Source organism: Paenibacillus sp. sgz302190, from assembly GCF_059820445.1.
This window is the reverse complement of the sequence record NZ_JBZYAO010000036.1, coordinates 1-57,257: the sequence shown is the minus strand read 5'-3', so window position 1 is coordinate 57,257 and position 57,257 is coordinate 1. Positions and strand designations below refer to the sequence as shown.

Below are 57,257 nucleotides of genomic sequence, written 5' to 3'. Positions count from 1 at the left end.
TCATGAAAAACGTTTCGACATCTTCATTTAATTTGTGGTTGGTCGAAGCCATTTGCAGCTCGTATTCAAAATCGGATACCGCTCTGAGCCCTCTGACGATGAGGTTCACATCTTTTTGTTTCATATAATTGATCAAAAGATCGCGGAAGCCGTCCACTTCCACATTCGGCAAATCTCTCGTTACCGTTTTGATAAGGTCCATCCGTTCTTCGATCGGAAACAGCGGATTTTTGGACGTGTTATTCAGCACCGCTACGATCAGTTTGTCGAACACTTTTGCCGCTCTATGTATAATATCAAGATGACCGTAAGTAACGGGATCGAAACTGCCCGGATACACCGCTATCGTAATGCCGTGTTCTTGCCTCTTCATGATGCTCATCTCTCCTTCATTTGTCTACGAGGTCCGGCTGTATATCGTCACAGCCGTATCGCCGTATTCCGCCCGGCGCTGCTGCTCCATGCCGCCTATCGTCTCGGCCAGCACATCCTCCGCATCATGTTCGACCACGATAGCCGCCTGCAATGCCAGCAGCCCCTGATCTTCCATCGCCGTGATCAGTTCGGCAATCGCCTTCATTTTGTAAGGCGGATCGAGAAAAACCAATTCAAACTGCCGTTCTCTTTTCGCCAGCGCCTTCAGCGCGCGGACGGCATCGTTGCGGAATACTTCCGCCTGCTCCTTCAGTCCGGCCGCCTGCAAATTGTGAAGCACCGTATCGACGCTTTTTTTCTCCACATCAATAAAAACCGCTCTGCTCATGCCGCGGCTTAAAGCTTCGATTCCCAAACCTCCCGTACCTGCAAACAGATCGAGCACCTGCCCGCCGTCAAAGTAAGGCCCGATCATGCTGAAGATCGCTTCCTTCACCTTGTCCGTCGTGGGCCTCGTGCTCAAGCCCGGTACGGCCTTTAGCGCCCTGCCTTTGGCGCTGCCTGAAATGACTCTCATGCTATCTTAGTTCCCCTTCTTGCCGGTTCATTTATGTTGCTATCGTACCACAACCTTCGGGCGGAAACAAAAAATTTGTCTGCATCATGTATAAATTTTCTTGAAAACGGTCATCCTTGAATTATCGACATCTGAGAATGTCGTAGACAACCGCGGAGAAGACTTACGTTTCCCCATAAGCTCTTCGTCCGGTTTCTCCTCTCCCATGAGGCGGTCATGCAAATGACCGCCGTTTATATTTTGCCCGGATATGAAAAAAACGCCTCCTCCACTTGCAAGAAGTGGGTTCGGGGGCGTTTTTCGATATCGGCACACGGCCGATACCCGGTGTTGAGGAGCTTAACCTGCTACGCTGCCGAAAACCTTACCAACAAAATGCTGTAGTAATAATAACCAACAGGATGAAGAGCACCAAAATTTCTACCGCTCTGTTTCTACGAATTCCATCTCCAACTCCAACTGCAACTGCCATATTCAAGCACTCCTTTCATGATAAATTCTTGTATTACACTGTTATTCTATGTAAATCGCGTTTTTTTGCTTGGACAAGAGCGTGAATTGTCATATAAAAAAATACCCGCCTTTTTGGCGGGAAAAAACATATATTTAAAGGGGGGTCTGAGACTAAATATACGCTCTGAATCTTAAAATAAGATGAATCTATTTTTAACATTTTATAAATATTCGGTAGTTTCAAAAGAAATGCCCGCGTCATTCCTGCGGCAGCCCGGACGCGATTCGAAGCTGATTGGCCAGCCAATGCAGGTAATCTTTTTGCTGCTGGTCGCTCGTTGCATGCCAAGCCGGAGAAATCCAGGTATTAATGACAGTCTGAGCTACGCCGGCATCCAGCGAAGCCGTTTGTTGAATAGCCATGCCTACTTTCCACCCCCCTGCATTTCCGTTGGATTCGTTCAAATCGACTGCAACTCCGTTGACGGTAACGTCATTTTGATATTGATAAATGCTGATTGAATCGAACTTCTGGCTGTAGCTCCACGCATAAGTTTGCATAAGCTTCTCTGTGACTCCGCGATTGCTCATCGCTTTAACGACCGAGTAAGAGCCGTATACCCCCAGTTCATAGCCGGTAATTTGCGCATCTGCCGCCCTCATATACGCCTCAATAGCGTCGAAGTCGGTGGAAGGAGCATCGTAATCGACCGCAAAATAGATCGTTGACCCGGTCGGCTGCTTGACTTCCTGCGCGTACTGCAAGGCGAGCTTTCCATCCTCGGTGCCTGCCGCCGCTCCTTCGCGGGCCCGGTTCCCGTAACGCTCGAAAAAAGAAACGATATAAAGGCCCGCATTCGTAATTTGCTGCGCCTCTTCCGGAGACAGCCGTTTCCATGAACCGGATTCCGCCAAATAACGGCCTGCGAACGTATAGCCCTGGCCGGCAAACAGCGGAGCCGTAGTCGAAGTCAAAGACGTTGCACAATCAAATCCTTTTCCCATCATTTTCACCTCCCCTTTATTCACATTATTCAGCGTTGGACAAACCCGAAGCGGACGGTTGCCCGGCAAGCGCAAAGCCGCCTATTCGCTGAAAACGCCCCATGAAATGGAAAATACCCATTCCCTAACGCTTCTCATTGTGATATTATGGGTCACAGAACATACGTTTGCCAAAATCCGGAGTTCTATCATGAAGGCGTTCGCCTGTTAAGCAGTCAGTCAGAAAAGGAAGGCGATCATTTGCGGGATCATAACATTTTCGAACAATTAAGAAACAAATATGCGGACGAAGACCGGGCTAAACTTCTGATGCTGCAATTGCGGACCATTATGGAGCAAAAGAAGAAAAGAAAATGGTACCATAAATTTACAGCCCAAGCAAAAACCAGACCGAAGAGCTGGCACGATGACTAGGAGGCTTTAAATGCGGCCATGCAAAAAAGCCCCATTGCTCAAATTGCAAGCAAAGAAGCTTTTTCAGGTGAAACGCCGCAGCGCCCCGGGCAGCCGGCAAAGCGCCTTAAAAGGCAGAAAACTTAAAAACGGTGGTCTGCCTGAAAATCTGGCCGGGAAGCAGTATTGTACTGGGGAAATTCGGATGATTCGGAGAATCCGGATAGTGTTGTGTCTCCAGACAGAGACCATCATGCTGTTTGTATCCTTTTCCCCCTTTGCCGATATCGCTTCCGTCAAGATAATTTCCCGTATAAAATTGAACGGCGGGCTGCGATGTATAGACATCCATCTTGCGGCCTGACTCCGGTTCGTAAACGGTGGCGGCAAGAGCAACGGGAAACGCGCTGCGATTTAGCACATAATTGAAATCATACCCGTGAGCATACCGTATCTGCGGATCGTCCGAATGCATCCGGGAACCGATGAACGCCGGCTTACGGAAATCGAGCGGCGTACCTACGACGCTTAGCACTTGCCCCGTTGGAATCAGATCGGGTCTGACAGGAGTAAACCGATCGGCATATAGCGTTACAATATGTCCCAGAACATCCCCATTGCCCGCACCCGCCAAATTGTAGTAATTGTGTTGAGTCAGATTCAATACCGTCTTTTTATCGGTCACTGCCGAAAAATCAATCCTCAACTCATTATTGTCGGTAAGTGTATATACAGCTTCTACTGCAAGATTCCCGGGAAAGCCCTCTTCGCCGTCTTTGCTCAAATAGCGTAGTGCGAGACCGCTCTCTCCGGCGCAGGTAATTTCCACAGGTAGCCACATCCGTTTATCGAATCCTCGCATGCCGCCGTGCAGCGTGTTGCGGCCATCGTTCACAGACAGTTGGTAGGTTATGCCGTCTAATGTGAAACGGCCGTTGGCGATACGGTTTCCATATCTTCCAATTAAAGCGCCGAAGTAGGGCTTATTGCCGGTTTTCAAATAGTCCTCCAGCGTCGCATAGCCAAGGACGACATCTTCAAAGCGTCCGTTCCGATCCGGCGCGGTGAGGGACGTCATAATGCCTCCGTACGTCATAATAGCGGCTCGCATGCCGCCCTTATTGGTTAAGGTATAGAGGTGTATGGGCTGACCGTCGAAAGTTGTGCCGTACATCTGCTTGACAATTCTACCAGAGGACCGATTTCCCTTGACTAGGCCTGGGAAATTCCTCCCTCGACACTTTTTCCAGCGGCGCCGTGTTGCCGTATACGGGCTCCGCTCCATGAGGCGATGCAGCCCAACGCACAGCGTTCGCTATAACCCGCAAGACCTCCTTGTTATAGTAGGTAGGATACTCTTCATGTCCCGGCCTGAAATAAAAAATTTTCCCAAGTCCGCGGGAATATGCACAACCGCTGCGGAATACCTCCCCGCCTTGGAACCAACTAATAAATACAAGCTCCTCGGGTGCGGGGATGTCGAAAAATTCTCCGTACATTTCCTCAGGCTGCAGCTCGATAAATTCGCCGATGCCTTCAACGATCGGATGGGCGGGGGCGACAACCCACAATCTTTCCCGCTCGGCGTCTGTCCTCCATTTCAGATCGCAGGTGGTCCCCATCAATTTTTGAAATATTTTCGAACGGTGCCCGGAATGCAGAACGACGAGTCCCATTCCCTGCAGTACTCTCGCCTGAATCCTGTCGACAATTTCATCGGATACCTTCTCGTGCGCCAAATGCCCCCACCAGATCAAAACATCCGTATGGTTCAACACCTCTTTCGTCAGCCCATGCTCCGGCTGATCCAAAGTTGCGGTGCGGATTCGGAATCCGTATGGCCCAATTCCTGCGGCAATCGCCTGATGTATCCCTTTTGGATAAATACGGGCGACGTGCGCCTCCGTTCTCTCATGAATAAATTCGTTCCAAATCGTTACATTTATCGTTTTGAAATCGAAATACGTCCCGTTTCCTATCCTGACATTCATCCTCTGCCCCTCCCTTATAGTGGCCAATATATTGCGAAATAACGTAATGAACATAGATATACGAAGCATATATTTTCATTGGAAAGGATGTGACCCTATTGAGGATATATGTTGCCGGCTCTGACGATACCCTCCTCAGAATCTCACAATCATTTCAGATCGGACTAGAGCAATTAACTTCCATAAATCCGCATATCGCCAATCCTGTCACGATCATTGCGGGGGAATATGTCAACCTCCCTTCCGGGCATACGGCGCCAACAACCGAAGATAGAATCTTCGCTTCTTTTTGCGCACCTGAATCTCCGGAAAAATTTCTTCCGGACTGGATTCCGCTCACTTCCGTGGAGCAGATGGCTGCTGTCGAATACGATGTCCTCATTGTCGGATCGGGCGCGGGAGGAGGAGCCGTCAATTGGAGATTGTGCGAACAGTGGGGGAACAACGGAAAACGGATCGGCATCCTGGAAAGAGGAAGCCTCTTTTTGCCCACCCACGTAGCTAACATAGCAACTATCGACGGAGACAGTTTCAGGCTGTATGCGCCTCCGCAAATAACCGCGTGGATCGGCAGAGATTTGCCGCAATATCCTGGCGGGAAATTGATATATGCTTTTGGCGGAAGAACCTTGTTATGGGGAGCAGTCTCCCCCCGCTTGCCGTCTTTCGAAATGGCAGACTGGCCGGTTTCTATCCGGGAAATGGAGCTGTATTATAATATCGCTGAGGAAGTCATGGGCATCACAACTTCTTATGCGAAAGATTCGTCGATTACGCAGGTGCTTCTGAAGAGGCTCCGTGAAAACGGCTATTACAATGCCGGCGATTTGCCGATTGCTACCGACCTAGCTCAGACCCAGTACGGAAAGCTTCATTCCAACGTTTTCTTCAGCTCGATCGTTTTCTATGCAAAAGCGTTGAGCCGTCGCCCTTTTGATCTGGCCGTTAATGCCTATGTCGCTGAAGTGATTGCGGACGGCGGAAAGGCAGCCGGCGTTCGGGTAATAACCCCGGATAAGAAATCCCATTTCATCAAGGCGAAAACCGTCGTTTTATCGGCAAGCACATTACAAACCCCGCGTATTTTGCTTAACTCCAAAATTCCGGGAAAAGCGATCGGCCGGTACCTCGTCAACCACTCCTACCTTATCGCAACCGCAAGCGTTAATACCAAGGGCTTTCCAGAACCTTTGGGAGCGCTGGGCATTATAGTCCCGGAGCAGCAGGATCGCCCCTATCAATTGCAGCTTCAAGGACCTGAGCAATTTTTCAACTATCAATACGAAAAAAAGCCGATTAAGGACGAGTGGGGAATCAGCTTCTACGGCGCTTCCGGCAGGGTGGAATCACGTTATGGAAACAGAGTCTTCCTTGACCCAAACAGGCGGGATGAATTCGGAATGCCGGATATTCAAGTTGAATTCTCGTATAGCGAGAAAGATAAAGCGATAATTCGTCAAATGTTTACCGCTATCCGGCACGCTTCCTCAGCCATGCAGTTGCGCTTGGCTGCGTTGAACGGTGTGCCCGACATTTGCTTGTGGCCCCCTGGGTTGGATAACCATGAGTCCGGAACTTGTCGGATGGGTGAAGACCCGAACACTTCGGCAACGAATCCATTCGGACAAATACACGGCATATCGGGTTTGTACGTAGCCGATAATAGCGTCCTGCCCTCAATCGGTGCTACCAATCCTACCTTGACAACCGTTGCCTTGGCGATTCGGACCGCCGATCATATCATGAGACAGCTTAAATAATCGGGATCAAAGGCTTCTATACTCTCCGCCATTTACATGAATGGTTACCCCCACCACATAGGTCGAATCGTCGGATGCCAGATACAAATACGCCGGGGCAATTTCTACAGGCTGACCCGCTCGTTTGAGCAGATTTTCGGCGCCAAAAGTCGTATACATGTCCGGGGGAAGAGATGCAGGAGTCAGAGGGGTCCATGTTCTTCCGGGGGCAACAGCATTCACCCGGATGCCTCTCTCTATCAACGATAACGCCAACGAGCGGGTAAACGCGCTGATCGCTCCTTTTGTCGCCGAATAATCGATCAGCTCTTTAAAACCCGTATATCCCGTGGCTGAGCTTGTGTTTACAATCGTACTTCCCGGTCTTAGATGGGGAACGACGGCCTTTGCAAAATAAACGAACGAGAAAAAATTAGTTCGAAATGTACGTTCAAGCTGCGCGGAGGTAATATGTTCGATACTGTATTGAACGTGCTGCTCAGCGGCATTATTAATTAAAATATCAATCCGCCCGAACTCGGATAAAGCTTGCTGAACGGCCTGCCTGCAAAAGTCCTCATATCCGATATCCCCCGCAATGGTCAAACATCTGCGCCCCAATTGCCGGACTCTTGTCTTGGTTTCTTCGGCATCTCCATGTTCATTCAGATAGACTACAACGATGTCCGCTCCCTCCTTGGCAAACAGATACGCGATTGCGCGCCCGATGCCGCTATCCCCTCCTGTAATAATAGCCACTTTGCCGTCTAATTTTCCGGTGCCGACATATTGTGTATTTTCCGAGACCGGTCTTGGTATCATAATGGATTCGATTCCCGGTTGCCCCGGTTGGTACTGTGGCGGAAACTCCACGGGTAAATGATCGCACTTGATAACATTACCGTAGTTTGGATACATGAATTCATTCCTCCGTCGAAACTAGTTGCTTTCAGGTTATTCACCAACAAACAATTGGGTGAATGTCCCGCATCTTTTCACAGCGATTTCCTCCCTTGGGAATTACATTTCAATAATGGGGTACACTATTACCACTATCAGGGAGGATGATCGTTATGAACTTGTTCAAATGGCTTGTCAAGGGCCGTTTTCACAACAGGAGTCATACACCTAACTACGCCAACGATGCGCTTTCCATGTCAAACGGAGCGGATGGTGGAATGCTTCCCGATTCAGCCGCAGGCAATTCAACGATCTCTTCTCATTTGCCGGACAACCTGCAAAGGATGAAAGAGACGTTCGATCGCTGCAGTGACGTTGTTTTCCTCCCGTGGCAGTACGGTCCCGAAATGAGGCATAGCGCATTTTCCGTTTATTCCGAATCGCTCATTCAAAAAAAAGAGCATAATTTTTTTAAAGAATCGCTTCAAGACCTGGTCCCATACGAAGTAGGTCCGGGAACGGCGGTTACCCCTGAAGATATCGGTTTCTATTTCAGTCGCAATGTCGCCTCTGCGCATAGCGCCTTTTTAATCGAAGATTTCAATCAAGCGATAATTGAAGTCATGTTCGGCAATCTCGTCATTTTTTTCGACGATTGGAACAAAGCGCTCAGTTATAAGGCGATAGGCCTTGAAACCAGGCAAGTCACCGAATCCGTCACTGAACCGGTCGTACAAGGACCTCGTGAAAGCACCGTTGAAAATTTGTCGAAAAATATCGGAATGCTGCGCCTAAGGTTAAAGACGCCTCATTTTAAAATTGAGACGCTGCCGGTGTCAGGCCACACGAAAACGACAGTTGCTTACGGCTATTTGGACGGAACCGTTAATCCTGAAGTGTTAGCCGAATTTCAAATAAGAGTTTCCAAGCTTCACAACAAAGAAATACTGGAAACATCCTACATAGAAGAAGTCATTGAGGATTCCACCTACTCTCCTTTTCCTCAATATCGCTACACCGAGAGAACAGATGTCGCCGTAGCCTCCCTACTGGAAGGAAAAATTATCGTCATGGTTGAAGGGACCGGATCTATTCTCATTTGTCCCGGTTTGTTCCTTGAACTGCTGCATTCGAGCGAAGATTATTATCAGAGAACCGTTTTTTCAAGTATTATCCGCATCCTGAGATTCATTGCGCTGTTGATTGCTATGGGACTGCCTAGCGTATATATTGCGTTCTCCACCTATCATACGGAATTAATTCCGACTGTGCTCCTGCTCGCCATCCTCAACTCCCGTGAAGGGATTCCATTTCCTGCCGTCTTTGAGGCGTTCATTATGGAATTTTTCTTCGAACTCCTTAGGGAAGCCGGAATTCGTCTCCCTCGTCCGGTCGGATCCGCGGTAAGCATCGTAGGAGCGCTTGTTATCGGAGAAGCCGCCATCAATGCCGGCATCGCATCGCCGATCATGGTGATCATTGTTGCATTAACCGGAATTGCATCCTTTGCCATACCCCAGTACAACTTTGCCATTGCGCTGCGTATTTTACGTTTTCCGCTCATGCTGTTCGCAGCTGTTTTGGGCATATTCGGCATATTGATCGCCTTCCTGCTTATTTGGCTGCACTTGGCGAACCTACGATCTTTAGGACAGCCCTACCTAAGCCCTATCAGTCCATTCAGACCAAGTCAAATGAAGGATGTATTCGTTCGCGCGCCGCTCGGCGTATTGATGCAATCGCCGCGTAATCGACATATGCGCAAGCCTTCCAAATAAGATACAATGCCGGAATCGGGAGAGAACAAGGATCATGAATAAGTGGATATGGGTAAGCTTAGGCTTATCAGCCCTTTTCTTGTTGACGGGATGCTGGGATCGCGCCGAGTTGCCTGAAAAAGGATTTGTCATGGGGATTGCCGTGGACCAGGCCAAAGACAAAAAAATTTCAATAACAACACAAATGTTCAAGCCAACCCAAGGGGTCGGTATGATTGGCGGCAAATCGACTGCCGTATCATACGCCAATGTTACAACTATCGATGATACGGTACCCAGAGCCATTCGCGATATTCCCATTCATCTCGGCCGTAAATCCCAGTGGAGCCATACCCGCCTCATTATCATTGGAGAAAAGCTGGCCCGCGAACGGGATATATTCGACTTTCTCGAATTTTTTTATCGGGACCATGAGCCGCGAATGACGATTTCCATCATGATTGCGGAGGGAAGAGCGGAAAAATATTTGAAAATGAAACCGATCATCGAAAATACGATAAGCCAACAATTATACCAAAGCGAAAAAGCGACCGCGTCCAACAGCGCAAAAACGATGGAAACCAATTTGCTGAAATTGGGCTTGCAAATGAAAAGCCAAGTCGGCAACGCTATGGTTCCCTATCTGTATGTATCCAAGGATTCAACCACGGTCACCAATATAGCCGGAATTGCCTTGCTTAAAGAGGGGAAGCTTGTCGGCAAAATGGAACCCGGGAAAGTTGAAATCCTGCAAATGCTGTTGAATAAGTATGAGAACGGAATGATTGATATACCATGCCAAAATCCATCCAATCCGAAGCAGGTGGAAGCCGTGGAAATCGTCACCTTCAAAAGCAAATGGCGGCCAAATGTCATCGAAGAGCATTCGCTGAAGGTTCATGTAAAGGTCAACCTGGAAGTAGCCATCATGGAATTGTCCTGCTCCAAGGTGGAATCGGTAGATGAGGAAAAGAAATTCGCGAAAAAAGTGGAGGAGACGGTTAAACAGCGAATGACGGAAACAACCGACTGGCTAAAAGAAAACAAATTTGACGCCATTGGATTGGGCAACAAAGTATATCAGAAAAATCCACCCATGTGGAAACAGTGGAAAAAAAACTGGAATGACCGGTTTGCAACCAGTGAGTTCGATATCGAAGTAGAAGCCAAAGTCATTAATAGCGGAACTACTGTCGGTAAGCCTGCTTTCAAAAAATAGAAGGGAATGGAATCATGCCAGCCAAATTGTTATTTCTCCTGGGGGTGTACGCCGTCATTTCGTTTGTGGATATACCGAAATTAAAACAGTTGGGCAGCCGCGAAATCATCGCTTATGCGACCGTAACGCTGCTTTCGGTTTACCTGGGCATCCATTACGCATTTGACCTGAAATGGCCGTCTCTTGAAGACGCCGCCGCCGTGCTTTTAGGCGGACTGGCCCGTCGTATTGTCGATTTTTTAAAGGTTCCCTCTTAACTCAACAAAACTGCTGCCGGGGTGCAAATGATGAGAAATAAGGAGCAAATTAGCTCATCGCAAATGTCCGTCTTATTTTTTGCTTACATGACGGGCTCTTCTATCGTAAATATCCCCGGACCGCTGATCGGCTACTCCAAGAACGGGGCGTGGATCTCCCTGCTGCTCTCACTGTCTGTAGGCATGATCATCCTTTCCTGCGTCCTGTATATGTACCGCAAATTTCCCGACCTGACTTACATCGAATACAGCAAGGCATTGGTTGGCAATTGGGTTACGGTGCTGCTCGCCATTCCGTTTATCTCGTTTCAATTTCACATGGCATCCGGAATCGTGCTGGATATCGGTTTATTTATGACCAGTTCCATGATGCGGCAGACCCCGTTGAACTTGTTTGTATTGTCCGTGTTTGTGGTTATCGCTCTTACAGTGCGCTCAGGGATTGAAACGATCGCCAGAATGATCTTTCTTCCTATGGTCTGTGTCCTTTGTTTCATCATCCTCATTCTTGTCTTGTCCGGAAACAATTTTGTGGTCGACCATCTGTTTCCCGTTATGCCGGACGGCGTAAAACCGGTGCTGCTCGGCGCTTATTTCTCATACGGGTTTCCCTTTGTCGAGCTTGTGCTTATGGCCATGATTTTGCCTTATGTACGCAAGGAAGAACAGACCTATGTAAAAAAGGGCATGTATCTTGCTTTGTTGATTAACGCTGTTTGTTTAATTGCCGTGACGCTCAACACGATTTTGGTATTCGGTCCAATGGCAGGAGAACGAAAGTATTCCATGTTTGAAGTAGCCCGGATTATCGACCTGCTTGAAGTCATTCAAAGGATTGAATCCCTTGTAGGCATCTCCTTAATAATGACAGCTTTTATAAAAGCAACCATTACGCTATTTGTACTGAATTTAACGTTTACGAACTTGTTCAATCTTCAAGACGACCGCATCCTGATCCTTCCTCTTACACTGACCTGCTACCTGTTTTCCTTGTCTCAAATTGAAAGAGGAGCGGCCCGCTGGATTTATGCCGTTTCGGTTATCCATCCGTTATGGGCCACTTTTGCTTTTTTGATCCCCCTGCTCATCGTTGCCGCCGCAGCAGCATTGCGAAAAAAAACGGAGGCACGGTGCCAGTGAAGGCCGGTCTCCCTAACTGAAATATGTATCCGCCGTCTTCTCCGCCGATATGAGCCGCTAATCCCCTTGGCCAATCGGTTCGGAGAATTTTTTTGGCACTGGCCTTTATAAAAAGTTCAGCCGCATATTTTTTAGGATCGCTTGAGGATGTTCTTCTGTCTGATTTTCCCTACGACCAACAGCAGCAGAGGCAGGCCGAGCATATTGACGGGCAGCACGAACGGAACCCAATAATTGTTCAAATAATTGCCGGTCGCTTCGGAAATATTTTGGGGAAATAACGAAAAGACCATGACAACCGGGGCAATAAACCAAATCATCATCTTCCAATTTTTCACCTGTAAAAATTGTGCCGTTCCGTAGCTGGTTACAAACATATAAATGGACAATTTAATGAATACGCTTGCTATCCAAATGATCACCGCTATCGCGTCCAAATTTTCAATAAATCCAAAAATCGATATTTTTTTGGTCATTTCGAAAAAAGGATACCACATTTTGGATGTGAGATTGACGCCTACCGTCAAAATGACCATGATCATCGATAACAGTGTACAGAGCCAAGCTACCGCCACACCCCAAATGACGTAGGGCGCTCCCTTGTGCGGTGAAAAGAGAAACGTTGAGAGCATAACGAATTCAACCGCATGTCCAAGATAAGAGGCAGGCGGCAGCGCCCCCTTGAAGATGGCCATAAGCCCGCTGTCCGCATAAAATGGCCTCAGATTCTTGAAATAAATGTTGGGAACGCTTGTAGCGAGAACCAGCAATACCATAATAATAATCAGGGGACCTAAAATTTCACTGCAGCGTCCGATCCCGTCGATCCCCCCGGAATAGGTCACATACACGGTAAGCAGGATCATAATGATAACAATGATAAAAGTCGGCGTTTCATGAAAAAGCAGAATCCGCAGCAGATCGCTGAATTGGCGCAGGACGATGGGAATGATGGTATACCACTGGACAAGATAAATAACGATGACGATCTTGCCGATCCATTTTCCCATAATCGTTTGACTGAATTGTACGAAGGTCTGATCCGGATGGAGACGCACAAGCTTGGTTGTAATTACTGCCGCCAACAATGCGATGCTTCCGGCGATAAAAACAGACAGCCATGCATCTTGCTTCGCTGCTTGCAGACTGGGCGTAAACGTCATCAACAAAGTCATTCCCAGCTCCATGATAGTGATCATCCAGAAAACTTGAAGGCCGGTTATTTTCATCCTTGACAACCCTCTTCTCACGATTCATTATTCTATTTCTTCAGGTTCGCAGGCGCCTGAGTTCTGCCGACGCGCTCAATTGCGACCTCAACCTCGATGTGAACCGGAACCTGCGGATAGATTTCGTTCCAGCGGCTCTTGTTGTTTTTCCAATAAGCGGCATGTCGGATATGGATTTCTTCGCCTAAACCGAAAATATCCGATTTCAATTGTTTCTGTACGCGATTGAACGTGCTGACGATTTGTTTTTTCAGATCATCGGATATTTTGCTTTCGATACGTTTTAAATTTTCGGCCTTGCTCAAATCCAGCCTTGTATCGTTCTCCAATACTCTTCCTTTTACCTTAAAAATCGCCGTTACTTCCGGCATGTTGTCTTTAACCTTCGTGCTTATAGCCGTACGGCCCTTCGAGACAATCATGTCGGCTGTTCCCTTGAAATCTTTGTCCGGCGGCTCAACCTGTGCGGTTATATTGACGTTCTTAAGCTCTCCTCTCCACCACTGCAATGCCTTCACTTCTTCTTCCGTCAAAAATCCGGTCAACTGATTATCGCGGTACACGGCCGCTTCGTTAATCACGAAAGGAGCATCCGCATTCTTACTGTCACTCAGCCGGATCGCTCCGGTAACCGGCGATCTCCCAAATGAAGACATGGCGTTCAGAAACTCGTCTACTTTCAGGGACAGGCTGATGCGGCTGGATTGCATTTTTCTGATGGCGGTACCGGGGATGGTTTCCAGCAAATATTGAGCCTTCAAAATGTCCTTGGCGGACGTTCCATGCGCGGTCAATAAATAAACGGAGTACCGGCTGTCGGGCGAACGCAAAAATATATCCATAACCTGGTCCAGCCTGTGTCTGGCGTATTTTTCACCTATAATCGTTACTGATCTGTGGCCTAAAGAGATTTTCCGGGACAATCGCTGCTGCAGCTTGGCAAGCACATCCGAACCGTCCTTCCCCATCTCCGTGACGACCAGAACCGACTTTTTGTTTTTCCCCCCGCTCCCCATCAAGCCGGTCGGAGCTGAAGGCACGGCAATCTGAAAAGTAAACTCTACTTGCCCGTTCTCGGCAAGATCCATGCCGCTAGCTACGACAAGCGCAAGATCATTAAGTTCGGTCCTGTCCCAGCAGCCTGTAAATAAAGTGAGACAAAGGAAAGGAACCGCCGCTTGAAACCATTTCATTCGAATCATTGTTTCTCCAACTCCTGTTTTGGTCGAACGCGATGCTGGCGCTTGTGCAGAACCCACCAAGGGGCTCTGCCCATAACATCCCATATTCCGGATGGATGGAATGGAGCCACCGGGGTCATATAGGGAACCCCGAAGGAACGCAGATTCACAAGATGAATCAACAGCGCAATCATGAATGCCATAAAACCGTACAAGCCGAACATGCCTGCAAACAGCATAAGCGGAAAACGTAAAATACGAATCGCTTGACTCATATTCGTGTTGGGAATCAAAAATGAAGCTATTCCCGTCAAGGACACGATCATGACGATCGGAGTGGATACGATTCCTGCCTGAACGGCAGCCTGCCCTATGACAAGCACACCTACAATACTAATGGTCTGGCCGACAGGGCGAGGAAGGCGAATTCCCGCCTCGCGGATAGCCTCGAAAGTTATTTCCATCAGCAGCGTTTCCATGAGCGTCGGAAAAGGGACAGGCTCTCTTGCCGCCGCGAGACTTAAAGCCAGGCTAGTAGGAATCATTTCCTGATGAAAGGTCATAACGGCAATAAAAAGCGATGGCAAGGTCAAGGATAAAAAACCAAAAAGGTACCGCAGCCATCGAACAAATGTAGAAAAAATGAAGCTTGTATAATAATCTTCAGCCGATTGAAATCCATGCCAAAAAGTAACCGGCACGATCAAAGACATCGGAGTTCCGTTAATTAATATCGCCACCTTCCCTTCCAGAAGGGAAGCTGATACCGTATCCGGCCGTTCGGTCATATGCATGACCGGAAAAGGCGAATAGGGCGCATCCCGGATCATTTCTTCCACGTAGCCCGATTCCAGAACGCTGTCCAGATCGATTCGCGAGATGCGCTTCTTCACTTCGCAGACAATTTCCGGTGAAGCGATATGTTCTATGTATAATATAACCAGATCCGTTTGCGTAATTGCTCCTACCGACATATTCTCTATCTTCAGCTGCGGGGTGCGGATTTGCTGGCGAATTAATGCCGTATTCGAATGGATGTTCTCAATAAAGCCGACCCGCGGACCGCGAATGACCGACTCCGTTTCAGGTTCCTTCAGTGCGCGATGAAGTTGACCTTCTTTCATATGTATCGAGATGGCCTGCTTGGCAGATTCAATCAACAGAACGGCTTCTCCCATAACGATGTGCTTCACCGTTTCACTCTTCGTTGAAACCATTATCGCGCTTGCAACGGGAACCAGTTCGCTCTCCATGATTTCCAGTATCTGAGGGGCTGCGCCGCAATTCAGCGATCGATTTTGCAATAGCGGTTTTAATAACTCCTCGTCCAACCGCACGGTATCAACCAGTCCTTGAAAAAAGACCAACAGGCACGGAGTCGAACCGAATGCTTGGACTCTTCTCATTTTCAGATCCATGCATTGACTAAATGTTTGTTTCAACCATTGTTCGTTGTCATCCAAATTGTCGAACAGGTCCCCTTCGATCGCATATTCAATTTTGAACCTCTCTGTCTGTTCTCTTGCTCGCCAAGAAAGCAGCCTTTTAAAAAACATGGCTATTCTCACCTTTTTCTTTATTCATTAAAATTTCCAACTAGGAATAGACTCATTCAGAAAATGAATCAAAATCCATGGTATATAATCCCTCCATTCGCGGAATTCTGAAAAACAAAGCAATCGATAAAAAAAGATGAAGGTAACCGAAAAAATGAAAAATGGAGTCATATGGAAGGTCGTCGGTTTTTTGTTTATTATCGCTTTATCGGGGCTGGTGCTTTACTACTCCGTCACCAAGGGCTGAACGGCAAAAAGGCAGGCAGGAGATTTACTCCCGGCCTGCCTGCTTGATTTAACTGAAATATGTATCCGCCAGCTTCTCCGCCGTGCGCGTCGCCAGCGCCTGCGTCGTAAGCGTCGGATTAGGGCCTCCGATACCGTTGAAATGTACGCTGTTGTCGGCAATATATAGCCGCTTGACCTGCTGCGCCTCACAATTCGTATCGGTCACATATCCCATGCGCATCGTGCTTTCGATATGGAGAAAAAATCCAGCCGGCAAATCCGAGCGAATGATTTTTTTGGCCCCGGCGTGCTGAAGAATTTCAGCTGAAATTTTGACCAGTTGATCGCGCCTTTGTATGCTTTTTTTACCGGGGGTATAGTGAATAACCGGAACCGGCCCGTGCTCATCTTTCAGAAGCGGATCGACCGTCACCCTGTTGTGGTAAAGAGTCTCGTCGTCCGTGAGAATCAGCATGCTCATCGTTCTGCGGTAGTTGTACATCAGCTCCTTCAATTCAGGGCCGACGGCTCTGCCGCGAATATCCCACGACGCCCCCGGTTCCGGCGGGTTCAGCGAATCGAAGCCACCTTCGCTGAAGCCGTAGGTCATAAAGGCGGACAATCCGGGACTCAGACCGGAAACTTGCGTAGAACCGAGCCCCGGAATATCGACCCTGCCTCCCGAGGTGTTGCCTACGAACGGATCGGCCACCGGAATGCCCAATATGCTGTTCAACACTTTTTCATCGAATATGCCTGAAACCCAATCAAAATAATGGTTGGTTAAACCTCTCCCCACCCATTCGTTGTAGGGCAGCCCGGAGTTCAGCCAAAGGCGCGGCGACTCGATGCAGCCGGCTGCCATCACGACAACTTTAGCCGAAAGCTCGCCGATTTCTCCGGTCCACGTATCGCGAAACTGTACTCCGCTTGCGCACAGACCGTCTTTTGGATCATACTTCGTCAAAATTTTGATCGTGAAGGCATTAGGCCGGATCGTAACATTTCCAGTCTTGAGCGCAAGCGGGACATAACTGACCAAAGTGCCTCGTTTGGCGATTTTGTCGACTGTGGGCCCCGTCGTGCATCCGTTGACACAATGTCCTCTAAGGCTGCACCCTTCCATTTCGGATAACTGCTCCATCGTATAGCCCGGGTCCATCAGATGCTCGTTCGGGCGAAGAATCGCGTTGGGATGCGGGCGATAGCCCGGGGTTACGACATCAAGAGTCGGAATCAGAGACCACCCTGCCTTTTTGGCCCCGTAGAAAAAAAGTTCCTCTTTCGGAGCCACCGCCGCAAACTGGACGGGCAATGTAGCTTCAGCTTTTTCGTAATACGGAATGAGCTCCCGGTAACTGATTGGCCAGACGTTATCGACGGCAATAGGAAAAGCGCGCGGCGACTGCGCCCAGTAATGCTGTGTCGTTCCTCCGACGCCGGCTAGCTGCCAAATATCGCCTTTCTGAGGCAAAACCCGGTGCCAGGGCGAACGGCGGCGGTCGGCCGGGCCGAAACGGAATACGCCTGATATTCCGTCGTTTATGTTGTTTTCATACGAGTTATAAATCTGTTTATACAGCTTCACATCCAGATCGGCGTAACTGGAGCTCGACTCCGCGCCGCGTTCGGCATTGGGGTTCGGCCATTTGCCGTTGCCATACCAGGGCCCCGCTTCCAGAACCAACACCTTCAGTCCTTTTTCTCCAAGCTCTTTGGCCGCGACGGCGCCTCCGCCTCCGGATCCGATTACGATCACATCGGCATCAAGCATTCGGGCTCCCTCCTTCTCCGCGTACGATTGTCAATAAATAACCGCGAAGGGCGCGATAGCCTTTGGATACGCCCGGGTACCCGACCTGCCTCCAACTGATCGGAAAATACTCCAGCCTCCGCTGAGTCGGCGTATTCAAACGTGTCGAACCGTAAGCGGACCATTCCGAATAATAACCGAACATCGTCATCCGAACCAAAAAATCCACGATGTATTTGACAAATCCTCCATCGTCTTTGTACGGGGGCGGCAAGCTTCCCAGATCGACATCGAGCTGCTCCAGCATCGCCAATACCCGAATGCGGTCGCGGGGCGAGAGACCAGCGAAAGATCCGTCCTCCCAGACTGCAAAATGGGGAGGATCTTGCGCTTGGCCGGACGCAATAAACTGGGCTGCTCCGGCATTCAGCAGTTCGGCGGTGGACGAAGCTAAGGGAACTCCGGTTAAATGAGTTCCCCAAAAAAGTGAAAGATTATGGTTCAATTCCCAAACCATATACCCTTGAATATCCAATTCCGCCGCACCTGCCGCCTGTTCCGCTCCAAACATGGGAGTATACGGAACGATCGCTTCAACCAGCGCTTTAAACGTTGAAATCGTGAGTAAATCTGCGTATGAATCATATGCATGAACCGGATTCATTGGAGTCCTCCTCGTCACAACCGGGATTTCCCTGATCATATCCAGTTTATTTTAAGGATTCATACATTATTCGTTATTTTTGTTGTTCCGGAGGCAGCTTACGGATTTGGCTTTGCCGCTTACCCGGACTGCCGTTTCGAATAGTAGCGGACACCCAAATAATGCGCGCCTGTAAACAAGGTCAACAAACCGAAAAACACCAGAAATCCCATGTCCTCCTTGCGAAAAAACAATTGGATCAAAAAAAGCGCCAAAGAAATTTCCGTCCAAAGCAGCGTTCTTTTTTTCAGCATCGTCAGATCGGCCTTCGTACGGCTCATTTTCCGGAAATTCATCAAGGTCAGAACAGCCAGGACGATGATGCCGACTGCGATGGCCAAAATATAACTCATATTCCCTGTCATGCCAATCCCCCCATCTTTCTTCTATATGCCGCCTGTTCGAACGCCCATCCGCAGCATAATCCGTAGGACAGCGCCGCGTTGAACGCATCTCCCGCGCCCGTAGTATCGACAACGTCAGCCGCCGGCGCGGGAAGCGTGACCAGCTTGCCTTCCTGCACAAACGAGCAGCCTGCTTTTCCGCGTGTCAGGCATACTCGATGCCCGTGCTTGCGTTCCCAGGCAAGCAGCAGCCCGGCGAGCTCCTCTCCATTAATATGCTCAATGGAGTGCCCGGACAACTGCTCGAACTCCGTTTCGTCAGGCGTCAAAACATCGATCGATTGAAGCAGCGACCTACACGCCCGAGCCGATCGCACAATCTGCCTGGCTGCACACGAAGAAAACCTGCAAAAGTGCAGTTTTTGCTCGATGGATACAGCTAGCCGCGACATATTCCTGCAATAGTACAGTCTTTTCGCCGCGATCATGGGCTCTGACTCATTTTCGCGGAAAATTCCTGCACTTTCGCAGGCTTTTCCGGCAAACGGGCCGCAACTTAGCAAAAACCTGCACTTTCGCAGGCTTTTCTGCTTTCCAAGGCCACTTTGCCCCTACACTTCAACCGATGCAGGGAAGACACTTCGCGAATGCTGCACCGGAAATTAGGGCGCCCCTCCGGCTGCCCTACCAATATCGGACAGACTCCTAGTGCCTATTATATCCGAGCTGCCCGGTTTGTGGCTACACGACAGAGCAAAAAGGGATTCTCTTTCCTGCGGAGAATATGTTTTAAGATGAAGTTCAAAAGGAGAAGAACAACATGAACGAGGTCATTTTCAAGCAGCTGGAAGAGGAAGATATTCCGGTTCTAATGGATATTTATAATTATTACGCGATAAATACGACGGTATCTTTCCATACGGAGCCCGTGACATTGGACGAGTTTACGGAATCCGTCGTTTTTGCCAGCGAGCGGTACCGGACTTACGTGATCGTTCAGGATGGCAGCAAGCAAGGCTATGTGCAAGTGAAGCAGCATAAGAAAAAACAAGCTTACGATTCCACAGGCGAGGTAACGATTTATTTGCATCACCAATGTGTCGGCAAGGGCGTGGGCAGCGCCGCACTTCAGTTTATTGAGCAAGTGGCCGCGCAAAATGGCTTCCATTCGCTTGTAGCCACGATTTGCACGGAGAACAGCCGCAGCATCCGCTCATTTGCAAAACACGGTTACTCGCAGTGCGCGCATTTTAAAGAAGTAGGCTTCAAATGGGGCAAATTCCTCGATACTGTATCTTATCAAAAAATAATCGGCTGAATTCACGAGGCGAGCCGGTTCCAGTTCAAGCCGCCGTTCAAGGAGCGCCACAGCCCGTTCGTGCTCATAATCCAGCAGCGGTCGGTTTGCACAGCCGTCATATACACATTTTTCGGAGCAGGATCGAACGACGCGGGAAAATAGTGTTGAACCCACGTTTGCCCCTCGTCCGTCGTACGCAGCAAAGACCATCCTTGCGTTTCCGAGCCAGATTGGTTGCCGAGAAGCAGCCATCCGGTCTGTGCGTCCGAAAACGCGATAGCCGCCGGCTCCTGATCTCCCCTCAGCTTCCCCGTTTCGATCCAGTTTTCTCCGTCGTTGGTATGGTACAGTACCGTAGCCTTCGCTTTTTTAGTCGCCGCGGCATACCATCCATTTGTCGGCGATACGAAGGTGAACACCCCGCGCCCGTCTTTGGGCAGCTGCTGAATGCCCGACAACGTCCAGGTCAGCCCCCCATCCTGCGACCGCAAAAGCTGAAACCCCTTGGCTCCATTAACGGCGATCAATCCGTTCTGCCTGTCAAAGAACCGAAAAAACGGCTTTTCGATCGCGCTGCCAAGCTCCTGCACATTTCCTGCTATCACTTCCCAAGTCTCGCCCCCGTCTGAAGTCAGCAGCAATTCATTAGTTCCCGAACTGCCGGTGCTTGCCAGCACCCAGCCTGTTTTTTTATTCAAAAAAGACATCCCGTAAACGGCCGTTTCCCGATGGAAAGTATATTTGTCCGTCCACGTTTCTCCCCCGTTATCGGTCTGCATAAACACGTAGGCGTCACCGTCGCGCATCATTCCAAAACCATTAAGGCTATCCGCAAATACGATACTGTCCGCAGGTTTCATTTGGGAGCGGAGATCAGACGATGATTGACCTTGTACGGAAAGTGCGGGCCCCGTTGCGGCAAAAGACGGTTCTGCTGAAACTGGCTCTGCCGAAATCGCCTTCACAGCTGCCGAGCTGGAAGGTTCGTAGACGGAACAACCTGCGCTTACAAGAAAAAGCAGGAAAAAAATGATACTTTTCATGTACAGAACAGCCATGTTTTTCAACCTCCCGTTTCGCCAAAGAAGCTGCTTGGCTTGGTACTTGTAAAGACGAAGCGTCCGGCGAAATGGTTCACCGCAGGAACCGGCTTCGGCCTTTACAAGTGGCGCATGGGGCATATTGCATGGGATAAGATGCAGCGTCGCAACAAACCCTAAAGGGGATTAATCACTCTGGAGGGATTGCCATGACCAAGCCGCTGCAGTCGACCGCCATTGCTTGCCTGCTGATACTGCTCGCGACAGGCTGCGGAGCGTCGAAAAACAAAACGTATCATGGCGAGAGCTACCCGCACGAAACTTACGGCCTGAACGAAAACAACCTTTTTAACACCAGCCATGGAGCGGGCGATTATGCCAAGCCTTCTCCGGCTGCGGCGGGATCGGCAGCGCCAAGCATGTTTCCTGCTGCTTCGCCTCTACCCGCTTCACCGCAAGCGCAGTCGGGTTCATCAGCCGTACCGACTCCGACTCGGACTCCGATCCCGGCGCCGACGAAAACACCCAAACCGAAAAAGACTTCGCCAAAAACCGAAGCCGCGAAAAAGCCTGCGGTTCCCGTCCACCAAACCGAGTCGAAAGCAAAAAGCATGGCAAAAAGACTTTCTTTGTCCGAACTTATCGTCAAGTATCCGAATACGTTCAAAATTCGCGGTTCCGCTAATGAAAAGAAAGTAGCTCTGACGTTCGATGACGGCCCGGATACCCGGTTTACCCCGCAGGTGCTGGATGCGCTGAAAGAAAAACATGTCAAAGCAACCTTTTTTCTGGTCGGTTCCAAGGCCAAGGCCCACCCTGACATCGTTCGGCGCATCGTCAGAGAAGGGCATATTATCGGCAATCACTCCTACAACCACGCCTATTTGCCCAAGCTGTCCGTAGACGGCTTTCAAAGCCAGATCGAAACGACGGAGCGTGTTTTGCGAAGTCTAACCGGGTATACCCCCAAGCTGATCCGCCCTCCTTATGGCGCCATCAATGAAGAACAGGTCAAGTGGGTTGCCGATCACCAGTACCTAATCGTCAACTGGAACGTCGATTCTTTGGACTGGAAATCTTTAACAACCAATCAGGTGCTGAACAACATTATGCGCCAAATGAAGCCGGGCTCCATCATCCTGCAGCATTCCGGAGGAGCTGACAGCCAAAATTTAAACGGAACCGTCCAGGCGATCGGCCCGATGATCAGCAAGCTCAAAGCGGACGGCTACACCTTTGTGACTGTGCCCGAGCTGCTGCACGTTTCCAAAAGCAAATAAAAAGCCGGGGTGCATCGCTAAAGTGCACATCCGGCTTTTTGCTTTAATCCAGCTCGGCCAGTCGCGATTTGATGCTGCGAATTTGCCGCAGCTGTTCGTCAGCAGCCTCGGGACTTCCCGCTTCCTCTCCCATCAGACGCGTTAAAGCCAGTTCCAGCCGCCTCCGTTCATTGTCGCGCTCAAGCAATTCCGGAGAACGTTCGCGTTCGTTCCGCGACTCCATGTATTCGTCATAAGTGCCGGCGAACGAGACCGGGGGCGACTCCGGGCTAAGCCAAAGCAGCTTCGTCGCCAATTTGCGGATCAGATAGCGGTCGTGCGAAACGAAAACCATAGTGCCCGGAAAATTGAGCAGCGCCTGCTCAATCCGCTCCCGGGTGTCGATATCCAAATAATTCGTCGGTTCGTCAAGCACCAGAAGATTCGCCCCGCTGAAGTACAATTTCAAAAATGCGGCGCGGCACCGCTCCCCCATGCTCAGATCGCCGATTTTTTTGCGGGCGTCTTCACCGGAAAACAGGAAGCAGCCGAGAATAGTTCGGGCTTGCGTCTGGGTCATCGCAGGCAATGACAGCAGACTGTCCAGCAAAGTGGCCTGATCGTCCAAATTGTCGAGCTCCTGCGAAAAATAGCCGAGAACCGTCCGCGGGTGCAGGTACACGCGGCCAGCCGCAGGCTCAAGCTGCTGCATGAGCAGCTTGAGCAGCGTCGATTTGCCGGCGCCGTTGGGACCGAGCACGGCCAGTCTGTCGCCTCTGTCGACGCTAAGGCTGAGCCCGGCGAACAGCTCGCGTCCGCCATAGCCGAACGCGGCCTGCTCCAGCCGCACGAGCGTATGCGAAGCAAACTCGCCTGCGCCGAGCCTCAGCTTCAGCTGCGCCGCTTCGCGCGGCTTCTCGACCCGCTCCGCCTCCAGGCGCTCCAGATCTTTCATCTTCGCGTTCATCCGCGCGGCATGCGCGCCGGCCCGCGCCTGGAAATACACGCGCTGTATCGGCACCTCGGCCACCCGGGCGTTTTTCTCGCCCTGATGAAACCACTGCCGATACGTGCGGATGCTTTCCTCCAGCTGCTCCCGCAGTTGCTGCTGCTTGCGGTAGAGCACCTCCTGCGTGCGGTGCTCCAGCTCTTTTTGGCGGGTGTAGTCGGAATACCCGCCATTGTATCTTTTGCAGCCTGTAGGCGAAAGCTCATACAGGCCGGTTGCCGTGCGATCGATGAAATAGCGATCGTGCGAGACGAAGACGACGGTGCCGGGATAGGCCCGAAGCCATGCTTCGAGCCCTTCGAGCGACTCCGCGTCGAGATGGTTGGTCGGCTCGTCGAGCAGCAGCAGCTGCGGCTCGCGCACCAGCAGACGCGCCAGCTGCGCGCGCGTCTTTTGCCCGCCGCTCAGCCGGCCGAGCGGCATCGTCCACAGCTCGCGCCCGAGCCCGAGCTGCTGCAGCTTTCGCTCCACTTGGGTTTCCCAGTGGTAGCCGTCCAACTGCGCGTATCGCTCTGCCGCCTCCTGGTACTCGGCGAGCAAACGCTCCATGGCGCCAGCGGGCGCGTCCTTCATTCGCTCTTCGAGCTCATTCAGCTCGCGCTTCGCTGCGCAGTGCGCCGGGCTGCCCGACTCGGCGTAGGCCAGCAGCGGCATCGCCTCGTCAGCCTCGGCAAGCTGCTCCATCCAGCCCCACTCTTCTACGCCCAGCCTGCGCTCGACTTTCCCCCGATCCGGCTGCACGGTCCCGGCCAGTATGCGGAGCAGCGTCGTTTTGCCAAAGCCGTTGCGCCCGTATATCGCAATCCGTTCTCCCGCATAAATGTCCAGCTCCACATGTTCAAAAACAGGCTTCCCAGCAAATTCCTTCATAACATCTTTAGCTTTTATAAGCAAAGTCATCGACTCGCCGCCTCCTTAAATTCAAATGCAAAAAAACCGCAGGCAGCCGCCCGCGGTCAGAAAGAACGAATGTTTCATTGCATATGAAAAAGAAGCGCAGTCGCCCCTTTAGACATACGAATCCCATTCGCTCTACTGTACTACGCAGAGTCTGCTGCTTCCATCGAATCATCGATTAGCAGAAAATGAATGGGGGATCATTAATTCATCGGTCTAAAGGTACCTCCGAGTTCTACAAGTTGGCTCAATTATATATTCCCGGCAAGCCAAAAAGCAAGGGAACAAATCGTTATAATCATCTTGCTCGGAGTCTGTCCGACGGAGTTACTTTTGTGCATACCGGGTGAATCATGACTGCGTATATTGCCGCTCACGCTGCATAATTACTGTCATTTTACAGATTTATACCTTCTACGTGGTTCATCGGACAGACTCCTAGGTCTCAGTGCTCCACCGGAGCCCCTGCCGCGGCCGGTTTGCAATCAGAGCAATAGCCGAATATTTCAAAACGGTGGCTCTGCACGTCAAAATTGTCCGGCAAATCCGGCAAATGCTTCATCGGGCAAAATTCGAAAGTGACCGTCTTCTCGCAGCTGACACAAATCATATGATGGTGGTGGTGCGAAAGGCAGCTTGCTTTAAATTTGAGCCCGTCGGCCAAATGAAATTGTTCCAAAACGCCCATTTCGCTTAACAGACGCAAATTCCGATACACCGTATCGAAGCTGACACCCGGATATTTTTGCTTCATATATTCATAAACATCTTTAGGAGACAAATAACTCCCCGATTCCGCAAACAACGTTGCCAAACTTTTGCGCTGCTCCGTTATTCTCCAGCCATGCTGAGACATAGCTTGCAGCATCTGATCCATGGTATGCGCATGTGTGCCCACTTGCATTGCTCCTCTATCAATGGAATATTAACTTCTATAGTGCCGCAAATGCCCCATTGGAGTCAAGCGAGAAACCGATTTTGCCTTCGCCGCTTCCCTCTTTTGCCATGAAAAATCCGGTTTTTACTCCCGAGAACGGGTCATCCTTGTCTCTCCCCATTCCCGCTTTTGCAATGCTGATGCTGTCCGCATTTCTTCGCGATTGAGGGTTCGACTGGGAATTCAGGAAAGCTCATAGCCAGGAGTAGACATCCCTTGAACTCGAATGATAAGTGGGGAGCCGGTCTACCAAACGCTACCACTTGCGAATCGTGGAAATCTGTTCGAAATTTCATACAGAAATTGCACTGATTTCGTAAAATCGAGAAATAGGTATGAAAAATCGAACAGAATCATGCCTACAGCGGTAAGGATGACTTTTGTATGCGAAAAATCATACGCGCGCCTAGTCAAGCTAGGCATCGCTAGCCGGTGTGAGTCCGGTCGGGGTAAAGACCAAGCTGCCCCGTAGCTAGCAGGCAGACGACGGCGAAATCCGGCGGCTGAAGCCCTGTGAAAACTTCGCCTATGGCGAAAGAAGCAACCTTGCAGGCCGTAACGCAAGTGAATCCTGCCGCATCGTTAATCGTAGCCCAATTTGGGACAAGGGGGAGCCGAGCTGCGGTATGATCAGCGAAGGCCACGGAACGCGCAAAGACCTTGGAAGTGCAGCGCGGAAGAATCCTCCGGTGTATAGGGGATCGGCATGCAAGGAAAGTGATGCCTGGAACTAGGGAGACCCTCCCCTGCACGGCACAAGGGTGTCGTAAAGAGCGGACCTATAAGCCCTTAAGGTGAAGTGGCGAGCTGCAGGAAGGGAGTCGGAAGGGGCCGTAGTACCAATGAAGCGAGGACAACATAACCTCGTGGAGGAAAGGGCCCCTGCTTCGTACACGGGATATAGAGGAGGTAAGAGTGAGTGAATGCGGGAACCCCTGCTAACTACACCAAAGCAAAAGTTCGACAACTCCAAAATACCCTCTACCTTGCGTCTAAGGTAAATCCCAAGCGTCGCTTCCACGCTTTGTACGACAAGATGTACCGGGAAGACGTCATGCGTACCGCATGGACACGTGTAAAGGCAAATGGCGGTAGCGCCGGAGTAGACAAGGAAACCATCGACTACATCGTAAAGGAGTACGGGGAAGAGCGGCTCATTGAGGATTGCCGGCAGGCTCTCATAGACAACATATACCGGGCAAGCCCGGTCCGGCGCCATGAGATACCGAAAGGTGACGGCAAGATGCGACCGCTCGGGATTCCGACAGTACGTGATCGAGTCATGCAAATGGCGGCTAAAATCGTCATTGAGCCCATTTTCGAGGCGGACTTCCAAGACTGTTCCTTTGGCTTTCGGCCGAAACGCAGTCAGCATCATGCCATTGGGCGAATTCGAGAGACCGTGGAACGGGAGAAGTTAAACTGGGTTGTTGATATCGACATCACCGGATACTTCGACAACATCCCGCACGACAAATTGATGAAGATGGTGGAGGGGCGAATCAGCGATCGGCGCATGCTGAAACTGATCCGGATGTGGCTCAAAGCCGGAGTTATTAAGGAAGGCGAGCTGTATGAGACCGAGATCGGCAGCCCGCAGGGCGGCGTGATCTCTCCGCTACTTTCTAATCTGTACCTCCATTACCTGGACACGATCTGGACAAAGCAATACGCGCACGTCGGCACGTTAGTTCGATATGCGGATGACATGGTTATTCTCTGTCGATACAAAGAGCAAGCACTGGAAGCGATACGAGTACTAAAAGCGGTATTTCAAAGACTGGAGCTGACGATGAATACGAGCAAGTCCAAACTTGTCAGCCTGTGGGGAGGCAAAGAAGGATTCGACTTTCTGGGTCATACCCATCGGCGCATGCCGTATTGGGTTAAGAACGGAAGGAAGTTCTACTATCTAAGAAGCATCCCCTCCCGTAAAGCCCTAAAGAAGATGCGAACGAAGGTGCGAGAGGAGCTTGAACCGCGAGCACGGCTGAAATGGTCTCTAAATGACCTGATCGCGAAAATGAACCCAATTATTCAAAGTTGGCAGAACTATTACGCGGCGGTGGATAAGAGCATGGCGAACCGTTTTCTTGCCAAGATAGATTGGCACATACGCAGGCGATTTAGCCTTTGGTGGAACAAGAAACACAAGAAACGGAAGGCCAGTCGTGAGAATCTGTTCGAACTTCTTCAGGCTATGGGACTGAAAACCGTGGCCACTTGGGGTTAGCCGTACTGGGCTAGGTGAAGAACGTCGGAAAGCCGTATGCGGGAAAACCGCACGTACGGTTTGATGAGGAGGGGCTGGTAACCCCAGCCCTTTACTCTACAGAATGCGCAAAAGGGACTTCAATAGGCCGTCTCATGGCAACCAGCTGACAGCATCCACCCGACGCAGTCGATTGGAGATCGAGCACGCCAGCCTGCATGTGCCGAACATCCCCATCCTGTCTGTCGCTAGGCGGACGACGAACCCAAATGATTCGCGAACCTGTTTACAGGTAAGCCCCTGAAAAAGGGCGGTAAAGAGGCCCCTTTTCAGGGGCTTACCCGTGGTAACGAGGCAGCACGCGGTTGGCAGACTTTCAGTGCGCCTTAGCGGCGCTTGCATGTAACATGCCCTTATAGGGCTGATGGATGCCACCGGCTAAGCCGGTGATTTTGATCGCGCTATTTATGTTTTTCAAACCTCGCCGGCCCGTTCAAGTTCCAGCAGCGCCGATCTTACCGCTTCTTTGGAGAAATTTTCGCCGATGAATACGGCTACGTCAGGCACTTCGCCCTTCGGCGTTATTTTGACGAAATCCATTTCCCGGTAGGCAAATTGAAACATGAACCGGCTCGCCGTATCCGAGAAGCTGAGAATTCCTTTGGCGCGGTACACTTCCGCCGGCAGCTTGCTGACGAACTGCTCAAAAGCGCCGCTATCTACCGCATGCTCGAAAAAATGCGTGTACGCCATCACATGATCATGCGAATGGTGATGATGATGGTGGTGATGGCTGCCGCTATGGCTGGATTCGCCGGCGTTCATCTGCGGCTCCGGTGCCGGCTTTTCAGCACTGTCCGCTTCCATAGCTTCGAGCAGCCCCATATCGATGTGGCTGAATACCGTGTACACTTTTGCCGCATACGGGTTCCACTCGTTCACCAGCGCTTCCGCCTCCTGCAGCTCTTGCGGCGGCAAAAGGTCGGTTTTATTCAACAGCAGCATATTCGCGCACCGTATTTGCTCCTGCATGAGGCGGAACGTTTTGCCTCTGCTGGTACGGCTTAGCTGCAGCAGCTGCGGCGCGTCGACGACGGTGATGACGGCTTTCAGCTCCACCGGGAGGACCATGGACGCATCCGTAACCTCGTCCAATATTTCCATCGGATTGGCGATGCCCGTAGACTCGATGAAAATCAAGTCAGGCTTCTCCCCGGCGATGAGATCCTGAAGCGAAACGGCCAGATCGCCGCGGCTCGAGCAGCAAATACAGCCCCCTAGCAGCTCGGCCATCGGAACTTCGGCATCCATGAACTGGCCGTCCAAATTTACCTCGCCGATCTCGTTCATAACGACTGCGGGCTTGCGGCCCGATTCTTGAAAATAATGAATGGCTTGCTTCAATAATGTCGTCTTGCCGCTTCCCAGAAATCCCGACAAAACGAATACGCTGGCTCTTTTCCTTGTCATGTCAGCCGCTTCCCCCTCGGTGCATTTATGCTTACAGCCCGTCCGGGCTCGTCTCAATAGCAAATTTATTCAGCAAAATCGGCCATTTGCCGACGAGCTGAATCAAAAATGGCAGCAGTTTCACCCACAGCAGGCTCTGCTCCCTGTTCAAAGGCTTAAGCGGCAGTTCCAGGCGATCGTACAAAATCCGGGCTGCTTCTTCCACAAGCGAGAGCGCATGATCGGCAGGCAGTGTGCCGCTGACTTGTTCGAATTGCGGAAGGTACAGCGCGCTTAACGGTTCCGATAAATGATGGGCGGCAAAATGTTCGGATGCCATAATTTCCCCGATCCCTGCACCGATTAATCGGGCTGTTTCGGGCTCAAACGCATGAGGAATGCAATAAATTTCCAGCGCTAAAGCCGCTATATAAATTTCTTTGATCAACTCGTCTTCTTTGGCTTCCGAGAGACTCGGCTCCGTCAAATAGGCGGCTATGGCCGGTCTGATGTGTTCCCAGCCGTTTTCAATGCTTTTCATAGTCAACTGCATCATGGCCGCAGCAGCCTCAACAGGCGTGATTAGTTTTTTGTCCGTTTCCTGCATGTCGTCTAGTCCTCTTTTCCTTCTTCCGGATGAAAATGGATCGTCAATTCAATGATCTCGGAGCGGCTGCCCAGCCGAACCGGCGGTCCCCATGTGCCGAATCCCGAAGATACGACGGCGTGAAGATCGCCTTTGCGCAAAAATCCCCAGTCGAGCTCGAACAAACGTCCCGTAATCCAATGATTCGGGGCTATTTGGCCCCTGTGCGTGTGGCCGGACAGCATGACGTCCGCCCCCGCGTCCGCCGCTCTATCCAGATGATACGGCTGGTGATCCATCACAATAATCGGCTCGCTCCGGTCAACGCCTTCGAACAGAGTATCGAGGGTTTTTCTTCCTTCCGGCGTATGTTCGGCGGCTTTATCTTTTCGGCCGATGACGAACAGGCGATCCGCAATGTGCACCGTCTCATCCAAAAGCACGCGAATGCCGATCTTTTCCATTTGCTCCACAAAAGCCGGAATGTGGCCGCCGATGTATTCATGATTGCCGAGCACCGCATAGACGCCCAATGGGGCCCGCAGGTGACGCATGACGCTTCCCATATCTTTGCGAATAAAAGGCTGTATGTCATCGTCGATCACATCGCCCGGCAAAAGAATCAAATCCGGCTGCAACTCGCCAACTTTGTCTACAAGCCGCTGCAGATGGCGTCTTCCGACGATCGTGCCCAGATGAATGTCCGATGCGACAGCGATGCGGAGCTGTTTCCAGTCCCCTGCTTGTTTCGAAATGACCGCTTCGTATTTGCGGACGATCGGACTTCGCGCGTTGTAGGAGCCCCACGCAAGCAAAATGGCGAAAATAAGCGCAACCAGGCTTCCGAGAAGTTTGACAATTGCATCCGGCGGAACCGAAGCTAGATAGAGCAGCCAAGCGGCCAAATCCGCGACAGGCAGCAAAATGACTCCAAACTGCATGAACGCGAACCAGTATGAACCGGTGATTTTCAACGCGTTCTTAAGCCGCTCGGGAAGCACCCGTCTGCCAACCGCGGAGATCAAATAAGATAACGCGATGATCCAAAAGCAGATCCAGTATACTACCGGGTAGTGCAGAGGACCCAATAAATGAGACAAAAAGATGTGCCCGTGCCATCCGATATAACCGTTGACAACAATAACTAACATCAATACAAGGGCAATGATTGCTGCGACGCGTGGTTTCATATAGCCGCTCTCCCGTTTTCTCCGAAGTTGCTCGTTTAATTTGTGTACTTATCCTTTCTGTACTTTTCGCCGGGCGCTCTACACAGTTCGTCGGACAGACTTCTAGAACAGCAGGTTCACTTCCTCAATGCAGGACGCATCGTCATTGCGCACATTGCCGACCCGTGTCGAAACCGGATATGCCGTCATCTCGTCCGCCGGATACGGCTTCAGCAATGGCCGCAGCACTTCCGGCTGCGTGATGCGGCGGTCCAGCCATACCGCCTCTTCTTCCGGCCGCAGAATGACAGGCATGCGATCGTGTATGTCTGCAACGAGTTCATTTGGCGTCGTAGTAACGATGGTACAGGTTGAAATGCGCTTTCCTTCCGGCGACATCCACGTGTCGTACAGCCCGGCGAAGCTAAACAGCTCCCTGCTTTTGAACAAAATGCGCATCGGCTGCTTGTTTTTGCCCGTCCCCTTCCACTCATAAAAAGAGTCTGCGGGAATGATGCAGCGCTTGCGCTGGAACGGAGTTCTGAAAGCAGGCTTGTCCGCAAGCGTCTCCGCCCGGGCGTTAAGCGTCTGGTACGCGATTTTATCGTCTTTGGCCCATTCCGGAATGAGCCCCCAGCGCAATTCGCCGAGCCTGTTCTTTTCCCCGTCATTGACGATAGCCATCACCGACTGCCCCGGCGCCACATTGTATTTGGGCAAATGATAGGAAAAAACAGGCGCATCAATATGATAGCGGAGAATAAGCTCCTCCAGCGTTATGGTGATCGTATAGCGTCCGCACATCCGGCACCCCTCCTCAGCATCCGCTTCCTCCATTATGAGAAAAACAACGGGCTGCGTCAATTCGCTCGCAAAGCTTCGGCAGGCAAAAAGACGGAAAAGCACGAAAGACGCCCCCGCGGGCTTATCCCCAAAGCGGCGCAAGCACAACATAGCCGAACATGAAAAAAGCCGCCTGTCGGCAGCTGTTCTCCCATCGTTCGGCTGCAAGCCATTTATTTCTGCATGGCAATAATGATGACACAGATCGCGTTCAAAGCAATCAGCAGCGGCATGCCGATGACAAACGAGCGATGCTTCGTTTTGTGGCGCCATACGCGCATGCCGAGCCATCCGCCAATCGCCCCTCCGAGGGCGGCAAAAGCAAACAGCCGCTTTTCGGGAACCCGGCGCCCGCCTTTTTTCGCTTGGCCCTTGTCATAGCCCATTTCGATAAAAGCAATAACGTTCATAGCAATCAAAAAAACGATGAAATAGGTCAATGTCCATACCCCTTCAACCTCAAAATAGCAGCCACGCATACTATCATCTTAAGATCGAATGCAGGTATGGTCAAATGTTTCTTGCCTTATCGCTCCATCGTTTGAATACCTTGAAACAAAGTCGCCATATACAAACTGTCGCTGCTGCAGTCGATATCCGTCACCGGGTAACCGAGTCTAACCGAAAGAAGCGTAATCCGGTTTCTGATGTAACCGATGCGGAACAAGCCGCGATCCGAACATACATAAACTTCCGGGCCTTTGGTCACGATCGAAAACAGAAACAGGTTGGCGAAGCGGATTTGCTCGAACTTCCCCTGCTTGTTCCCGTGCAAAAGCGCCCCGTCCTCGGTAACGCCCAAAATGTGCCCTTGATAAAGACCAAGACCCGTCACGGCCTGACCAACGGAAAATTCCGCCCAGGAACCGACCAAACGATCGTAAATGGCGAGACCAAAGTCGACGGCCAAAACGACAAATTCGGGAAAAAATTGAAAGTCGTACACCATCGCATGGGAATAAGCCATCTTATGCCAGGAGGCCGACTGCTTGCTCCACAAACCGTAAGGTGTGGCCGCCCATGCTCTGCCGCCAATTTCTTTGTACTGGTAGCATCCGACAGCCAGCTCCGAATCCTGCCACAGCCCGTTGCCGTGTTCGTATTCAAAAAGCCCTTTATTCGTGCAAGCGAAAAGACGGGCGTCCTGAACGATGAGGCGGTTCACATGCGCCCCTTCCGGCAAACCGGCGCGAAGTCCTTCCCACTCGCCTTCTTTGCGCTTCATAAACACGCCCTTGCCCATCGGTGCGGCGACAAGCACATCGTCGCTAACTATTTTTATCGATGAAAAATGGAAAAGAAAATCGTGCGGCTCTTCATTATGTGAACGCTCGACCACCCAATCAACTCCTTTTATTTCAAAAGCAGACGGCGCTTTCCTTGTCATGTATCCAAAAAATTGAACCAAGCATATAATCATTTTAAATGATAATGATTCTCACTGTCAAATAAAAAAAGAGATAACCTCCCGGCTACCTCAAAATTACCTCAAAACTTGTACCTCAACGCTCGGATCCGGGCAGACATCCTCAAAGAGCTCGCTTGCTGGAGCCGGCGCATCATTAGCCGCTTCACCGACAGCGGCAGCGTGCAAAAAAACTGCAAAAGTACATCCTTTTGCCCACAGCCGGCCCTTGGCTCGACAAGTTCCTGCAAATGTGCAGGTTTTTCCGCTAAAACTCAAGGTACGCGCCACCGTGGCCGGAAATTCCTGCACAATCGCAGGCTTTTCGCCAAAATAACCCATTTCGAAGGAAAAACCTGCACTTTCGCAGTTTTTTTCCCTGCCACGGTGCTCTCTGCCCATTTTGTTCAATTCCGCGACCTCACGAGGAGAGATGCACACCCAGAAAAAGCGGCTGTCCCTCAAATTAGGGCCTCACTGTTTTAGCCCTGGCCGCCCAGCCCCGCGCCGGAATTTCGCTACCTCAGGCCGTCATCCCCGCCGCCGGTTCAAAATCAATCCAGCACCTCGCTGTCAAACACCTGCTCGCGCTGCAAATACGCCCGCAGCGGCATGTGCGCCGCCCCTGTCCAAAAGGACGAGTCGCCAACGAGCTCCGCCGCGTCGTCGCGGGCCTGCTCCATGATCTCGAAGTCGACCATCATGTCGGCGATGCGAAAATCCGGCAGCCCGCTCTGCTTCGTGCCGAAAAAATCGCCCGGCCCGCGCAGCTCAAGGTCGCGCCGGGCAATCTCGAAGCCGTCGGACGTGTCCGTCATCGCCTTCATGCGCTCCTTGCCGACCTCCGTCTTCGGATCGGCGATGAGCACGCAGTAGGACTGGTGCTCGCCGCGGCCGACCCGCCCGCGCAGCTGGTGCAGCTGCGACAGGCCGAAGCGGTCGGCGTCGTAGACGACCATCAGCGTAGCGTTCGGCACGTCTACGCCAACCTCGATCACCGTGGTCGACACGAGCGTCTTCACGGTGCCTTCTTTAAATTCCTGCATGACCGCTTCCTTCTCCTGCGCGCTCATCCGGCCGTGCAGCAGGCCGATCCGCATGCGCGGAAAATGCTGCTGCAGCTGGATGTGGACGTCGATGGCGTTCTGCACGTCAAGCTTGTCCGACTCTTCGATGAGCGGACAAATGACGTACGCCTGCCGGCCTGCCGCGACCTCGCGGTCGATAAAACCGAGCACGCGCTCCAGCATGGCGTGCTGTACCGCGTACGTCTTGATCGGCTTGCGGCCCTTCGGCAGCTCGCGCAGCGTTGAGACGTCCATATCGCCGAACGCCGTGATGGCGAGAGTGCGCGGAATCGGCGTCGCCGTCATCGTCAGCACGTCGGGGTTCATGCCCTTGCGCCGCAAAATGCTGCGCTGGTTCACCCCGAAGCGGTGCTGCTCGTCCGTTACGACGAGCCCCAGTTGGCGGAAGTAGACGTCCTCCTGGATGAGGGCATGCGTGCCTACGAGCACGTCGATCATGCCCATCTGCAGCGAGGCCAGCAAGTCGCGCCGCTGGCGGTCGGTCGAGCTCCCGGTCAGCAGCGCGACCTGCAGCCCGTAGGGCTCGAACAGCTTGTCGAGCGAGCGCTTGTGCTGCTCGGCAAGAATTTCCGTCGGCACCATCAGCGCCCCCTGGTAGCCGGCCCCTGCCGTCGCGTACAGCGCGATCGCCGCGACGACGGTTTTGCCCGCGCCTACGTCGCCCTGCAGCAGGCGGTTCATGCAGTACGGCTCCTGCATATCGTGCAGGATCTCGCCCACGACCTTCTTCTGCGACTCCGTCAGCTGGAAGGGCAGAGCGCGCACGAAGGCGCGTACGGCAGGCAGGTCGACCTGCTGCCGGACCCCGTCCGCACGGCTGCGCGTGACCGCGCGGTAAGCTTGGAGCTTGAGCTGGAACAGGAACAGCTCCTCGTACACCATGCGCCGCCGCGCCTGCTTCCCTTCCTCCACGCCTCCCGGCGTGTGGATGACGGACAGCGCCTTGCCGCGCGACATAAACCCGTACCTGCCGATCAGCGACTGCGGCAGCATCTCCCCCACCATGGCGCTGTACTGCGTCAGCGCCTGCTGGACCGTTTTGCGCATCCATTTCTGCGTAATGGAGCCTGCAATCGAGTAGACCGGCTGAACGGTGCCGGTTTTGGAACCCGCTTGTCCGGGAAATTCCGAATCGGACACGCTCATCTGCCTGCGCTTGCCGTCCCACTTGCCGGTCAGGACAATGTCCTGCTGCGGCCGCAGGCGGTCCTTCAGGAAATGGCGGTTGAACCAAACCGCCGTCAGCATGAATTGGTCGACCATCACCTTGCACGACAGCCGCGACTTTCCGCCGTACCGCTGCAGCACCGGCTCGCCGATAATGGTGCCCTGCACCGTTATGCGGTCCCCGTCTTTCACACTGGATAGCTCGCGAACCGTATAATCCTCGTACCGGTACGGCACATATTCGAGCAAATCCATAACCGTAAAAATGCCCATGGAGTTCAGCTCAACCGCTTTTTGAGCGCCGACTCCATGGACTTCGCGGATTGATATCACATTCAAATCCATTTGCTACACCGTGCTGACGAAAGCAGCGATCGTCCCCGGACCGGCATGTGCGCCAATGGTAGGTCCGAGCGTAATAAATTCGCCCCCGGCGACCCTGAAGCGCTCCGTAATGGCTTCGTTCAGCTGCTCCGCCCCTTCCCTGTTGTTGGCATGCGCGATATACAGCCGGCGGATGCCACGCCCTGCCAAATCCGCATCCAGCAGATCCAGAATGCGGGCTATCGCTTTTTTGTGGCCGCGGACTTTATCTACGGCCGCAACCTCTCCTTCCGCATCGATCGAAAGAATCGGCTTGATGTTAAGCAGAGAACCGAACAAAGCCGAAGCTTTGCCGATTCTCCCGCCCTTATGCAAAAATTCCAGCGAATCCACCAAAAAATAAATATAAAAGTTCTCTCTCATCGTGCGGATCAGCTGTAAAATTTGCTCCACGCTTTGGCCGGCTTGCGCCGCCTCCGCGGCAGCGATGACAAGCGCCCCGGTTCCGTAGGAAGCCGATCGCGAATCGACAACGTGCACCTTGAATCCGGTTTCCTCCTCCAGCATCGCGCTTGCGATCATAGCCGACTGGTACGTGCCGCTGAGCGCGGACGACAGATTTATGGAGATGACCTCCGTGTCCGGTTCTCCGCTCAGCTTTCGGTAAACGGACAAAAACTGTTCCGTAGACGGCTGCGACGTTTTGGGAAAATGTCCGGACGTTCTCAATTTGTCGTAAAACTGTTCTGTATGAAGCGTCACCGTGTCCAAATACTCCTGGTCGCCGAAATTAATTTTGATCGGAACGAACTCGATGTTCAGCGCCTCCCGGACCGCCACGGGAATGTCCGCCGAGCTGTCCGTAACGATACGAATGTTGGTCAACAGAGTTCACCCCTTTTACACGAATCTATTCTACCGAGAAAATGTAGGCGTATAGCGGTTGCCCTCCCGGATGAAGCTCGATCTCCATTTCCGGATATTTCTCGCGGATGAAAGCTTCCAGTTCATCCGTGTTCTCGGACGTCGCATCTTCCCCGGATAAAATCGTAACAATTTCGCTGCCTTCCCCGACCATTTCCTGCAGCAGCTTTTTGCAGGCGTCCATCAGGCTCGGCTGCGAGCTGACAATGCGTCCGTCCTCAATGCCGATAAAATCACCCTGTTTGATCTCGATGCCGTCCATATTTGTATCGCGGACGGCGTAAGTGACTTGTCCCGACTTGATCCTTTTCAAAGCTTCCGTCATAGCTTCGGTATTGGCCGCCGCGTCCGCTTTGTCCTGGAAGGCGAGAATGGCCGCCAGCCCTTGCGGAATCGATTTCGTCGGAATGACGACAACCGTCTTGCGCTCGACCCACTCAGCCGCCTGCTGCGCCGCCAAAATGATATTGGAATTGTTCGGCAGCACAAAAATAGTGCCGGCATCAATCCGGTTTACCGCATTGACGATATCCTCCGTGCTCGGGTTCATCGTCTGACCGCCGGACAGCACGACGTCCACGCCTACGCTGGAGAAAATCTCGGTTATTCCGCCGCCAAGTGCGACGGCTACGAAACCGTAAGGCTTGCTTGGCGCTGCCGGTTCCGCTTCGCCGGGCAAACCGCTTGCGGAAGCCTCGCCGTTTTGTTCAAACCCTTCAATAATATGAGTATGCTGTTCGCGCATATTTTCTATTTTGATACGGCTTAAGGAGCCGTATTTCATCACCTGGTTCATGACTTCCCCTGGATATTCCGCATGAATATGCACCTTCACCAGCTCATCGTCGGCCACGACAAGCAGCGAATCTCCGAGCCGGCCGAGCTGCTCGCGAAACCGGGTTTCATCGAACACGAGCCCCTTGACTTTGCCCGGAGCAATCGTCAGCATGAATTCGGTGCAATAACCGAACTCGATGTCTTCGGTCGCCAGGCGGGCTTGCGCGGGAAGATGCGCATGCGCTTCTTTGGCCAAATTCAGAGAAGTCAGGGCCGAAACGGCGAGCATCGGTGAATCCAACGAAGCGTATTCATAGCTGGGCACGGCAAGATCTCCTCCGAGCGATGCCACAAAGCCTTCGTAGATGCATACAAGGCCTTGTCCGCCCGCATCCACGACCCCAACTTCTTTCAATACGGGCAGCTGCTCCGGCGTCTTGGCCAAAGCTTCCTTCGCCTTCTGCAGCACATCCTGCATCAGGCTGAGCATGTCGCCGCCCCGTCTGTGCTGGATAGCCTGCTTGGCGGCTTCCTTGGATACCGTCAAAATGGTCCCTTCCACAGGCTTGACAACAGCTTTATAAGCGGTCTCCACGCCCTGCTGCAGCGCAGCCGCAAATTGCTCGGGATTTACCGTCTCCATGTCATGGACATGTTTGGCAAAGCCGCGGAACAACTGGGACAAAATGACGCCGGAGTTTCCCCTGGCCCCCATCATCAATCCTTTGGACAACGCATCGGCCGCTTTACCAATATGGGAAGATGGCTTCTTCTTCAGCTCCTCGCTACCGGCGGCGATCGTCATATTCATGTTGGTGCCTGTATCTCCGTCGGGAACGGGGAACACGTTCAATCCGTTAACCTTGTCGATATTTTGACGCAGGTTATCCGCTCCCGCTAAGATCATGGCAGTGAAGTCATTTCCATTTATTGAGATAAAGCGCTTACTCAAAGCGATTCTCCTTCCCGGTTATGGGGGTTTATTTGGCCACTCGGACGCCTTGCACAAAAATATTCACATCGTCAACGTCCAGACCGACGACATCATTCAGCACGTATTTCACTTTCGTTTGGACGTTGCCGGCCACTACGGATATTTTGGTGCCGTAGCTGACAATGATATAAAGGTCGATCTCAAGGCGTCCGTTTTCCCGGCGCACTTCGACGCCGCGGCTCAAATTATCGCGGCCCAGCAGTTCGGCAATGCCGTCTTTCAGCTGCTTTCTCGTCGCCATGCCGACAAGTCCGTAGCAATCCAAAGCCGCGGAGCCTGCCAGTATGGATATAACTTCGTCCGTAACCGTTACTTTTCCGAATTCGGTAGAGAGTTCGATAGACATTTGTAAACAACTCCTTAAGGTTTTCACTTTAGAAAACCGGGTTCATCGGCATTCCTTATGTATGAGATTATGGGCTAATCTTCATTGTACTATAACAAAGACAATAAATAAACGTCAAAAATAAAGGTAATTCGTTGACTAGGTTTGATGGGCTATGCTATTATATTTAAGTGTGTTTTCGCTGGCTATAAGATGTAAGTTAAAAAGCCAAGTCTAAATTTGAGGAAAGCTGTCATGTCAAGCTTAGGCTTGCCACCCAGGCTGCTTTGTATACTGCCGAAGGAGGTGTCAAACATGTCCCGCAAATGCTTTATTACAGGTAAAGGACCAGGCACTGGAAATCATGTGTCCCACGCTAACAATAAAAACAAGCGTACTTGGGGCGTTAACGTTCAAAAGGTTCGCATCCTCGTTAACGGTAAACCTAAACGTGTCTACGTAAGCGCTCGTGCGCTGAAGTCCGGAAAAGTGACTCGCGTTTAAATAGCGGCATGATAGACAAAAAGCACCTTACAGGTGCTTTTTTTGCTTTTTCTGGGTTAAGTATGTCCGCGCTTAGTTTTTGCTGAACGTATTAAGTAAAGCCTTCACGAAACCACCCAAAAATTTCGGTAGCTTGATTGTGTAGAACTTCATACTCTACCCCTCCTTCACAGGTTGCATGACTGCTCCTCGCATCGTCACAACAGTATACGCCCGGACCTTAAAAACGTGCCTTGTTTTATAGGTACCCAAGTAAATTAAAATTATTGCTCCCGTAAGATTCGCCTCCAGAAAGCAAAAAAAGCTACAAGAGCGTTTCACTCTTGTAACTATATGTATGCGGATTTTATCCGGTTATGCCGTTCATGTGGGTATAAAGTACAAATGCAAAGCTAAATATGAAGTAGAGAATGACCGACAGTACAATAAACCAGATTCGAAGTCCCTTTTGCTCAAAGCGGCGGAAAAAGCGGATGCCCGCATAAAGCGCTCCGAGCGAGAATATGAATTTGGACATGTCGTGTATGTTCGTATATAGCGTAAGCAATACCCCGCACAGTATACTGTAGATGAACAGCCAGAAGATTTTCATCGTCTCCCGCTTCCTTTCTACCCGCGAATTCTCCGTATCGCATCCGCGCGGTTTGGCTGGCCGAATACGGCGTTGCCGGCTACTAGCACATCCGCGCCCGCTTCGACCACTTGCCGCGCAGTCGCTTCGTTGATGCCCCCGTCTACTTCGATATGCAGCCCGTGAAGCCCTTTTGCATGCGCTTGTTCCCGCAAAGCGCGGATTTTGCCGAGCATGCCCGGAATAAACGCTTGCCCGCCGAAGCCCGGGTTCACCGTCATAATAAGAACGAGATCAAGCCGCTCGTCCAATACGTGTTCGATCATGGAAATCGGCGTCGCCGGATTCAACACGACACCCGCCCGAACGCCGCTCTCTTTAATGAGATGCAGCGTCCGGTGCAAATGCGTGCAAGCCTCCACATGAACGGAGATCAAATCGCTGCCCGCTTTCACAAAATCGGGAATATAGCGGTCCGGCTCTTCAATCATCAAATGCACATCGAGCGGAAGCTTCGTCATTGGACGAATCGAATCGACCACAAGCGGCCCGATCGTAATGTTCGGCACAAAATGCCCGTCCATCACGTCTACATGAATCCAGTCTGCTCCGCCGAGTTCGGCCTCTTTAATCTCTTCCCCAAGCTTGGCAAAATTTGCCGATAAAATCGAAGGCGCTACATACACCATCAGGTTAATACCTCCTCTTGCGATCTTTCATTTCAGCCAAAAACAATAAATAGTGGTCGTAACGCGATGCCGCAATCGTCCCCTCGGCGACAGCCTCCCGCACTTTGCAGTTCGGCTCGTGAAGATGCAGGCAGCCGCGGAACTTGCAGCCTTCCGCATGCGCTGCAAACTCCTTGAAGCAGCCGCCGAGCTGCTCGGCTTCCAGCTCCATGAAGTCAAGCTGGCTGAACCCGGGTGTATCCGCCACGTACCCGCCCGCATCCAGCGGAAGCAGCTCGACGTGGCGGGTCGTATGCTTACCCCGGCCCAGCCGCTGGCTGATCGCGTTCGTCTCCAGTTCGGCGCCGCTGATCAGCTCATTGAGCAAAGAAGATTTGCCGACGCCCGACTGCCCGGCAAACACGCTGATCCGGTTTTGCAAATGGCGCTGAACGTCTTCCACGCCTTCATGTCGCCTGGAGCTTGTCGTCACGATCGGATAGCCGATTTGCTCGTAGAGCTCGCGCATCCGCGCAAACTCCGCCACCGTCAGCGTCCCTTCCCCTTCCGAACCGCTTGCTTCCAGCAGGTCGTATTTCGTAAAGCACAGAAGCACATCCAGCCCGGTGCTCTCGATATGAACGAGAAACTTGTCAAGCAGCTGCAGATTGAGCACAGGCTCCGTGACGGCGAATACAAGCACGACCAGGTCGACGTTTGCAATCGGCGGTCTGATCAGCTCCGACGAGCGGGGAAGCACTTCGGTTACCGTGCCTTCCCCGTTCTCCGTCAGCTCGTATTTCACCTGATCCCCGACGAGCGGGGAAATATTTTTTTTCTTGAACACGCCTCTTGCACGGCAGGTTACGCAATCCGCCTCGCGGATGTTCGCCCCTTCGGGCAGGACGTAGTAATAACCGCTTAATGCCTTAACGATGGATCCTTGTGGCATTAATTCGCGCCTCCAGTTCCGGGTTTGGCCGAAGCGCCGCCCGGCTGCCCTTGGCCGGTATTCCCGCTGCCGCTGGCCGGAACAGCGGGACCGGTGCTTTGCTGTTTCGGCGATGCGCTGGGAGCTGCCGGGGCCGACGGGCTGGGCGTAGCGTTCTTGCCATTTTTTTGATCCAAATAATCCTGATACGTCCGGGTAATCGAATTCACCAGATTGTCGCCTTCTTTGATCAAAATAACGGCTTTCTTTTCGGGCGATACGATGACTTTGACATCGATATTTTGCGGTTTGCTCACTTTTTCCGTCATGTATTCGAAGTTGTCGTACTGCGCGTCGCTCACGACGATCTTGAACACCGTATCCTTGCCTTCCTCCGTAGGTTTGACCGGGATGCTGACGTTGAGCTGGCCGGCGTCTTCGGGCAGTCCGTCGCTGACGACGAGGTTGATCTCGGCACCTGCCGCTACATCCACATTTTTATCGTAAGGAAACTGCCTGGTGACTTTGCCCTTCGGATATTTGTAGCTTTTCTCCCGGGTAACGCCGTTTGCCGCCAGTTTCAAATTAAGCTTGGCGATCTGATCCTTGGCGTCCTTCTCCGTCATGCCGACGAGATCGGGCATTTTGAACGTTTCCTTCGCTCTGGTGACCGTAAGCGTAATCGCTGCTTTGTCGAGCTCGAACTCCTCGCCGGGCGCCGGGGTTTGCTGCTGAATCATGTCCGGCTTATCGTCGATGGCTCCCGGCTTGACCGTGATTTGATCGTCTCTAATGCCGAGCGACTGGAGCTTGAGCTTGGCGTCCGTCAAAGACTGGCCGACGTAATTGTCCATCTTTATTTTGGCGATGCCCTCGCTCACGTACAGCGTGACTTTGGTTCCGACGTTCAGCTTCAGGCCGGACGGGTCCTGGCGCAGGACGAGGTCTTTGTCTTCCTTGCTTTTTTCGTAGATGACCGTTGAGCCAAGCTTCACCGCTGTCAATTCGGCCTGCGCCTGAACAAGCGGCTTATGCGCGACATTCGGCACTTCCACGGTTTCGACCGTGAACATGCCTTTTACATACCCGACCAAATACCACATCGCGCCCAGCACGATAAGCAGGATGACGATCCAGACCACCGGCTTGACCCAGCCCTTTTTCTTCACCGGAGCGGATTCCTCCCGCCAGCCGGGCTTGTCAAACTCTTCGTCCTTGAACTCGCCGATCTGGTTCGGGCGAATAGCCGGCATGACCAGCGTACGCTCCTCGTCCATCCCGTCGGCATCCCAAAAAGTAACCTTGGCCTCGTTGCGGCGGTCCAAATTCAGGCACGAATCGAGATCTTCCATCATCTGCTTTGCGGATTGATAGCGCTCCTCGGGCTTTTTGCGCATCGCTTTTAAAATAATGTTCTCCACGCTTTGCGGGATGAGCGGATTCACCTTGCGCGGTTCCTCCACATCCTCCTGCAAATGCTTGAGCGCGACGCTGATCGGGCTTTCCCCGAGAAAAGGCAGCCTGGCCGTCAGCATCTGGTACATGACGATGCCGAGCGAGTACAAATCCGATTTTTCTCCCGTATTCGTTCCTTTAGCGTGCTCCGGCGAAAAATAGTGTACCGATCCAACGACCGAGCCCGTCTGCGTGATCGTCGAAGACGTCGCAGCCCGGGCGATGCCGAAATCAGTCACTTTGATCCGGCCGTTTCTGCCGATCAAAATATTATGAGGCTTAATATCGCGGTGAATGATCTCATTGTGGTGGGCATGATCCAGCGCATCGGCGATTTGGCTGGCGTAATGAACAGCCTCCTCCACCTGCAGGGGCGCTTTTTCCTTGATCAAGTCGTTCAAGGTCGTGCCCTCGATATATTCCATGACGATATAATGAATTTCGCCTTCCTGCCCGACATCGTAAATACTGACGACATTGGGATGAGAAAGGGAAGCGGCCGCTTGGGCCTCTCTGCGAAAGCGCCGTATGAACTCCTCGTCGTGAACGTACTGCTGGCGCAGCACTTTAACGGCCACTTTGCGATTCAGCAGCAGATCCTGCCCTTTATATACCAAAGCCATGCCGCCGCCGCCGATTCTCTCCAAAATTTCATAGCGGCCTCCAAGCTTTTTACCGATCAATTCTCATCCCCCCTTTTCTTCCTCGGAAATTTGTTCGTGAGCGATCAGAACGACCGTCACATTGTCGTCCCCGCCCGCATCCAGCGCGCTTTGGATCAACTCGTCGGCGGCTTCTTCGAGATCGGAGTGGGTCCTGACCGTTTGTTTGATCGCTTCGGCTTCCACCAATCCGCTCAGTCCGTCGGAACAAATGAGAATAATATCCCCCGGTTTCCAGGAAAACTCGTACAGGTCGACGTCTACTCCCGGCTCCGTACCGAGCGCGCGCGTTACGACATTGCGTCTCGGATGATGAACCGCTTCCTCCAGCGTAATTTGTCCGTGCTTGACCAGTTCATTGACGAGCGAATGATCTTCCGTCAGTTGGGTAATCGAGTCGTGATCGATTTTGTAAGCCCGGCTGTCGCCGATATGTCCGATTAGCAGCAGCTCCTGGGACGCGATCACGGTGACGACCGTCGTGCCCATGCCGTTGTAGTTTTCTTTTTGCGAGGCAAATTCGAATATCGTCTCATTCGCCGTTTCAATCGCTTGACGGAGCGCCTGCTTGCACTCGTCGACCGGCATTCCCCAATGAATCGTCTGCAGCTTCGCCTGAACGATTTCGATGGCCATTTGGCTGGCAACGTCGCCGGCCTGATGCCCTCCCATGCCGTCGGCAACGATCGCCAGAGACAACCCGTTCAGCCCGTCCTGTATGGCGGCGCGGTCCTCGTTCACGATGCGAACCTTGCCGATATCCGTACGGCTTACCATCTTCATCCCGATCTCACCTCATTACTTGCGCTCCATATGCTTGGCCCGAAGCTGCCCGCAGGCCGCAGCGATGTCGCTGCCCTGCTCGCGGCGTATGGTCGCATTGATTTTGCTCTTCTCGAGAATACGCTGGAACGTGAAAATATCGTCCCGGGGAGTCCGTTTGAAATCCCGCTCCGCAACGAAGTTGACGGGAATCAGATTCACATGGCTGAGCGGCATTTCTTTCAGCACGGCGGCCAGTTCCTCGGCATGCTCCGGCTGGTCGTTCACCTCTCCCATCAGCGCATATTCAAACGTGATTCTGCGGCCCGTTTTGGCAATGTAATATTTGCAAGCTTCAATTAAGTCGGCGAACGGAAATCTCCGGTTCACCGGCATCAGCTTGGAACGCAGCTTGTCGTTGGGGGCATGAATCGAAATCGCCAGATTCACCTGCAGGTTCTCGTCGGCGAATTTGTAAATGTTCGGCACGATGCCGCTCGTCGAGACGGTAATGTGCCGCTGCCCGATGTTCAGCCCTTTCGGATGAATCATGTTGCGTAAAAAATTCATCGTCGCCTCATAGTTCTCAAACGGTTCGCCGATTCCCATAATGACGATCGAACTGATGCGCTCCTCTGTTGCGTCCAGCATTTTTTGCGCCTTGACGACCTGCGCCACAATCTCGCCCGGTTTCAAATCCCGCTTCAAACCGCCCAGCGTCGAGGCGCAAAACGTACAGCCTACGCGGCATCCAACCTGCGTCGTGACGCAAATGCTGTTGCCGTAGTTATGCTTCATGACGACCGTCTCGATCGCGTTTTTATCCTCCAGCTCGAACAGGAACTTGACCGTACCGTCCTGCGACTCATATTTGGCGATTTCCGTCAGTGTGACGAACTCGAACTGATCTTTCAGCTTATCGCGGAGCGCCTTCGGCAAATTCGTCATTTCATCGAAGCTGAGCACGCGTTTCACATAGAGCCAGTCAAAAATTTGCCCGGCACGGAACGAGGATTCGCCGTGTTCTTTTACCCAGCTTTGCCACTCATCCCAATTTAAATCATACACAAATGGTTTCATTGTCCTCACAACCTGCTATTTAATTGAATATCCTATCTATTTTAACACAAACATGCTGCGAACACACATCCCCATGCCGGAAGCGGGGCTATCCGCGCTTGTGCAGTCTTGCGATAAAAAATCCGTCGGAATGATACTGCTGCGGATAAATTTGCGCCATTCCCGCCGCCAGCGCGGAAGGCTCCAATGCCGCAAAAGCGCGCTCGGGAAAAGGCGCCGTCGAGAAATCGCCGTGCTCCGCCAAAAACCGGGCAATCCTGTCTTCGTTTTCCGACTTTTCAATCGTGCATGTGCTGTATACCAAAATGCCTCCAGGCTTCAGCAAACGATGGACTTTGTTCAAAATCGCGCCCTGCAGCGCGCAGATGTCGGCGATTTCGGACTCCTGCTTGGCCCACTTTAGGTCGGGCTTGCGGCGGATGACGCCAAAGCCGGAGCAAGGAGCGTCGAGCAAAATGCGGTCGAACGACTCGGCCGGAAAATGGTCCGCCAGCTCCAGAGCGTCCATCACCAGCGTCTTGATGGACGACAGTCCGAGCCGCTGCGCCTGATCCTCGATCAGCTTGCGCTTATGCTCGTGCAAATCGCACGCCCAGATCTCGCCCCGGTCGCGCATGATTTCCGCGATGTGCGCGGTCTTGCCCCCGGGCGCTGCGCAGCAGTCCAGCACGCGCATGCCCGGCTGCGGGTCCAAAGCTTCGGCGACGAGCATCGAGCTCTCGTCCTGGATCGAGAAGTCCCCCCTCGCGAAGCGGGGGTCCAAAGCCATGTTGCCCGCCGCGTGCACGAGAATGCCGGCGGGGGCGAGCGGCGACGCTTCCGCGCGGATGCCGCTCTCCTGCAGCTCACGCAGCAGCTGCTCACGTCCGGCATGCATCGCGTTCGCGCGGATGCTGACGTGCGGCGGCTCATTGTTCGCCGCACAGACCGCTTCCGTCAGCTCGGGGCCGAGCTGGCGGATCCATCTGCGCACGAGCCATTCCGGATGGGAATGTTCGAGCGCTATGCGCTTCGCGTCGCCGAGCCCGGCCGGCAGCGCAAGCTGCTCTTTGCTGCGGAGGACGCTCCGCAGCACGCCGTTGACCATCCCCGAGATGCCTGAATGGCCCCGGCGCTTCGCGATATTGACCGCTTCGCTGACGGCCGCGTGATCGGGAATGCGGTCCAAATACCGCAGCTGATAAAAACTGAGCCGCAGTAAGCATCTTACCCACGGCTCCAGCTTCCCGAGCCCTTTGCTGACAAAGCGCTCCAGGAAAAAATCGATTGTATTTTGCCGTCCGATCGTCCCGTACACAAGCTCTGTCGCCAGCGCCGCGTCCGCACGCTCCAAATGATGCTTCTGCAGCGTCTGATTGAGCAGAAGGTTGCTGTAGGACCGATCTTCTTCGACTCTCGTCAGCACGTCCAGCGCCGCATCGCGGGCGGAATGCCGAACAGCGCTGCTTGAGGCAGCGCTTTGGTTCCGGTGCTTTGAAGTTGACCCTTTGGATGAAACCCGTCCGGAAGAGCCCGACTGCTTGCCGGCAGCCGGCCCGTCCTGCGGGCGGTTATGTTTATCTGTAGACAAATTGGTTACCTCTTTTTGTATATGATACAGTTCCGATGCGAACCGGACTGCGCCGTGTCCGGGCGGATCAACCGCCAAAGACGGTGCCGTCCGCGAGTTTGACGCCCCGGATGAACTGCGCGACATCCATCGGTTTTTTCCCCGACGGCTGAATTTCCGTCAGCCACAACGTGCCGCTGCCGGTCATCACTTCAAGACCGAGCTCGCTGCTTTGCAGCACAGTGCCCGGCCGAGGTGCAGCGCCGCCGACTAACACGGAGCTGCGGCTTGCCGGTACCGGGCCGGTCCCATTCGGATTGGCGCAAGCCCATACTTTCAAGACTTCCCCGTTCCACAGCGTATAAGCGCCCGGGAACGGATTCAGCCCGCGAATCTGGTTGAAAATGTCCGCTGCGGAGCGCGACCAGTCGATCAGCTCGTCCTCCCTGCGGATGTTCGGCGAGTAAACGGCATCCGCCTCGTTTTGCGGAACCGCTTCGATGCGACCTGCCAGCAAATCCGGCAGCGTGCGCTTCAGCAGTTCGGCTCCGGCCGCACTCAGCTTCTCGAACATCGTTCCCGTCGTGTCGGTACCCTCGATCGGCACCTCCACTTTGCTGATCATATCGCCCGTGTCGAGACCTTCGGCCATATACATGATCGTGACGCCGGTCACCCGCTCGCCCCGCAGGATCGCATGATGAATCGGCGCTCCGCCACGGTATTTGGGCAGCAGCGAAGCATGGATGTTGATGCACCCGTGCTTCGGCAGCTGCAAAACGGATTTCGGCAAAATTTGCCCGTATGCCGCCGTCACGATCAAGTCCGGCGCCAATTGGCGCAGCGCCTCCACCGAATCGGCCTGGCGCAGCTTTTCAGGTTGAAGCACCGGAATGCCGCGCTTTTCCGCCTCCACCTTCACGGGCGGCGGTGTCAGCACGCGCTTGCGCCCTTTCGGACGGTCAGGCTGCGTCACGACCGCCGTCACGCCGTAGCCTTCGTCCAGCAGCGCTTGCAGGGACGTCACGGCAAAGTCGGGCGTACCCATGAAAATGATGTTCACTTGGAATCTTCCTCTTCTTCGCTCGTATACGTTTTGATCGCGAGATCGGTAAACAGCACGCCGTTCAAATGGTCGATTTCATGCATAATGCAGCGCGCCAGCAGCTCGGTGCCTTCCACGACGATTTCGTTGCCGTTGCGATCCTGGCCCTTCGCCTTAACGTTCAAAGGCCGGCTTACATCGCCGCGCAGGCCGGGTATGCTGAGGCAGCCTTCGGGACCGGTTTGCTCGCCGCTCGAATCGATGACCTCGGGATTGACCATCTCGATCAATCCGCCGTGCTCTTCGCCGCAGTCCATTACGATAACGCGTTTCAAAATGCCGATTTGCGGCGCAGCCAGGCCGACGCCTTCCGCTTCGTACATCGTATCGGCCATATCGTCGAGCAATTTATGCAGATTGGAATTGAATTTCGTAACGGTAACGGCTTTCTCCCGCAGTACCGGATCCGGATCTTTTACAATAATTTTAATAGCCATTAAGTCCACCCACCTCTGAAGTCTTCGATCTCATTACATCAAATATTGCGGATCCACGTCGACGCTGATCTGCAGCTTTTCCTTCGCGGACCGCTCCTCAAACCAGGCGACCGCCCGGCCTACCAGCTCGGAAGCCTGAGCGTCCCCCCGATATTTTACCACGCATTGGAACCGATATCTATCCTTGATTCGGGAAATAGGCGAGGCGACAGGCCCTAACACGTCCATGGCAAAAGGTTCCCCGTCTGCTGCCGCCGCTGCCGTAAACAAATCCGCGGGCTGCACGGAGTGCTCCGCTACAAGCTCTTTCAGGCGCGTGACAAAAGCTTCGGCCGACTTCACCAGCAGCGGCAGCTCCTCATGGGAAAACGTGACCAGAATAAGCCGTTGGAACGGCGGATAGCCCAAATTCGCGCGGATGTCCAGCTCATGGCCGGCAAATCCGGCAAAATCGTGCCTGCTCGCGCACTGCACGCTGTAATGCTCCGGTGTATACGTTTGGACAAACACTTCGCCCAGCTTTTCGTGCCTTCCGGCCCGTCCGGCCACCTGCGTCAGCAGTTGAAACGTCCGTTCCGCCGAGCGGAAATCAGGCAAATTCAGCACCGTATCCGCCGCAATGACGCCGACCAGCGTCACGTCGGGAAAATCAAGCCCTTTCGCCACCATCTGCGTGCCGAGCAGCACATCGGCCTGCTTCTCGCCGAACATGGTCAGCCACTTTTCGTGCGAACCTTTTTCCGTCGTCGTGTCCACGTCCATCCGGATCACCCGGATGCCGGGAAACAGCTTTCCGAGCTCCTCTTCGACGCGCTGCGTGCCTGTGCCGAAATGCCGGATGTGCTCCGAATTGCAGCTCGGACACTGCGAAACTTCCCGCTCCGCATAGCCGCAGTAATGACAGCGCAGCATGCGGGAGCTTTGATGATACGTTAGCGATATATCGCAGTGCGGGCACGTCGAGACGAAACCGCAGGTGCGGCACATCACAAACGTTGCGTACCCCCGGCGGTTCAACAGCAAAACCGTCTGTTCTTTCTTGTGTAACCGTTCTTCTATCGCTTTATACAACGATTTGCTGAACATGGAGCGATTTCCGCCCTTCAGTTCCTCGCGCATGTCAACGATATGCACTTTGGGCATCGGCCTGCCAGCGACTCGTTCCTGCATCAGAAGCAGCTTGTAAGCAGACTTCTCCTCGGCCTCGCGGGAGCCTCTCGTTCTTTGAACGCTTTCCAGCGACGGCGTAGCCGAACCGAGGACGACGGCCGCCTGATGCTGCAGCGCTCTCTGCACGGCAATTTCCCGGGCATGATACCGCGGGCTCTCTTCCTGCTTGTACGAAGATTCGTGTTCCTCATCTATAATAATAAGTCCGATACGGGTAAAAGGAGCGAAAATCGCCGAGCGCGCCCCGATCACCACTTTGACCTGCTTGCGCGTAATTTTGCGCCATTCGTCGTAGCGCTCTCCATCCGACAAGCGGCTGTGCAGAACGGCCACCAGATCGCCGAACCGGCCCTTGAAACGCTCTACCATTTGCGGGGTCAGCGAAATCTCGGGAACGAGCACGATCGCTTCGCGGCCCTGATCGAGGCATTCCTGAATGGACTGCAAATAAACTTCCGTCTTTCCGCTGCCGGTGACGCCTTGCAGCAGGAACACTTCATGCCTGCTATCCGCGACGCTGCTCCGGATTTCGGCAAAAACGCGGCTCTGCTCCGCGGTCAGCGGGAGCGGCTTCGTCCGCGCAAAATGGCGGCCCGCATACGGGTCCCGCAGCACTTCCACTTCCCGAAGCTCAAAAAGCCCTTTGTCGGCCAAGCTTTTTACCGTTCCGGCGCCGACCTGCAGCGTCTCCATCAGCACCGCAAGCCGAACCGGATCCGGGTGATCGATCAAAAAGCGCAGCACTTCTTTTTGCTTGCCCGCCCTTGCCGGCAGCCCGGTTAAAGCGGCTTCCATACCGGATACGTCAGCCGGAGGAAAAACCGTCAGCGCTTTTTTCGCGGACATGCGGTCTTTGACGATTTGTACCTCCGACAGCACGCCGGCGGCCAGCAGCTGCTTGACAAGCAAACCGTCGTTCGGAAAACGCTCCATCAGCGATTCCATCGCAACGGTTTCCTTGGATTTGACAAAATGAACGATTTCCTGCAAATCCGGCAAGTCCAGCAGCATCTGCTCCGCCGCTTTCTCCCCGAGCCGAATTCCGCGTTCATATTTCGCTTTTAAAGCGCCGGGCAGCATCGCCTGCAGCGCCGTAATCTCGTGGCACAAGTACGTGCGGCTGATCCATCTGCCAAGTCCGACAAGCTCTTCCGTCAACGGCGGGACGACATCCAGCACGGTCTGAATCGGCTTCAGCCGCTTCGCTTCCAGCTTGGTTTCCTCCTGCATCTCGACGACGAATCCTTGCAGCACCCGCGGTCCGAACGGCACGCCGACCCGGCTTCCTACTTCCACCCATTTGCGCAATGGTTCCGGCACTTCATAGTCGAATGTCCGGTTCGTCTGCTTGGCCGGAACATCAACGATGACTTTTGCGTACATCCAAACTCCCCTTTACGGCCTCGGGCTGTCAGGCGCTTGCGGCAGACGGGCCGCCGCAAGCTCCAGCAGCCTGCGCGCAACCTCAGCCTTGCTAAGCAGCGGCAGTGCCTCGACGAGCCCGTTCCGGTCAAATATACGCACCACATTGGTATCGGAGCCAAATCCCGCCCCGTCCTGCGAAACGTCGTTGCCGACGATCAGGTCGCAGTTTTTGCGGATCAGCTTGTCCATCGCATGCTCGTCCAGACGCTCTGTTTCCGCAGCAAAGCCGACCACGACCTGACCTCGCTTAAGCTCGCCGATCTCCTGCAAAATGTCGGGATTTTTGACCATTTCCAACGTGAACGTATCCGCTTTTTTCTTGATCTTCTGCGCGGCAACCTCGGCCGGACGGTAATCGGCGACGGCCGCCGCCTTAATCACGAGCTCCTGCCGGTCCAAACGCGACATCACCGCTTCCCTCATATCCAGCGCGGATTGAGTCCGGATCGCCGTCACGCCTTGCGGCTCCGGCAGTGCGGTCGGACCTGTGACAAGCGTCACAACCGCTCCCATACGCGCCGCTTCCTCGGCGATGGCGTACCCCATTTTGCCTGACGAATCATTCGTAATGTAGCGCACAGGATCGATGCGTTCCACCGTGCCTCCCGCGGTGACCAGCACATGCTTTCCTTGCAGCAGGCCTCTGCCGGCAAAATGCCGTTCAACCGCGGCGACAATTTCCTCCGGCTCCGCGAGCCGCCCTTTGCCGACGTAGCCGCAGGCCAGCTGCCCTTCTCCCGGCTCGATGAAGCGTACGCCGCGGCGGCGCAGCGTATCCATATTGTGCTGTACCGCAGCATTGGCGTACATGTGCACATTCATCGCCGGCGCCACCCAGATCGGGGCCATGGTCGCCAGCAGCGTCGTGCTCAGCATATCGTCCCCAAGGCCAAGCGCCAGCTTGCCGATCATGTTCGCCGTAGCGGGGGCGATCAGAAACAGGTCCGCGCTGTCCGCCAAATCGATGTGCGAAACGACGGACGCGTCCTTCTCGTCAAACGTATCGGCAAACACATGATGCCGCGACAGCGTCTGGAACGTAAGCGGCGCTACGAAACGGGTTGCGGATTCCGTCATAATGACGCGCACTTTGGCGCCCGCCTGCGTCAGTTTGCTCGTTAAAGCAGCGGCTTTGTAAGCGGCGATCCCCCCGCATACCCCCAGCACGATTGTTTTACCCTGCAGCACGCTCATGGAGCATCCTCCTTCGGTGAGAAAAAAATAACAACCGCGAGGGTTGTCGGATGAAGCATTATTTCACGATTTCTTTGGTCTGGATTTTCTCGTAAGAGATGTAATCCCCGTACAATTCTTCCAAAGCAAGCCCGACATTTTTGTGAGATTTTTGCGATCTCAAATCGGTTTTTGCGCCGTCGCGCAGCAATCTGGCTCTTTTGGCCGCTGCCACAACCAGCGAATATTTGCTGTCCACTTTATCAAGAAGCTTATCGATTGAAGGATATAACATATGCTAATTCACCTCGCCGATCCATTGAATGATTTTCGGAAACATCCGGTCCTTTTTGCAATGTTCCGCCAAAAGAATCGATTGAATCTTGGAGCATGCCGTTTCCACGCGGTCGTTGACGATGGCATAGTCATAATGCTCCATCAAACGAATTTCATCCACGGCGACGGACATCCGGTTGCGAATGACTTCATCGGTCTCCGTGCCGCGCGTGACGATGCGGTTTTGCAGCTCATCCAGCGACGGCGGAAGCAAGAAAATAAACACGCCCTCGGGAAACTTCTGCTTGACCTGCAGCGCGCCCTGGACTTCAATCTCCAGAATGACGTCCTGGCCCGAACGCAGCGTATCCTCCACGAAACGTCTTGGAGTTCCGTAAAAGTTGCCTACGTATTCGGCCCATTCCAGCACTTCGTCTGTATCTATAAGCTGCTGGAATTGTTCCCTCGTCTTGAAAAAATAATTCACGCCCTCGACCTCTCCCTGACGGGGAGCCCGGGTCGTTGCGGAAACCGAATATACAATTTCCGGCGACAGCTTGCGCAGCGAAGCGCAAACCGTCCCTTTGCCGACGCCGGAAGGGCCGGACAACACGATCAAAATACCTCTCTCGCGTTCGAGCGTATTCGTATTACTCGTCATGATCATCGTCCTTGTTGGAAAGTCGATGCGCTACCGTTTCAGGTTGTACCGCCGACAAGATGACATGGTCGCTGTCGGTGATAATAACGGCACGGGTTCTTCGGCCATATGTGGCGTCAATCAGCATGTGGCGGTCGCGCGCCTCCTGAATGATCCTCTTGATCGGCGCCGACTCGGGGCTGACGATCGAGATGATACGGTTCGCTGATACGATGTTCCCGAACCCGATATTGATTAATTTGATAGCCATTCAACTTCCTCCTCGCGAAGCGCATGAACGCTTCACTCGATATTCTGTGCTTGTTCCCGCATTTTTTCCAATTCGGCTTTCATCTCGATCACCCGGGCCGTCAGCTCGGAATGATTCGCCTTGGAACCGATCGTATTCACTTCGCGATTCATTTCCTGAATCAAAAAGTCGAGCTTGCGGCCTACCGGCTCCTCGGAACCCAGCAGTCCGTCAACCTGGACGAAATGACTTTGCAGCCTCGTCAGTTCTTCATCCACATTGGAACGGTCGGCAAACATGGCGATTTCCGTCGCCAGGCGCTGCTCGTCAACGTGCGGAAGATCTTGCATAAGCGATTGAATCCGGCCGCTTAGCCGGGCCGCGTAATCCTGCACGACCCGCGGAGCGAACGCCTGCAGCTCCGAGTGAAGCTTCCGCAGCTCGGACAGCCGCTCGCCAATGTCCCGCGCCAGCATCGCGCCTTCCTGCCGGCGCATGTCGGACAGCCGGGCTGCCGCCTCCTGTAAGCAGGTGCACAGCTCCTGTTCGAACGATTCGTCAGGCTCGGCGCGCTCTTCTTTCATCTGCACGAGATCGGGAAGCCGCAGCAAATCTTGCAGCGAAACCTGATCCGTGTAGCCGAAGCGCTGCTTCAATTGTTCGGCGGCCTGCAAATAAGCGTCCGCCAAAGCGAAATCCACAGTCACATGTTTCGTAAAAACAGTTTCTTTCTCTGCAGTTACAAAGACGTCAACCCGTCCCCGTTTGATCGTTTGCAGCACGGTTTTCTTAAGCGAATCTTCAAAGCAGACCCATTCTTTGGGCATCCGGATCGCTACTTCGCAGTACCGGTGGTTGACCGACTTGATATCGATAAACACCTTGTAGCCGGCAAAAGAGCGGTTCGCTTGTCCGAACCCGGTCATGCTGCAAATCATCCTGATCACATCCATTACCCTATTTTAATTCATTTTGAAAGTGGGTACAAGTGGAAATCACGGCGATTCGACTTTTCCCAAACATAGTTCGTCAGCTGGACGCTCATTTCGTAAAGGAGGAAAGGCGTCATGAGATAAATGCCGTTAAAATGCTGCATGGCCGCGTCAAGCAGTTCCTTGGCGATTTCGACGCCCATCGTTCTCCCTGCTTCGCCCTCCAGTCCGGACATCCGCGCACGCACGGATTCGGAAAGCTGGATGCCGGGCACTTCATTATGCAAATACTCCGCATTGCGCCCGCTCGCCAGCGGCATCACGCCGATGAAGATCGGAACCTGCAAATGCTTCGTAGCGTCATAAATTTGCTCAATCAGCTTGGCGTCGTAGACGGGCTGCGTCATAATGTAGTCCGCCCCCGCCTCTATTTTGCGCTCCAGCCGTTTGACCGCCTTGTCCAAATGCTTCACATTCGGATTGAATGCCGCGCCGATCACGAAATTCGCCTTTTTCTTCAGCGGCTTGCCGGAGAAGGCGATGCCTTCGTTGAGCTGCTTGATCATGCGGATGATCTCAAACGAAGTGAGATCGTACACCGAGCTGGACCCGGGCAGATCGCCGAATTTGGCGGGATCGCCGGTCACGGCCAGCACATGGTCGATGCCGAGCGCGTGCAGGCCCATGAGATGGGACTGCGTCCCGATCATGTTGCGGTCGCGGCACGCGATATGGATGAGCGGACGCGCGCCCAGCTTGTCCTGCACGAGATAGCCGAGCGCGAGGTTGCTCATGCGCGTCACGGCCAGCGAATTGTCGGCCATCGTAATGGCGTCGACGTGAGCCTCCTGCAGGGCCTTTGAGCCCTGCAGGAATTTATCGATGTCGAGATCCCGCGGGGGATCCAGCTCGACGATGACGGTTTTGCGCTGCCTGACGTTGTCCAGCAGCGTCGGCTTTGCCGCCGGCGGCGCAGCGGCCGGCTCTTGAACGCGCACGGCCGGAGCGTGCGCGTGGGCGGCGCCGGGCGCCGCCGGGACGTAGCCGCTGAGCGCCTTGGCGACAGCGGCGATATGCTCCGGCGTCGTGCCGCAGCAGCCGCCGATCAGGCGCGCGCCGAGATCGGCGAAGCGCAGCGCGCTCTCGGCGAAGTACTCGGGCGTCGCCGCAAACGAGTACTTCCCGTCGACGTAGTCGGGAAGCCCCGCGTTCGGGAACGCGGAGAACGGCACGCCGGCCAGCGGCGTCAGCTTCTCCATCGTGCGGAGAATGCCGTTCGGGCCGACGCGGCAGTTGAAGCCGATGCAATCGGCGCCGGCGTCGCGCAGCCGCTCGAACGCCTCCTGCAGCGGAACGCCGTCAGCCGTGCTGCCGGTGCCTTCGGTCGCGAACTGGCAGATGACCGGCAGCTCGCTCATGCTGCGGATAATGCCGAGCGCCAGCTGCAGCTCTTCCAGGTCGAAAAACGTCTCCAGCAGGAGTCCGTCTACGGGCGAATCGAGGAGCACGCCGATCTGCTCGCGGAGCGACGCTTCCATATCGGCCGTGCGGACGTTTTTCTTTTTGCCAGCGCGGATCGAGCCGATCGCTCCGACTACGTAGGCATCGCTGCCGACCGCTTGCCGGGCAAGCGCAACGCCGGCGCGGTTGATCGCTTCCACTTCGCCTTCCAGGCCGTATTTGGACAGCTTTTCACGATTGGCGGAAAACGTATTCGTCTCGATAAGCCGGGCGCCGGCCTCAAAATAGCGTCGGTGCACGCCTTCAATCGTTTCCGGCCGCAGCAAATTCAATTCCTCGTAAGAAATGCCGACAGGAAACCCCATCTGATATAAATAAGTCCCCATAGCGCCGTCGCCGGTAATAATATCCCGCTGCAGCGCCGTACGAAGATCCGTTTTCATCGCAACTCCCCATTTACTATCAAAATGTAACCGACAAAGTCCCTTCGTATACCTCTTCGGCAGGCCCCGTCATATAAACGTGATTATCCGCTTCGTTCCATTCGATGAACAGTTCTCCGCCTTTCAAAGAAACGGTCCCCTGACGGTCCGTCAAACCGTTCAAAACGGAGGAAACGAGCACCGCGCAAGCTCCCGTGCCGCATGCGAGCGTCGGGCCCGCGCCGCGTTCCCAGACACGCATGTCCGCGTAATCGCGGGTTTTGACCGTTGTGAATTCCACATTGATTTTGCGCGGGAACATCGGATGCACTTCCAGCTTCGGCCCCCAGACGGCCAGATCGAAGTTGACCGCGTCATCCACGTAGATGACACAGTGCGGGTTGCCCATCGAAACGGCGGTAAAACGGAACTCGCGTCCGTCAACCTCAATCGGGAAGTCGATAACCTCCGCCTGATCCACCGTCGTCGGCACCTGAAGGCCGTTCAAAATCGGCTGGCCCATGTCCACGCGGACGGAAACAACCTTGCCGTCGTTCACGTTAAGCTGCACTTTTTGCACGCCCGCGCCCAAAGTTTCCACCGTGATTTCTTCGCTATCGGCCATGCCGTGATCGTACACATATTTGGATACGCAGCGGATCGCGTTGCCGCACTGCTCGGCTTCGGAACCGTCGGCGTTGATGATGCGCATTTGAAAATCGGCTTTATCCGACGGCAGGATATACACCAGACCGTCTGCGCCGATGCCGAAAAAACGATTGCACTGCTTGATCGCAAGCTGGCTGGCGTTATCGGGAAGCTTTTGCTCGCCAGCTATAATGATAAAATCGTTGCCCAAACCATGCATTTTCGTAAAATTTGTTGTCATTTGGCGCTCCTGTACCTCTTTTAGCCAATATCATAGCGCAAATCCGCAAAAATGCATAGTGCAAGCTGAAAAACCTGCGCCCTGGACTAAGAAACGGATGCACGGATGGGCCGACCGTTCCTCCTCAGCCCGAATGCCGAACGGTACGTGTCCGCGCTTCAAGGCACCTTCGTTTTCTGATATAGGCCGGTTGACCCAAAAAACCTGCAAAAGTACAGGCTTTTGCCAAGAAAATGACTCATTTTGGCGAAAAGCCTGCGATTGTGCAGGAATTTTTGATGAATATGCACTAGCTTTGCAACAAACCTGACATGAAAAATTTTGTTTCAAAATGTTCCTAAAATTGTATTTTATTGATACTTTTATCTGGTGGATCATTAAAAAATCTCC

Annotated in this window: 57 protein-coding genes (1 of these 57 running past the window's edge); 10 read left to right on the top strand and 47 right to left on the bottom strand. The window is 53.1% G+C overall.

The window, feature by feature from the left end:
• The 4 genes from coaD to AC6RNO_RS28780 form a co-directional block, all read right to left on the bottom strand.
• Positions 1-373: the 5' portion of a pantetheine-phosphate adenylyltransferase gene (gene coaD, locus AC6RNO_RS28795; protein ID WP_497107592.1), read on the bottom strand. It extends 131 nt beyond the left edge of the window; only the first 373 of its 504 coding nucleotides appear in the window; it begins with the start codon at positions 371-373; its stop codon lies off the left edge, out of view.
• 24 nt (positions 374-397) lie between these two features.
• Complete coding sequence (rsmD, locus tag AC6RNO_RS28790; protein WP_497107591.1) at positions 398-952, bottom strand: 16S rRNA (guanine(966)-N(2))-methyltransferase RsmD; 555 nt, start codon at positions 950-952, stop codon at positions 398-400.
• Between the two features lie 364 nt (positions 953-1,316).
• Positions 1,317-1,424, bottom strand: a complete 108-nt coding sequence (locus AC6RNO_RS28785; RefSeq protein ID WP_497107590.1) for a YjcZ family sporulation protein — start codon at positions 1,422-1,424, stop codon at positions 1,317-1,319.
• 239 nt (positions 1,425-1,663) lie between these two features.
• Positions 1,664-2,413 (bottom strand): glycoside hydrolase domain-containing protein, encoded by a 750-nt coding sequence (locus AC6RNO_RS28780; protein ID WP_497107589.1) that lies wholly within the window; start codon positions 2,411-2,413, stop codon positions 1,664-1,666.
• Between the two features lie 237 nt (positions 2,414-2,650).
• Here AC6RNO_RS28780 and AC6RNO_RS28775 point away from each other — a divergent pair, with 237 nt between their 5' ends.
• Positions 2,651-2,824, top strand: coding sequence for a hypothetical protein (locus AC6RNO_RS28775; protein WP_497107588.1), 174 nt, complete (start codon positions 2,651-2,653; stop codon positions 2,822-2,824).
• A 106-nt stretch (positions 2,825-2,930) separates the two neighbouring features.
• On the opposite strand, the gene AC6RNO_RS28770 is transcribed toward AC6RNO_RS28775, so the two are convergent.
• Positions 2,931-3,977, bottom strand: coding sequence for a galactose-1-epimerase (locus tag AC6RNO_RS28770; RefSeq protein WP_497107587.1), 1,047 nt, complete (start codon positions 3,975-3,977; stop codon positions 2,931-2,933).
• Positions 3,978-3,990: 13 nt separating this feature from the next.
• On the bottom strand, positions 3,991-4,794 hold the full coding sequence (locus AC6RNO_RS28765) for a ThuA domain-containing protein (RefSeq protein ID WP_497107586.1): 804 nt from the start codon (positions 4,792-4,794) through the stop codon (positions 3,991-3,993).
• 89 nt (positions 4,795-4,883) lie between these two features.
• Here AC6RNO_RS28765 and AC6RNO_RS28760 point away from each other — a divergent pair, with 89 nt between their 5' ends.
• Positions 4,884-6,554, top strand: a complete 1,671-nt coding sequence (locus tag AC6RNO_RS28760; protein ID WP_497107585.1) for a GMC oxidoreductase — start codon at positions 4,884-4,886, stop codon at positions 6,552-6,554.
• Between the two features lie 6 nt (positions 6,555-6,560).
• Here the strand turns inward: AC6RNO_RS28760 and AC6RNO_RS28755 are convergent, their stop codons facing one another.
• Positions 6,561-7,451, bottom strand: coding sequence for an SDR family oxidoreductase (locus AC6RNO_RS28755; RefSeq protein ID WP_497107584.1), 891 nt, complete (start codon positions 7,449-7,451; stop codon positions 6,561-6,563).
• Positions 7,452-7,687: 236 nt separating this feature from the next.
• Between AC6RNO_RS28755 and AC6RNO_RS28750 the strand changes: the two genes are divergently transcribed.
• The 4 genes from AC6RNO_RS28750 to AC6RNO_RS28735 are packed head-to-tail and all read left to right on the top strand — an operon-like array spanning position 7,688 to position 11,806.
• A complete protein-coding gene (locus AC6RNO_RS28750; RefSeq protein WP_497107604.1) occupies positions 7,688-9,211 on the top strand; it encodes a spore germination protein in 1,524 nt (507 codons plus the stop codon).
• Positions 9,212-9,245: 34 nt separating this feature from the next.
• Complete coding sequence (locus AC6RNO_RS28745) at positions 9,246-10,409, top strand: Ger(x)C family spore germination protein (RefSeq protein WP_497107583.1); 1,164 nt, start codon at positions 9,246-9,248, stop codon at positions 10,407-10,409.
• A gap of 14 nt (positions 10,410-10,423) precedes the next feature.
• A complete protein-coding gene (locus AC6RNO_RS28740) occupies positions 10,424-10,666 on the top strand; it encodes a hypothetical protein (RefSeq protein ID WP_497107582.1) in 243 nt (80 codons plus the stop codon).
• Positions 10,667-10,693: 27 nt separating this feature from the next.
• Entirely contained in the window at positions 10,694-11,806 is a 1,113-nt protein-coding gene (locus AC6RNO_RS28735; protein WP_497107581.1) for an endospore germination permease, read from the top strand.
• A 131-nt stretch (positions 11,807-11,937) separates the two neighbouring features.
• Here the strand turns inward: AC6RNO_RS28735 and AC6RNO_RS28730 are convergent, their stop codons facing one another.
• The 7 genes from AC6RNO_RS28730 to AC6RNO_RS28700 form a co-directional block, all read right to left on the bottom strand.
• Positions 11,938-13,035, bottom strand: coding sequence for an endospore germination permease (locus AC6RNO_RS28730; RefSeq protein WP_497107580.1), 1,098 nt, complete (start codon positions 13,033-13,035; stop codon positions 11,938-11,940).
• A 32-nt stretch (positions 13,036-13,067) separates the two neighbouring features.
• The gene (locus tag AC6RNO_RS28725) at positions 13,068-14,237 is read right to left on the bottom strand and encodes a Ger(x)C family spore germination protein (protein ID WP_497107579.1); all 1,170 of its coding nucleotides are present in this window, start codon (positions 14,235-14,237) and stop codon (positions 13,068-13,070) included.
• Positions 14,234-15,772, bottom strand: a complete 1,539-nt coding sequence (locus tag AC6RNO_RS28720) for a spore germination protein (RefSeq protein WP_497107578.1) — start codon at positions 15,770-15,772, stop codon at positions 14,234-14,236. The genes AC6RNO_RS28725 and AC6RNO_RS28720 overlap by 4 nt, the downstream gene beginning before the upstream one ends.
• Before the next feature lie 295 nt (positions 15,773-16,067).
• Positions 16,068-17,774 carry a GMC family oxidoreductase N-terminal domain-containing protein gene (locus AC6RNO_RS28715; RefSeq protein ID WP_497107577.1) on the bottom strand — a complete coding sequence of 569 codons (1,707 nt, stop codon included), beginning with the start codon at positions 17,772-17,774 and terminating at the stop codon, positions 16,068-16,070.
• On the bottom strand, positions 17,767-18,417 hold the full coding sequence (locus AC6RNO_RS28710) for a gluconate 2-dehydrogenase subunit 3 family protein (protein WP_497107576.1): 651 nt from the start codon (positions 18,415-18,417) through the stop codon (positions 17,767-17,769). Before AC6RNO_RS28710 ends, AC6RNO_RS28715 begins: the two co-directional genes overlap by 8 nt.
• Positions 18,418-18,536: 119 nt before the next feature.
• A complete protein-coding gene (locus AC6RNO_RS28705) occupies positions 18,537-18,821 on the bottom strand; it encodes a hypothetical protein (protein WP_474686614.1) in 285 nt (94 codons plus the stop codon).
• Positions 18,818-19,288, bottom strand: coding sequence for a PfkB family carbohydrate kinase (locus AC6RNO_RS28700; protein ID WP_497107575.1), 471 nt, complete (start codon positions 19,286-19,288; stop codon positions 18,818-18,820). Before AC6RNO_RS28700 ends, AC6RNO_RS28705 begins: the two co-directional genes overlap by 4 nt.
• A 332-nt stretch (positions 19,289-19,620) precedes the next feature.
• On the opposite strand from AC6RNO_RS28700, the gene AC6RNO_RS28695 reads away from it, so the two are divergent.
• Positions 19,621-20,118, top strand: a complete 498-nt coding sequence (locus AC6RNO_RS28695) for a GNAT family N-acetyltransferase (RefSeq protein ID WP_497107574.1) — start codon at positions 19,621-19,623, stop codon at positions 20,116-20,118.
• A 2-nt stretch (positions 20,119-20,120) separates the two neighbouring features.
• Here AC6RNO_RS28695 and AC6RNO_RS28690 read toward each other — a convergent pair whose 3' ends face one another.
• A complete protein-coding gene (locus tag AC6RNO_RS28690) occupies positions 20,121-21,158 on the bottom strand; it encodes a WD40/YVTN/BNR-like repeat-containing protein (RefSeq protein WP_497107573.1) in 1,038 nt (345 codons plus the stop codon).
• A gap of 191 nt (positions 21,159-21,349) precedes the next feature.
• On the opposite strand from AC6RNO_RS28690, the gene AC6RNO_RS28685 reads away from it, so the two are divergent.
• Entirely contained in the window at positions 21,350-22,420 is a 1,071-nt protein-coding gene (locus AC6RNO_RS28685; RefSeq protein WP_497107572.1) for a polysaccharide deacetylase family protein, read from the top strand.
• 43 nt (positions 22,421-22,463) lie between these two features.
• On the opposite strand, the gene abc-f is transcribed toward AC6RNO_RS28685, so the two are convergent.
• Together abc-f and AC6RNO_RS28675 are read right to left on the bottom strand one after the other, a co-directional pair.
• The gene (gene abc-f, locus AC6RNO_RS28680) at positions 22,464-24,308 is read right to left on the bottom strand and encodes a ribosomal protection-like ABC-F family protein (protein ID WP_497107571.1); all 1,845 of its coding nucleotides are present in this window, start codon (positions 24,306-24,308) and stop codon (positions 22,464-22,466) included.
• A gap of 442 nt (positions 24,309-24,750) precedes the next feature.
• The gene (locus AC6RNO_RS28675; RefSeq protein WP_497107570.1) at positions 24,751-25,209 is read right to left on the bottom strand and encodes a transcriptional repressor; all 459 of its coding nucleotides are present in this window, start codon (positions 25,207-25,209) and stop codon (positions 24,751-24,753) included.
• Positions 25,210-26,161: 952 nt separating this feature from the next.
• On the opposite strand from AC6RNO_RS28675, the gene ltrA reads away from it, so the two are divergent.
• Entirely contained in the window at positions 26,162-27,475 is a 1,314-nt protein-coding gene (ltrA, locus tag AC6RNO_RS28670; protein ID WP_497107569.1) for a group II intron reverse transcriptase/maturase, read from the top strand.
• A gap of 453 nt (positions 27,476-27,928) precedes the next feature.
• On the opposite strand, the gene AC6RNO_RS28665 is transcribed toward ltrA, so the two are convergent.
• From AC6RNO_RS28665 to AC6RNO_RS28615, 11 genes are all read right to left on the bottom strand, one after another.
• Positions 27,929-28,924 carry a CobW family GTP-binding protein gene (locus AC6RNO_RS28665; RefSeq protein WP_488437911.1) on the bottom strand — a complete coding sequence of 332 codons (996 nt, stop codon included), beginning with the start codon at positions 28,922-28,924 and terminating at the stop codon, positions 27,929-27,931.
• 31 nt (positions 28,925-28,955) lie between these two features.
• The gene (locus AC6RNO_RS28660; protein ID WP_488437912.1) at positions 28,956-29,510 is read right to left on the bottom strand and encodes a hypothetical protein; all 555 of its coding nucleotides are present in this window, start codon (positions 29,508-29,510) and stop codon (positions 28,956-28,958) included.
• Between the two features lie 5 nt (positions 29,511-29,515).
• Positions 29,516-30,679 carry a metallophosphoesterase gene (locus AC6RNO_RS28655; protein ID WP_474686603.1) on the bottom strand — a complete coding sequence of 388 codons (1,164 nt, stop codon included), beginning with the start codon at positions 30,677-30,679 and terminating at the stop codon, positions 29,516-29,518.
• Between the two features lie 102 nt (positions 30,680-30,781).
• Positions 30,782-31,462 (bottom strand): SOS response-associated peptidase, encoded by a 681-nt coding sequence (locus AC6RNO_RS28650; protein WP_474686602.1) that lies wholly within the window; start codon positions 31,460-31,462, stop codon positions 30,782-30,784.
• Between the two features lie 212 nt (positions 31,463-31,674).
• Positions 31,675-31,941, bottom strand: a complete 267-nt coding sequence (locus AC6RNO_RS28645) for a DUF1294 domain-containing protein (RefSeq protein ID WP_474686601.1) — start codon at positions 31,939-31,941, stop codon at positions 31,675-31,677.
• 86 nt (positions 31,942-32,027) lie between these two features.
• Positions 32,028-32,840, bottom strand: a complete 813-nt coding sequence (locus tag AC6RNO_RS28640; RefSeq protein WP_474686600.1) for a hypothetical protein — start codon at positions 32,838-32,840, stop codon at positions 32,028-32,030.
• Positions 32,841-32,984: 144 nt separating this feature from the next.
• A complete protein-coding gene (locus tag AC6RNO_RS28635) occupies positions 32,985-33,317 on the bottom strand; it encodes a hypothetical protein (RefSeq protein WP_497107568.1) in 333 nt (110 codons plus the stop codon).
• A 143-nt stretch (positions 33,318-33,460) separates the two neighbouring features.
• Complete coding sequence (gene recG / locus AC6RNO_RS28630; RefSeq protein WP_488437914.1) at positions 33,461-35,506, bottom strand: ATP-dependent DNA helicase RecG; 2,046 nt, start codon at positions 35,504-35,506, stop codon at positions 33,461-33,463.
• A 3-nt stretch (positions 35,507-35,509) separates the two neighbouring features.
• The gene (locus tag AC6RNO_RS28625; protein ID WP_488437915.1) at positions 35,510-36,370 is read right to left on the bottom strand and encodes a DegV family protein; all 861 of its coding nucleotides are present in this window, start codon (positions 36,368-36,370) and stop codon (positions 35,510-35,512) included.
• Positions 36,371-36,395: 25 nt separating this feature from the next.
• Complete coding sequence (locus tag AC6RNO_RS28620) at positions 36,396-38,138, bottom strand: DAK2 domain-containing protein (RefSeq protein WP_488437916.1); 1,743 nt, start codon at positions 38,136-38,138, stop codon at positions 36,396-36,398.
• 28 nt (positions 38,139-38,166) lie between these two features.
• Positions 38,167-38,526 (bottom strand): Asp23/Gls24 family envelope stress response protein, encoded by a 360-nt coding sequence (locus AC6RNO_RS28615; protein WP_474686595.1) that lies wholly within the window; start codon positions 38,524-38,526, stop codon positions 38,167-38,169.
• Between the two features lie 294 nt (positions 38,527-38,820).
• Between AC6RNO_RS28615 and rpmB the strand changes: the two genes are divergently transcribed.
• Positions 38,821-39,009 (top strand): 50S ribosomal protein L28, encoded by a 189-nt coding sequence (gene rpmB, locus AC6RNO_RS28610; protein WP_474686594.1) that lies wholly within the window; start codon positions 38,821-38,823, stop codon positions 39,007-39,009.
• A gap of 72 nt (positions 39,010-39,081) precedes the next feature.
• Here rpmB and spoVM read toward each other — a convergent pair whose 3' ends face one another.
• From spoVM to AC6RNO_RS28515, 19 genes are all read right to left on the bottom strand, one after another.
• Positions 39,082-39,162: a stage V sporulation protein SpoVM gene (gene spoVM / locus AC6RNO_RS28605; RefSeq protein ID WP_474686636.1), complete on the bottom strand. Its 81-nt coding sequence runs from the start codon at positions 39,160-39,162 to the stop codon at positions 39,082-39,084.
• A gap of 193 nt (positions 39,163-39,355) precedes the next feature.
• The gene (locus tag AC6RNO_RS28600) at positions 39,356-39,601 is read right to left on the bottom strand and encodes a hypothetical protein (RefSeq protein WP_474686593.1); all 246 of its coding nucleotides are present in this window, start codon (positions 39,599-39,601) and stop codon (positions 39,356-39,358) included.
• Positions 39,602-39,618: 17 nt separating this feature from the next.
• Positions 39,619-40,269, bottom strand: coding sequence for a ribulose-phosphate 3-epimerase (rpe, locus tag AC6RNO_RS28595; protein WP_497107567.1), 651 nt, complete (start codon positions 40,267-40,269; stop codon positions 39,619-39,621).
• 4 nt (positions 40,270-40,273) lie between these two features.
• Positions 40,274-41,200: a ribosome small subunit-dependent GTPase A gene (gene rsgA / locus AC6RNO_RS28590; RefSeq protein WP_474686591.1), complete on the bottom strand. Its 927-nt coding sequence runs from the start codon at positions 41,198-41,200 to the stop codon at positions 40,274-40,276.
• Entirely contained in the window at positions 41,200-43,317 is a 2,118-nt protein-coding gene (gene pknB, locus AC6RNO_RS28585) for a Stk1 family PASTA domain-containing Ser/Thr kinase (protein WP_497107566.1), read from the bottom strand. The genes rsgA and pknB overlap by 1 nt, the downstream gene beginning before the upstream one ends.
• Positions 43,318-43,320: 3 nt before the next feature.
• A complete protein-coding gene (locus tag AC6RNO_RS28580) occupies positions 43,321-44,079 on the bottom strand; it encodes a Stp1/IreP family PP2C-type Ser/Thr phosphatase (protein ID WP_474686590.1) in 759 nt (252 codons plus the stop codon).
• Positions 44,080-44,094: 15 nt separating this feature from the next.
• Positions 44,095-45,138, bottom strand: a complete 1,044-nt coding sequence (gene rlmN / locus AC6RNO_RS28575; RefSeq protein WP_488437919.1) for a dual-specificity RNA methyltransferase RlmN — start codon at positions 45,136-45,138, stop codon at positions 44,095-44,097.
• An 88-nt stretch (positions 45,139-45,226) separates the two neighbouring features.
• Positions 45,227-46,834, bottom strand: a complete 1,608-nt coding sequence (gene rsmB, locus AC6RNO_RS28570) for a 16S rRNA (cytosine(967)-C(5))-methyltransferase RsmB (RefSeq protein WP_497107565.1) — start codon at positions 46,832-46,834, stop codon at positions 45,227-45,229.
• Positions 46,776-47,750: a methionyl-tRNA formyltransferase gene (gene fmt / locus AC6RNO_RS28565; protein WP_497107564.1), complete on the bottom strand. Its 975-nt coding sequence runs from the start codon at positions 47,748-47,750 to the stop codon at positions 46,776-46,778. Before fmt ends, rsmB begins: the two co-directional genes overlap by 59 nt.
• Positions 47,747-48,229: a peptide deformylase gene (gene def, locus AC6RNO_RS28560; RefSeq protein ID WP_474686586.1), complete on the bottom strand. Its 483-nt coding sequence runs from the start codon at positions 48,227-48,229 to the stop codon at positions 47,747-47,749. Before def ends, fmt begins: the two co-directional genes overlap by 4 nt.
• Before the next feature lie 33 nt (positions 48,230-48,262).
• Entirely contained in the window at positions 48,263-50,782 is a 2,520-nt protein-coding gene (gene priA / locus AC6RNO_RS28555) for a primosomal protein N' (RefSeq protein WP_474686585.1), read from the bottom strand.
• Positions 50,783-50,794: 12 nt separating this feature from the next.
• Entirely contained in the window at positions 50,795-52,012 is a 1,218-nt protein-coding gene (gene coaBC, locus AC6RNO_RS28550; protein ID WP_488437957.1) for a bifunctional phosphopantothenoylcysteine decarboxylase/phosphopantothenate--cysteine ligase CoaBC, read from the bottom strand.
• Positions 52,013-52,076: 64 nt separating this feature from the next.
• On the bottom strand, positions 52,077-52,292 hold the full coding sequence (gene rpoZ, locus AC6RNO_RS28545; RefSeq protein WP_474686584.1) for a DNA-directed RNA polymerase subunit omega: 216 nt from the start codon (positions 52,290-52,292) through the stop codon (positions 52,077-52,079).
• A 3-nt stretch (positions 52,293-52,295) separates the two neighbouring features.
• Positions 52,296-52,934, bottom strand: coding sequence for a guanylate kinase (gmk, locus tag AC6RNO_RS28540; RefSeq protein ID WP_488437923.1), 639 nt, complete (start codon positions 52,932-52,934; stop codon positions 52,296-52,298).
• A complete protein-coding gene (remA, locus tag AC6RNO_RS28535) occupies positions 52,924-53,184 on the bottom strand; it encodes an extracellular matrix/biofilm regulator RemA (protein ID WP_009672664.1) in 261 nt (86 codons plus the stop codon). The genes gmk and remA overlap by 11 nt, the downstream gene beginning before the upstream one ends.
• Positions 53,185-53,216: 32 nt before the next feature.
• A complete protein-coding gene (locus AC6RNO_RS28530; protein ID WP_497107563.1) occupies positions 53,217-54,101 on the bottom strand; it encodes a YicC/YloC family endoribonuclease in 885 nt (294 codons plus the stop codon).
• A 29-nt stretch (positions 54,102-54,130) separates the two neighbouring features.
• On the bottom strand, positions 54,131-55,999 hold the full coding sequence (locus tag AC6RNO_RS28525; protein ID WP_497107562.1) for a bifunctional homocysteine S-methyltransferase/methylenetetrahydrofolate reductase: 1,869 nt from the start codon (positions 55,997-55,999) through the stop codon (positions 54,131-54,133).
• Positions 56,000-56,018: 19 nt separating this feature from the next.
• Positions 56,019-56,867, bottom strand: coding sequence for a diaminopimelate epimerase (dapF, locus tag AC6RNO_RS28520; RefSeq protein WP_474684978.1), 849 nt, complete (start codon positions 56,865-56,867; stop codon positions 56,019-56,021).
• A 30-nt stretch (positions 56,868-56,897) separates the two neighbouring features.
• A partial coding sequence (locus AC6RNO_RS28515) for a hypothetical protein (protein ID WP_497107561.1) occupies positions 56,898-57,257 on the bottom strand: 360 nt, incomplete at its 5' end.

Coding starts and splice junctions, on each gene's coding strand:
- AC6RNO_RS28650 (WP_474686602.1), bottom strand. CDS start 31,462: ATGTGCGGACGCTATACGATCACCATAACGCTGGAGGAGCTTATTCTC.
- AC6RNO_RS28745 (WP_497107583.1), top strand. CDS start 9,246: ATGAATAAGTGGATATGGGTAAGCTTAGGCTTATCAGCCCTTTTCTTG.
- AC6RNO_RS28655 (WP_474686603.1), bottom strand. CDS start 30,679: ATGAAACCACGCGTCGCAGCAATCATTGCCCTTGTATTGATGTTAGTT.
- AC6RNO_RS28770 (WP_497107587.1), bottom strand. CDS start 3,977: ATGTACGGCACAACTTTCGACGGTCAGCCCATACACCTCTATACCTTA.
- rpoZ (WP_474686584.1), bottom strand. CDS start 52,292: ATGTTATATCCTTCAATCGATAAGCTTCTTGATAAAGTGGACAGCAAA.
- AC6RNO_RS28685 (WP_497107572.1), top strand. CDS start 21,350: ATGACCAAGCCGCTGCAGTCGACCGCCATTGCTTGCCTGCTGATACTG.
- remA (WP_009672664.1), bottom strand. CDS start 53,184: ATGGCTATCAAATTAATCAATATCGGGTTCGGGAACATCGTATCAGCG.
- AC6RNO_RS28710 (WP_497107576.1), bottom strand. CDS start 18,417: ATGAATCCGGTTCATGCATATGATTCATACGCAGATTTACTCACGATT.
- AC6RNO_RS28600 (WP_474686593.1), bottom strand. CDS start 39,601: ATGAAAATCTTCTGGCTGTTCATCTACAGTATACTGTGCGGGGTATTG.
- AC6RNO_RS28530 (WP_497107563.1), bottom strand. CDS start 54,101: ATGATTTGCAGCATGACCGGGTTCGGACAAGCGAACCGCTCTTTTGCC.
- AC6RNO_RS28730 (WP_497107580.1), bottom strand. CDS start 13,035: ATGAAAATAACCGGCCTTCAAGTTTTCTGGATGATCACTATCATGGAG.
- priA (WP_474686585.1), bottom strand. CDS start 50,782: ATGTACGCAAAAGTCATCGTTGATGTTCCGGCCAAGCAGACGAACCGG.
- spoVM (WP_474686636.1), bottom strand. CDS start 39,162: ATGAAGTTCTACACAATCAAGCTACCGAAATTTTTGGGTGGTTTCGTG.
- AC6RNO_RS28720 (WP_497107578.1), bottom strand. CDS start 15,772: ATGTTTTTTAAAAGGCTGCTTTCTTGGCGAGCAAGAGAACAGACAGAG.
- rlmN (WP_488437919.1), bottom strand. CDS start 45,138: ATGAAACCATTTGTGTATGATTTAAATTGGGATGAGTGGCAAAGCTGG.
- AC6RNO_RS28660 (WP_488437912.1), bottom strand. CDS start 29,510: ATGCAGGAAACGGACAAAAAACTAATCACGCCTGTTGAGGCTGCTGCG.
- AC6RNO_RS28705 (WP_474686614.1), bottom strand. CDS start 18,821: ATGACAGGGAATATGAGTTATATTTTGGCCATCGCAGTCGGCATCATC.
- AC6RNO_RS28695 (WP_497107574.1), top strand. CDS start 19,621: ATGAACGAGGTCATTTTCAAGCAGCTGGAAGAGGAAGATATTCCGGTT.
- AC6RNO_RS28750 (WP_497107604.1), top strand. CDS start 7,688: ATGTCAAACGGAGCGGATGGTGGAATGCTTCCCGATTCAGCCGCAGGC.
- AC6RNO_RS28725 (WP_497107579.1), bottom strand. CDS start 14,237: ATGATTCGAATGAAATGGTTTCAAGCGGCGGTTCCTTTCCTTTGTCTC.
- rsmB (WP_497107565.1), bottom strand. CDS start 46,834: ATGTCGCGCAGTTCATCCGGGGCGTCAAACTCGCGGACGGCACCGTCT.
- AC6RNO_RS28690 (WP_497107573.1), bottom strand. CDS start 21,158: ATGGCTGTTCTGTACATGAAAAGTATCATTTTTTTCCTGCTTTTTCTT.
- AC6RNO_RS28665 (WP_488437911.1), bottom strand. CDS start 28,924: ATGACAAGGAAAAGAGCCAGCGTATTCGTTTTGTCGGGATTTCTGGGA.
- rsgA (WP_474686591.1), bottom strand. CDS start 41,200: ATGCCACAAGGATCCATCGTTAAGGCATTAAGCGGTTATTACTACGTC.
- gmk (WP_488437923.1), bottom strand. CDS start 52,934: ATGACGAGTAATACGAATACGCTCGAACGCGAGAGAGGTATTTTGATC.
- AC6RNO_RS28615 (WP_474686595.1), bottom strand. CDS start 38,526: ATGTCTATCGAACTCTCTACCGAATTCGGAAAAGTAACGGTTACGGAC.
- AC6RNO_RS28755 (WP_497107584.1), bottom strand. CDS start 7,451: ATGTATCCAAACTACGGTAATGTTATCAAGTGCGATCATTTACCCGTG.
- rpe (WP_497107567.1), bottom strand. CDS start 40,269: ATGGTGTATGTAGCGCCTTCGATTTTATCGGCAAATTTTGCCAAGCTT.
- AC6RNO_RS28525 (WP_497107562.1), bottom strand. CDS start 55,999: ATGAAAACGGATCTTCGTACGGCGCTGCAGCGGGATATTATTACCGGC.
- AC6RNO_RS28675 (WP_497107570.1), bottom strand. CDS start 25,209: ATGCAAGTGGGCACACATGCGCATACCATGGATCAGATGCTGCAAGCT.
- def (WP_474686586.1), bottom strand. CDS start 48,229: ATGGCTATTAAAATTATTGTAAAAGATCCGGATCCGGTACTGCGGGAG.
- abc-f (WP_497107571.1), bottom strand. CDS start 24,308: ATGACTTTGCTTATAAAAGCTAAAGATGTTATGAAGGAATTTGCTGGG.
- AC6RNO_RS28740 (WP_497107582.1), top strand. CDS start 10,424: ATGCCAGCCAAATTGTTATTTCTCCTGGGGGTGTACGCCGTCATTTCG.
- AC6RNO_RS28765 (WP_497107586.1), bottom strand. CDS start 4,794: ATGAATGTCAGGATAGGAAACGGGACGTATTTCGATTTCAAAACGATA.
- recG (WP_488437914.1), bottom strand. CDS start 35,506: ATGGATTTGAATGTGATATCAATCCGCGAAGTCCATGGAGTCGGCGCT.
- rpmB (WP_474686594.1), top strand. CDS start 38,821: ATGTCCCGCAAATGCTTTATTACAGGTAAAGGACCAGGCACTGGAAAT.
- AC6RNO_RS28735 (WP_497107581.1), top strand. CDS start 10,694: ATGATGAGAAATAAGGAGCAAATTAGCTCATCGCAAATGTCCGTCTTA.
- AC6RNO_RS28700 (WP_497107575.1), bottom strand. CDS start 19,288: ATGATCGCGGCGAAAAGACTGTACTATTGCAGGAATATGTCGCGGCTA.
- AC6RNO_RS28780 (WP_497107589.1), bottom strand. CDS start 2,413: ATGATGGGAAAAGGATTTGATTGTGCAACGTCTTTGACTTCGACTACG.
- AC6RNO_RS28785 (WP_497107590.1), bottom strand. CDS start 1,424: ATGGCAGTTGCAGTTGGAGTTGGAGATGGAATTCGTAGAAACAGAGCG.
- rsmD (WP_497107591.1), bottom strand. CDS start 952: ATGAGAGTCATTTCAGGCAGCGCCAAAGGCAGGGCGCTAAAGGCCGTA.
- AC6RNO_RS28580 (WP_474686590.1), bottom strand. CDS start 44,079: ATGAAGATGGTAAGCCGTACGGATATCGGCAAGGTTCGCATCGTGAAC.
- AC6RNO_RS28715 (WP_497107577.1), bottom strand. CDS start 17,774: ATGCTTGATGCCGATGTGATCGTAATCGGATCCGGAGGCGGAGGCGCC.
- dapF (WP_474684978.1), bottom strand. CDS start 56,867: ATGACAACAAATTTTACGAAAATGCATGGTTTGGGCAACGATTTTATC.